The following is a 56531-nucleotide window of genomic DNA, read 5'->3' on the forward strand; positions in this document are numbered from 1 at the left end:
ATGTACATCAGAAGCTTTCAACCTCTGCCCACCTTTAATCGTAATGGTCGAGTCCTTAACGGATAAATCGACCCCGAATTGAGGGAGCAGCATTTCTGTATGATTTCTTGTCTTACCCAACTCAGTTACTGAAGTTTCCCCTTCAGCAAGCAGTCCAGCTAATAATAAAGATGATTTCACCTGTGCACTTCTTACCTTAAGTTTATGGTCTTTCCCTCTCAAGGTTGTGCCTTCAAAGGATAAAGGCAATAAAGAAGCTTCTTGCCTGCCAGAAATGGCAGCACCCATCTCTTTAAGAGGCACGACGACACGATCCATGGGACGTGTCGACAATGAGGCGTCACCATACGCTACAGTAAAAAGCGGCAATCCTGCAAGTACACCACTCATAAGCCGTGCGGTGGTACCGGAATTACCAAAATTGATAGGTACGACCGGCTCATTAAGGTTATCTACCCCTTTTCCATGAATAACTAAATTATCCTCACTCTGTTCAATCTCAACGCCTAAGCTTCTAAAAGCATTAACCGTCCTTAAACAGTCTTCTCCCGTCAAAAAGTTGCTAACCTTTGAAGTACCCTCAGCCAATGATGCAAAGATCACAGAACGGTGAGAAATTGATTTGTCTCCAGGAACTTCAAGCGTTCCGCTTAAGCCCCCTTTTGAAGGTTCTATTTCAATTACAGCCACTTTCTCCACCCCTTACTGTTGTAACATCACTTCATATTGATGCTTTTCTAGCAGCTTTTTGCTACCTACTTGGTCTTTATTTGTAGCAAAACTGATTCGTAAAACACCCGTAATTCCTTCTCGAATCTCGAGAATTTGGATATTTTTAATACTTATATTCTCATTTGCAAGCAAACCTATAACATCATGAATTGCACCAGGCTGGTCATGAATGTCAACGTAGATATCATAGAAAGAGGGAATCGCACCCTTTTCACGTACAGGCAAACCATCTCTATACTGCTTGGCTTCTACTAAATACTTATAGGTTTGCTCGCTTTCTTGGTCTTTCAAAAAGTTTCTTACTGTCTGCATTTCATCAATCCAGTCATCCAGCATTGATATAAGCAGTGTACGATTTTGAAAAAAGATGTCCTGCCATAGCTTCGGATTACTAGATGCAATTCTTGTTATATCTTTAAACCCGCCTGCTGCTAAATGTTCAATATAGGGGTGAGTTTTTTGCCATTCTCTAGCCTGATGGACTAAAGAAGATGCAATTAAATGGGGAAAATGAGAAATGACTGCGGTCATTTCATCATGTTCACTTGTTGTAAACGTTAAAAACCTGGCCCCTGTTTTTGAAAATAATTGCTTCAGTCGCTCAGCTTCCGCTTCTGTTGCATGGATCGAAGGCGTCAAAACGTATATGGCGTTTTCGAATAAATGCGGTTTAGCAGCTGTGTAACCTTGCTTATGGGATCCAGCCATAGGGTGCCCTCCCACAAAAGAAAGCTGTGGGTGTGTAAGCTTATTTGCTGCTTCCAGCACTTTATTTTTAACTGAGGACACATCCGTTACAAGCAACGGTTTTGAAAGGTCGATATCCTCCAGCTGGTTAAGAAAGTCGATGGTAATGGATATTGGTGTTGCAAGGATTAAGATATCCGCTTCCTTTACGGCTTTCGAAAAACTTTTTGAAGCCTGATGAATGACCCCCTGCTTCAAAGCCATGTTCATCGTTTCTTCATCCTTATCCATCCCGATGACGAATACATCTTCTTTTTCTGATACGTTCATGGCTAATGAACCGCCTATTAAGCCAAGCCCAACGATTAGTACTGTTTCTTTCATTACTCAACACCTGAATTCAACTTGATCTTCATTTCCTCCTGGATCCGCTGCATATCCTCTTTTCTACCGATTGTCAGTCTTATAGAATTTGGGAGGCCAAGTGCTTCTCCAGATCGGACAATAAATCCTTTAGAAAGAAGGTGTTCGAACATTTCGTTTCCGCTTATAGGTAAATGGATGAGTAAAAAGTTCGCTTGAGAATCAAAGTAAGTCAACCCTTGCTCTTCACAAAATTCCATTAAAGCCTTTTTATTCTTCTTATTTTCTTCAAAAGATTTTTCTATGAAATTTTGGTCGTCTAAAGCTAGAATTGCAGCCGCTTGAGCTACCGTAGAAGTATTAAAAGGTTCTCTTGCTGGTTCTAATAACTGAATCAAACCTGGTTGCGCAACGCCATATCCAATTCTTAATCCAGCTAAGCCGTAAGCTTTCGAGAAAGTGCGCAATACCATTAGGTTTGGATATTGATCTATAACAGAAAGTGAATCAAAAAAATCATCTGCTTCTACGTACTCAAAGTAAGCTTCATCAAGAACAATTAGTACATGATCCGGTACGCGGTCAAGAACAGACTTTAAGGTATCTTTATTGATATGGACACCAGTCGGGTTGTTTGGTGTACATATCCATAACACTCGTGTTTCAGAATCAATTTGCGAAAGCATTTCCTCTAAATCATGGTGACCTTCAATAAGAGGAACTTCTCTGACCTCTGCTCCCTCAATCAATGCATTATGACGATATTGGGGAAAAGTTGGAGTCGCCATGATCGTATTAGATCCTGGCTCTAAGAAGGTACGGCAAATAATTTGCACCACTTCATCTGATCCATTTCCGAAAATAAGCTGCTCCTTATCCACACTTATAAATTCTGCTACTCTTTCTCTTATGGCAGCCGCATAACCATCGGGATAGATTTCCAGCTTGGAGATCAACTTTGGTAGTTCCTCTTTTACTTTGGAAGAGAATCCATATGGGTTTTCATTAGAAGCAAGTTTTACAATCCGCTCTAAACCGAACTCTTTTTTAACTTCTTCTATTCCCTTCCCAGGCTTGTATGGTTTCATCGTTTTTAGAATATCTTTCGCTTTCATCTGGAAAAACTCCTCTCAACGCTTTAAATCCGGTCTTAGCTGTTTAGCTTCATAGTGATAGATATGCTTTACTTCTTTTTGCCCTTTGTTTGTGTTTACCGTGACCATCACTCGAATACATAAGGGTAAACCCCCGGGAACCGGAATTTCTGTCATACACATAACTGGAACGTATGTCCAACCTTCCAATTCACGTAAAGATTTTGCAGGAAATGTATCATTAATGTCTCCTGTCACTGTGAAAAATACAGACGCCACATCATCGGGGTTGATATTATTTTCCTTCACCATCTCTTGTAATAGATCTACCGACCGGGATATGATTTCTTTAGCTTCGTTATTTTCTACTGTTGTTGCCCCTCTAATTCCACGTATCATGTAAGAATCACCTCTTCAAAAAAACGCTTCAGTTCTTCTTTCAGTTCTCCTTCTGAAACTGGCATGACACACGGAGAGCCGATATTTGTCAACAAAACATAATGGATTTTTTGTTGCACAGCTTTTTTATCCCATTTCATTCTTTCAACTAATAATTCCGGCTTGAGATCTTGCAATTTCTGTACAGGATAATTGTTTTTCTTCAACCAATTTACATAATCATTTACCGGTAAACTAGAAGTAAGTTTATATTTGCTTAGTTGTAGAGTAAAACAAATCCCAATTGCTACTGCCTCTCCATGGGTAATCTTTCCATATCCCAGTTCTGCTTCTATTGCATGAGCCAAAGTATGCCCTAAATTCAAGTGTCTTCTTAAGCCTTGTTCCTTCTCATCTTTTTCTACAATGTCAGCTTTGACACGAATTCCTCTTGTGAGGTCTGATGTCAGCTGGTCTATCGTCAAGGATGGCAAAGAAAACTGGAATAATTCGTTAGTCCATTCTTCATCACTTAGCAAGGCGTGTTTAATCACCTCTCCATAACCTGAACGAATTTCTTCCTCCGGTAATGTCGACAGAGTTTCCATATCATAGATCACCATCACAGGATTATAAAAACTGCCGATCATATTTTTCCCTTTAGAATGGTTTATGGCAACCTTTCCTCCCACACTGCTGTCGTGCGCAAGGATAGTCGTAGGCATTTGGATGAAATCGATCCCTCTCAAATAGGTAGAAGCTACAAATCCCGCTAAATCACCAACCATTCCGCCTCCTAGAGCAATAATAAGAGATTTCCGATCAAGTTGAGCATCAATACAAGCATCAAGTAACCTTTCGTATTGCGTCATGCTTTTAGAGGCCTCGCCTGAAGGGATTACGGAAGTATGAACATCGTGATTTTCCCTAAGGCTTTGAACAACGTCTTCCAAATAAATCTGCGCAACTTTATCATCAGATATTATAAGAATAGTTCGATAAGACTCATCAACGTAGTTAGCCAACTCTCGCCGCGCGCCCGCTTTTAATACAACTTCGTAATCATGGGTACTTGATTGGATCATTAAAGATGTCATTTAAAATTCCCTAACTTCTTGTCGATAATCATCAACGGCTCTTTTCAGGCGAGGGAAATAGTCAGCTGGAAATTCATCCGTAATAGACTTTGCAAGTTCAAAAGCTACGATGTGTTCCATAACTACTGAAGCTGCAGGAACGGCACATGAATCAGAACGTTCAATACTAGCATTAAAAGGTTCTTTTGTATCAATGTCAACACTCTGCAACGGCTTATACAGTGTTGGGATAGGCTTCATTACGCCTTTTACAACGATAGGCATGCCAGTAGTCATTCCGCCTTCAAAACCACCTAAGCGATTCGTACGGCGATAATATCCCCGTTCTTCACTCCACAGGATTTCATCGTGAACCTGACTGCCGTTTCTTCTAGCTGCTTCAAATCCAATTCCAAATTCAACACCTTTAAAAGCATTGATGCTCATTACACTGCCTGCGATCTTTGCGTCGAGCTTCCGATCATATTGAACATATGAACCGATCCCTGGAGGCATGCCCTCTACATAAACCTCACAGACACCTCCAATAGAATCCCCTTCTTTTTTCGCAACATCGATGGCTTTCATCATTTTCTCAGCAGCACTTTCATCAAATGTCCTGACTGGAGAGGCTTCAGAAATCTCTCTCCGCTCTTTTAAAGAAAGATTCTCATCAACATCACTCACAATTCCAGCTATCTCCCTTACGTAGCCCGAAACTTCTATACCTAATTCACTTAATAACACCTTCGCTACTGCACCAGCCCCGACACGAGCAGCTGTCTCTCTTGCAGATGAACGTTCAAGTACATTTCTCATGTCACGGTGACCGTATTTCATTCCTCCGTTTAAATCTGCATGCCCTGGTCGTGGTTTAGTTACAGTACGACGAATATCCTTAGTTTCCTCAGGAAGAGGGTCTTCTCCCATAATATCGGTCCAATGCTTAAAATCATCATTATGTACGACTAACGTGATTGGTGAACCCAATGTATAACCGTGACGTACACCACTTGTAATTTCTACAAGATCTTTTTCAATTTGCATACGTTTTCCTCGTCCGTATCCACCTTGACGACGGATTAACGATTCGTTGATCTGCTCTCTTAATAGAGGGAGATGTGATGGTACTCCTTCAATGATGGTTGTTAATTGTTTACCATGTGATTCGCCAGCGGTTAAATAACGCATGAACAAAGTCCTCCTATCAGATGTATAAAAACTGAAGTATTCTCAGCAATAAATTTTACGTATTACTATATCACAAGGAATTATGTTTGTGTTCTTTAAATATTCAATTTTTTTAAAAGTTTCAAGATCCATGAGTTTAATTCCCTATTATAATGGAGCAACTACTTCAATTTTACTTTTATGAATGGTGTAAAAACAACTCTTGTGAATAGTGCATAAGTAATCTTAATTCTAACTAAATTAATTCAGCACTTCTTATCCAATGGTACTTTAACGCGGTGAAGATGTAAATAGCTCATTAAAAACTAAGAAAGAACTAAAAGGTAGAATCTAGTAATATACATCAACAAATCGATTCATTTACAGCCTCGAGAACTTGGCACAGGTGCTGGAAATAGCCATACAACGCAAGAGAGCCATTCAAACACAAACTTCTTAGACAATGAAAAAACCGCCTGAAACTCAGGCGGTTTTCTTTGATTAATAAACCCAGCTTAGATTATCTTTCTCATAATCGGATTGTTCGCTTTTGTCAAAGAAGAGATTGATTTCTTTTTCAGCGCTTTCTGGTGAATCTGAACCATGAATGACGTTTTTACCAACTGTGACACCGAAGTCTCCTCGGATTGTTCCAGGAGCTGCTTCTTGAGGTTTTGTAGTCCCCATCATTTTACGGGCAGTGGCAATAACCTCTTCCCCTTCCCATACCATTGCGAATACAGGACCAGATGTGATGAAATCTACAAGCTCCCCAAAGAAAGGCTTATCTTTATGTTCACCATAGTGCTTTTCAGCAAGTGTTTGAGGAATAATCATAAGCTTAGCGCCTACTAACTTGAACCCTTTCTTTTCAAATCTAGCCACGATCTCGCCAATTAGATTACGTTGTACTCCGTCAGGCTTAACCATTAAAAAAGTCTTTTCCATGTGATACACCTCGTTTTATGTATTAGAGTGAAAGCGCTTTTAATAAGTGCCATAAAAAGTCTATCAAATAATGTAAGCGATAGCAATAGAGTTAAGCCCTTCTTTTACCAATATACTTGGCGATCCCTTTCAACGTCTGTTTGGCGCGGTTAGCAGGCAGTTTAGAAAGGGAGTCATAGGCTTTAGCAAGGTACCTGTCACTCACTTCTAACGATTTTTCTATGGAACCATTCGTCTTTATTCGTTGAATAACCGGTTGAAGATCTTTTGCAGTTAAGCCTTCACCCTTGGCGAAAAGTTCCTCTAACTGCTGTCTAAAGTCTTCATCCTCCATTGAGTAGAGAACGGGCAAAGTGATATTTCCCTGAAGCAAGTCACTGCCTGCAGGTTTGCCTAATTCTTGTTCTGAAGCGGTAAAGTCAAGTACGTCGTCGATTATTTGATAAGACATTCCAACATAGTAACCATATTGATACAAGGCGATTTCTTCTTCTTTTTTAACATCTGCTGCAATTGCACCAAGTCGGCAGCTCGCTGCAATTAACAGTGCCGTTTTCCTCTTAATCCGACGCAAGTAAGTTCTTAAATTTTGTTTACTATTAAATTTGTCTCGTATTTGCTCAATTTCGCCTAGGCACAATTCGACCATAGTTTTTGCTAAGATTTGATGAGCTCTAGGGTTTTCCAAGGCCGATAAATTCTCAAGTGATCTAGCAAAAATATAGTCTCCAGTATACATGGCAATCCTATTGTCCCAGCGGGATTTAATAGTAGGCTCGCCACGCCTGAGTTCTGCTTCATCTATCACATCATCGTGTACGAGGGAAGCTGTATGTATAAGTTCTAATGAAACTGCGACCGCTTTCATCTTCTCAATATCGTAATCACCAAATTTTCCTGCTAACAAGACAAAAACCGGACGGATCCTTTTCCCCCCTGCCTGCAGTAGTTGACTTGACGCCTCTCTTAATACTGGATTGTCCGACTGGATTGTTTCGTTTACAGCTGATTCAATTGTAGTCAAATCCTGTTTTAAAAAAGAATATATCATCGCTAATTTCATTGATTTCATCCCTAACTATTGCTTTTCCCCCATATGCATGGCTGCGACACCACCCGTATAGGATTTCACTTGAACATTGGTTAATCCTGCTTCTTCAAACATTCTCTTCAATTTGATTTTATCAGGGAAGTCTTTAGCGGACTCCTGAAGCCAGCTATATTCTTGATAGCTTTTAGCAAAGATTTTTCCAAAGATCGGCATAACATTGCTGAAATAGAAATAATAAATCGACTTGAATATAGCATTGGAAGGCTGTGAAGTTTCTAGACAGACAACTTTTCCTCCAGGTTTTACAACACGGTGCATCTCTTTAAGTACCTGTAGATAATTCGGTACATTTCTAAGTCCGAAGCCGATGGTTACGTAGTCAAAACAATTATCTTCAAAAGGAAGCTCCATCGCATTGCCGTGTTCAAACTCGACTTGTTTAACACGAGAATCCATCTTCTTTTTGATCCCCACAGATAGCATGTTGATGCTAAAATCCAGGCCAATAACTTTTCCACCTGGTCCTACAGCATCTGCGAGTGCCATTGTCCAGTCACCAGTACCACAACAGACGTCTAAAGCTTGATCGCCCTTAGACACTTGCATCCGTTTCATTACATCGTTACGCCAAAGCCGGTGCTGTTGAAAAGAAATGATTGAATTCATTTTGTCATATCGGTTATATATTTTCTCAAATACGTGATGAACACGTTCTTCTTTTGTTTGCTGTTCCATTCTTACCCTTCTTCCGCTATCTTTCTCTGATTGAATTGATGATGTATTGCGGCATGAACATAGGATTTGAGCCAATTAAAATGAATAGGCAGTTGGGAGACAGTCACTTCTAAACGATGTACGTGACTTTGAAGGATTTGTTCGATACTCATAATAACTTGACCGCTGTTTCCTAGGATCCCGGACCGGTTCATTAACACATCAATGAGCAGTGAGAATTTTCCTTCCTGGTAACTCCGCTTTTCTTCTAACAATTTTTTAGCAAGGAGCCATTCACCGGCCATATCGTTAATGATTGTTTTTTGTACGTAAGAAGCAACTCTCTGAATTAACAAAGACTCAATTTTTTTCAGGCCGTTTAGGAATTCTTGAAACGATTCCACATCTTTATAGTAAAGTTCCATTTTTAGTTCATTGATTTCTTTAATGGCACCTGCAAGCGTGTGGATCATCGGTATATCATCAAGTTGAGATAACAGATAATAATATAAACCGCTGTAATAATCGCCCGCGAGTACGGTCAGCTGTCGCTGACGGATGGTATCATGATCATCGTCCTCTTCTGTCAAAGACACAAGATCATGCGTATCCAAGGCTATTTGTACAAGCATAGTTGTAATGATATACTGCTCTTTTTTTACATCAGAAAGATTCGTATGATCCATGATCGACGTTAAGATAACCAATTTGTCTTCATCTATGGTCGGTTCAGGTATGAATCGTGCCAAAAAAGGATGGCGAACTTTTGATGCGATTTTTTCTTTAAGTTGTTTGATATCGTTATCTGATGAATTCAACTTGATCACCTGATCCCTTCATGAACGCTAATAAACCACACTCATTATAGCATAATTAACCATTAAGCGCTTTATATGTATACTCGATTAAACAAGCAGAGCTGATCACTCTGCTTCATTCGTTACCTCTCCATGACTCGTCTGAATAACTGCTTTGCCACGAACCTTCACCGCTGAAGTGTGTTCAGTAAACTGGGCTATCATTACTTCCCCACGATCCAGCTTCTCTGAGTGATGGAACCTAGTATCCGTTCCGCGTGTCAGTCCAATGACATTTACTCCATCCTCTAAGGCTTTAATGACGAAAAAATCATTATTTGATGTAGTCATATTATTCAAGCCACCTTCCTCTACTTCTACTATCTCTTACATGTTTGTTCATGTCAAAAATTCTACACTTTCTTATTTATGCCCTAAAATAAGAAAAAAGGGTGCATTTTGCACCCTTTTTAGCCCTATGTAGCTAATTATTTAACCGCATCTTTAAGGGCTTTACCTGGTTTAAAAGCTGGAACTTTGCTTGCAGAGATTTCAATCTCCTCACCAGTTTGTGGGTTACGACCTTTACGTGCCGCACGCTCACGAACTTCAAAGTTTCCAAAACCGATAAGTTGGACTTTTTCACCGTCTTTAAGTGAATCCATGATAGATTCGAATACAGAATCTACAGCTTGTGTAGCATCTTTCTTAGAAAGATCAGTTTTTTCAGATACTGCGTTGATTAGATCTGTTTTGTTCATGACATTCACCTCCTCCCAAGAGGGTTAATCTCATTCTAGTACACGATAATGCACTTCAAATGTTTATATAGCAGTCATCAATTGATGACACGCCTTATATTAAACGAGTTTCTGACGAAATTCAATAGATAATCCTTTAACAATCGCGTTACAAAGCGATTTTTAAGGTGAATTCCGCTTCATTTCATGAGTAGCTTACCATAATAAAATAAGACATGCAAGAAGCTATAACCCTTGTCATGACAGGTTTCCACCTGTTTTTTTATCCTTTAAACGGATATTACGACATGGAGGAGGAGAATTCCTTTATTTTTACTTAATTTTTTTATAAAAAACTGCTTTGATACCACAAATATTCTTGTTCAAGTAAGAATTTAAGGGCAATTGAACGCAGAAACCACTGCTATAAAACCGGCTCCTAATCCGAGATCCGGTTTCGAGATCACCCGTTTCGGTTACCTATTCAAAGGATAGGTTCGGCAAATTGCTCGCTTTCGGTTAGGATGACTGCAAGCTCTTCATTAACAATTCACGTATACGAATCCAAGTGATTTCGAAATCGAGTCTTCTTCTATCCTGCTATGAAAAAACAACCACTGAGTCAAAAATAGAAAAAATTAAAAACGGCCCACTAGGAGCCGTTATAGAATAATTGCAATCATGCCACCGGAGCCTGTGTTTATAATCCGCTCCAGAGTTTCCTGTAATTTGTATCTAGCATTTTCAGGCATTAGGGCTAGTTTCGCCTGGATACCTTCACGAACGATCGAACTTAAAGAACGACCAAATATATCTGAGTTCCAGATGGATAATGGATCTTCTTCAAAGTCCTGCATCAAATACCTTACCAGCTCTTCACTCTGTTTTTCTGTACCGATAATTGGAGAAAATTCTGATTGAACATCAACTTTAACCATGTGAATTGACGGGGCGACTGCTTTCAAACGAACACCAAATCTTGATCCTTGTCTAATGATTTCCGGTTCCTCCAGCGACATATCTTCAAGCGAAGGTGCTGCAATTCCGTATCCCGTTTGTTTTACCATTTGAAGGGCATCGGCTACTTGATCATATTCTCGCTTAGCATGGGAAAAATCCTGCATGATTTCTAATAGGTGATCTTTACCGCGAATCTCTTCACCTACAATTTCCTTCAAAACATGATCATAGAGGTGTTCCGGTGCCTGCAAGTCAATCTCGGCAACTCCCTCACCAAGATCCATACCAGATATATGTGCTCCCGTAATATATTCATAATTGTCGAAATTACCCACAACTGTATCTACGTCACGAAGCCTTTTGATATCTTTTACAGTTTCTTCTATAGCCGCCTGGAAGTTCTCTCTTAGCCAGTGTCTTGAATCCAGCACCATTACCCAGCTCGGCAGATTCACATTGACCTCAAGGACTGGGAATTCAAATAAGGCTTCTCTCAAAACACTTTGTACGTCTTGCTCCCGCATACTTTCTACAGATAATGCGAGTACTGGAATATCATACTTTTCAGCTAGTTGACTTCTTAAAGTCTCTGTACGTTCCGCATGAGGTTGCGCAGAGTTTACAATCATAATGAAGGGCTTTCCTACGTCCCTAAGCTCTTCGACGACCTTCTCTTCTGCTTCTACATAATCCTCGCGAGCAATATCTCCAATAGTTCCATCTGTAGTTACAACAATTCCTATTGTCGAATGCTCCTGGATTACTTTTTGGGTACCAATCTCAGCTGCTTCATGAAACGGGATGGCTTCTTCATACCATGGAGTGTGAATCATTCGTGGACCATGTTCATCTTCATAACCAACAGCACCTTTAACTGCGTATCCTACACAGTCCACCATCCGAACACGAATGTCCAAATGATCATCAATATTGATGGTTGCTGCTTGATTCGGCACAAACTTCGGTTCAGTCGTCATAATTGTTTTACCTGCAGCACTTTGAGGAAGTTCATCCATCGCTCGTTCACGTTCGGATTCTTCTTCCATATTCGGCAAGACCACAAGTTCCATAAATTTCTTTATAAATGTGGATTTGCCGGTACGAACGGCTCCAACGACACCTAAATAAATATCCCCATTCGTCCGTTTGGAAATATCACTAAAGATATCTACCTTTTCCAAAGGATCCCCTCCCAAATAAAAAATTTCACCAACATACAAGCCTAGACAATCTAATTCTATGATGTTGTCCTAGAGAATTATGCAAGAAATTCTAGAATCAATAGAAAACCGTATACCCAACGGGAAAGGCTCACAGTTATTTTATGAATCTATAATCATCCTCATTCAAGATACTTAGATTTATAGACCCAAAATAAAAACCGCCCCCTAAAGGGAAGCGGTTCTTATTAGGATTCATATTCACTCATGAATATTGGTTCTCCGTCTTTTACTGTATAAGCTTCTGAATATCCAGGCACAAATGGTGCGTGGTCTGTTAATAAGTATCGTATATCATCTCCACTTTCATAAGAGTGGTCTTTGTTCTGCAAATAGTTATAAAGGTCCTTTCGATAATCAATTAGTACTTCTCCCTTGGCATTCAAATATACGGGAAGCATTTGCTGGGAATAAGGGCTGTCAATCATTGGTTCTTCTTCCAACCCTACCTTTTCATAATCTAATGCGTACACGCCTCTGGCTATTTGGTCACCCAGCGGAGGATAACGATTACTGTCTTGATAAAATTTCACTTTTACTTGCAATGATCTTAGTTCTTCAGTCGTCCTTAAATCCAGCACCTTTACGGTAGGATCTTTTTCAGGGTGAATGATCACGTACTGATAATGGCCGCCATTCTCAAAAGAAGTTCCTGGTAGTTCTCCAATTAACCCTTGTTCCTTCAGTTTACTGAAGTCAAGCTGATATTTTTGAAAGACAGGTGTATCTTGCGGTTTCGTTTTTATAGGTAATAGTCCGCCAGAGTTGCTTTGAAATGTATCGACAGCCGTTTGGATCGACTCTAATTGAACTTGATTAGGTACTTGGTTTTTCTGAAGCTGACTGCTTGGGTATAGGCACCCCGACAGGACAATCATGCACAGAAACAAGAGAAGTAATTTAAGCCATTTCATGATGAGTCCCCCTTTTCTTACGCCGTCGGCCCACTAAAGACGATATAAAAAATTATAAGCCCACCTAAAATCATGAACGTATAGGCAAAGAATGCAACGATTCCAGATAATAGGCCGGATAGTTTATGTCTGCTTAAATAGATCAATCCCAACGCAAGGAAGAGAAATATGATTCCTGCGAAGGAAATGTACATTTTGAGCATTGACTCAGACATAGGTGTCCCCCCTTTATGTACATTTTGCTGATCGTATTATATCACACGTGGATGTGAAAGCGTAAGGGGACTGCCAGCCGTTCTGATAAGTATGCGCAAAAGCTTGGTTCATTCTTTATGATACCTCAACAGGGTTAATGCCCGGGATTCTATACGCATTCCAAGTAATTATTCCAACTGTTATTTTTACCTCAACCGCAATAAAGCTAACCAAAAAAACACCGGAACGTATGTACGTTCCGGTTGACTAAATAATTCCCGATCAGCTCATGTATAATCATTGCTGCGAGTTATTTTATGCATATTATTGAAGGACTGCCTCCTCAGGCGCCCACTTTCCGATCAACCTTTTAAAAACTTTCCTAATGTGTTCATATCTAAAGGCATGTTTTGCTTCGTAATGGCTTCGACAATTTTGTCTTCTTTTTTCTTAGATACGGGTTTATTCGCGACTTTGGCTAACTGCCTTACCAATCTGCGAACCGTTTTCTCATCAGTAAAATCCGCATTCTGTACAGAATTAGCTACTTTGAAAACATCTTCAGGATCGATGTTGGCCTTCTTTTTCAAATGATCAAAAATATTCTTTTGAAAATCACTCATATACAGTTGACCTCCTCGTGCGTTAAGTTCTTGATAGTGTATGCACAAAGGAGGTCATTTGTCAGTCATTCATTTGATCATCTAAAATATTTGTTAAATCTTCCATCTCATGTCTGCGAATTCTTGTCATTAATTGATCGACGACATCTCTTGGATCCGCTTTTCCAAAGAGAATCTCATGAATTCCAGCAGTAATTGGCATCTCAACTTCTTGATCCTTAGAAAGTTGATAGGCAGCTTTCGTTGTGCGAACTCCTTCCACGACCATTCCCATCTGTTCTAGCACTTCATCTAAATCATTACCCTGACCTAATTTATATCCGGCACGCCAGTTTCGACTGTGAGAACTTGTACAAGTCACAATCAAATCTCCAATCCCTGTAAGCCCGGAAAAGGTAAGGGGATTAGCTCCCATAGAAGTTCCTAGACGAGCAATTTCAGCTAGTCCTCGTGTAATCAAAGCCGCTTTCGCATTGTCTCCGTAGCCTAAGCCATCAGAGATTCCCGCTCCCAGTGCTATAATATTTTTTAAAGCACCTCCAAGTTCAACTCCAACAAGGTCCGGAGACGTATAAACCCTGAACTGACTATTGATGAACAGGTCCTGTACATTTTCAGCTACATGTAATTCTTTTGCAGAAACTGTTACAGTTGTTGGTTGTCTCAGGCTCACTTCTTCCGCATGACTAGGCCCTGAGAGGACTACAATATCTTCGTAAAACTCTTGAGGTATCTCTTCTTGAATAATTTCTGAAACACGCTTATAAGTTCCTGGTTCGATACCTTTGGAAGCGTGAGTAATAGTAACCTTCTCTTTAAGTACTTCTGTCAAGTCCTGACATACTTCTCGGATTGCTTTGGTAGGGACAACAAGAACAATATGTTTAGCCCCATCAACAACCTTGGATAAGTCATTATCGGCTACGATTGTTTCTGGAATAGAGATCCCTTTCAAGTATTTCTCGTTTGTGTGTAGACGGTTAATTTCCTCAGCATGTTCTTTTCTATGCGACCATAAAGCGACTTCATGACCATTATCAGCAAGGACAAGGGCAAGAGCAGTACCCCAGCTTCCTGCCCCTAGAACAGCTACTTTCTCCATGTTACCTACTCCCTTCATTTACGATCAACTGCGTTTTCTGGCAAAGATTTTAATAGGTGTTCCTTCAAATCCGAAAGCATCTCGAATCCTATTTTCCAAGAAACGCTCATAAGTGAAATGCATTAGCTCAGGTTCGTTGACAAACACGACAAAGCTAGGCGGTTTGACAGAAACTTGAGTGGCGTAGAAAATTTTCAGTTTTTGACCTTTAATGGACGGAGATGGATTCATGGCTAGCGCATCCATGATCACTTCGTTCAATATATTCGTTTGTACACGTTTAGCATGGTTCTCACTAGCTTCAAGCACTTTTGGCAGTAGGGTGTGAATCCGTTTCTTCGTTTTAGCAGAAAGAAACACGATAGGAGCATAATCCAAGAACCGGAAATCGGAACGGACTTTATCCTCAAATTCCTTCATCGTCTTTTCTTCCTTATCAACCGTATCCCATTTATTTACGACGATGATCACAGCTTTTCCAGCTTCATGGGCATAGCCGGCAATCTTCTTGTCCTGTTCCTGAATCCCTGTATCAGCATCAATTAGGGTTAACACCACATCAGACCGCTCTATCGCTTTCAACGCCCGAATGATGCTGTATTTCTCAGTTGATTCATACACTTTCCCTCGTTTTCTCATGCCTGCTGTATCAATGATCACAAAGTCTCGATCATCTTTAGAGAAAGGTGTGTCAATAGCATCCCTTGTCGTTCCGGCAATATCACTGACGATAACACGTTCCTGACCTAACAGACTGTTAACAAGGGAAGACTTCCCTACATTCGGCCTGCCGATCAAACTAAAGCGAATCGTATCATCTTCAATTTCTTCTTGAACTTGCTCTGGGAAATGGTTAACAACTTCGTCCAGCATGTCCCCTAAGCCAAGGCCATGAGTACCGGATATAGGAAAAGGTTCGCCAAAACCAAGAGAATAAAATTCATAAATGTTCTCCCGCATTTCAGGATTGTCCACCTTATTCACAGCAAGGACAACTGGTTTATTCGATTTAAATAATAATTTTGCTACTTCTTCGTCAGCACCTGTAATTCCATCACGGCCATTGACCATGAAGATAATAACATCTGATTCATCGATGGCCACTTGGGCTTGCGCTCTCATTTGTACAAGTAGCGGCTCATCACCAAGTTCGATCCCACCAGTATCTATAACGTTAAAGGTTGTGGTCAGCCATTCAGCTTCAGCATAGATACGGTCACGAGTCACCCCAGGGGTGTCTTCTACAATGGATATTCTTTCTCCAACAAGCCGGTTGAAAATCGTAGACTTTCCAACATTCGGCCGTCCAACTATCGCAACAACTGATTTTCTCATGAAAGGATCATCCTTTCCTCATTCTATTTTCATTATTTCACGTTTTAACAAGCATGGAAACGTAAAAGTCGGTATCATACTTTGATAATCTCTCTCTTATTGGCAAAAAAAGACTGCTCTTCTATGGGCATGCTGCGAGACAGCTTCTCTCCATAGAACAGCAGATAGCCATTAACTTTCTTATTTTAGCAGACTTTCTTTTAATACACAATTCGAATCAATGCTTTACGATTATATAGAGCGAATCACTTAGACGGTGAGCTATTCCGTCTAAAATCGCTTCTAAGTTGGCTGCTACAGCTTCCATTTCCTCTTTCGTATCACAATGGAAGACAGCAGCACTTCCCGAAACCTTATCTGATTTTAATGTAATGGAAGCTAGTATGGCTTTTTCCATCTTCATAGCCTATCCCTCCTGTTTCATCCGCTTCGAAGGCATTTGTATGGCATTTTCTAAAACAGGAACAGATGAAATGATTTCTTTCGCTCTTACAGGATCTTGAAGTTGTGGGAGGATAAATACCCCAATCCTTCCGTCATTCAAATCTCTTTTAATTAAAGGAACGAGAGCAGGCGTCCCTGAGTCCCTGAAAACACCTAAGCTCACGGACACATCATGCAAAATCGCCTGCCTTTGACCGAGATTAGCTATAGTTGATCGCACACTAAAAGACTTAGGGGTAAGGATAAACCCCATCCCATACTTCATAATTTCTTTTTGTCTTTCTGGCAGCCCTATATTCATGATATAAATGTTATCTACGTAAAGGCCAGCTCCATCAAAATGGAGCTCAGATTGTTCCACCGTTACAATATCAGACAATTTAGATCCACTCATAAGAAACTTTGCAAAGATAAAGCATAAGATCGTTGCCACAACAGAAGCCCAAACATTTATAGCTAAATAGCTTAATGTGACTACAAATGAAGTAAAAATTACCAAATAATTACGGCTTTCGAATGTAACGGCAATGCCTTCAATGTACGTATTACCTCTTGGTACCAGTTCATAGGAGTCCATTTCTGTTAAAGTATTCCGCTCCATGTTTCTCACTTCTCGAAATTGAGAGGCGGCTAGGGTCAGAAAGGTTACAGCAGTGAACTCTTTCTCCATAATTGATGGGATCGCGATAGTTCCTAGTGATGCAGCGATAAAACCAAGAGATAAATGAATGATTTTGCCGTGCAGATAAGTCGGATACTGTCTGTAATCACTGCGAAGCATGAAGATTCGCAACGCTGTGCCAACAACAATTCCGGCTATGATGGGGTAGGTATATTCATTCACATCAACGCAGCTCCTTTATTTACTTGCTGACTTCTTTTCTTTTTATTTATATTTTTTAGCTTTTCTAACCCATGAAAAATTAATAAAATAATAACTCCTTGTACAGCTAATAAGAGAATTTGATTATTGAAAAACACTCCGCCATCTAAATACAACGAAAAAATCAAATGAGAGCATAGCGTACCAATAACAACCATCACTAGCCACAGGCCTATCAATCCTTCTAGATCCCTGCAGAAATATTTCAATAACAATAAAACGGCTATCAATCCTATTTGTATACCGGGAAGCTCAAGCCACACTGGATTTATCATGAAAAAGAGCTGGAAAGAAGTGTAGCCTATACTTAGTACGAAAGGCCAAAAGTGTTCGATCCACCCCCTTTTTCTGCTCGTCCAGAATATGAGCCCAAAGAACCCAAGAACTGCGATATGAAGGTAGAAATGCTGTTGAACGTTCCAAAAAGATAAAGAGTATGTAGACATACTTACCCCTGTAAAGAGCAATATTTTCCATTTTAATCGGGATTTTTGAATAAAAAAATAGGCAATAATCGAAATCGTCCAAGCAAACCAATAATAGGTTGCAGTCATACGAACCTCTCCTTCTTTTCTAGTATAGGTAGCTAGAGGAAGGTTTAAACGAAATCAATAAAAAAAGGCCTATGACTGTTGTCATAGGCTGGAATTTATCCTTTGTTCTTTCCACTCTTTTGTGCGACCATAAAGTACGTACGGTTTTCCTTTAAAATCTTTCACAGTTTTAGCATTAAGGAGCATCATAGCTATTTTAATCTCTTCATGAATATGACGAATTTCTGCAATTAATGCTTCTTTCCCTTCCTCGAGAAGAACTCTTAAAAGGTTTCCTGCCATCCCGAAAGCCTGGCACCCAAGTACCATGGCTTTCACACCGTCTAAACCATTTCGGATCCCACCTGAGCCAATGATATGAAAATCATCCCGATCATAAGCTTTATGCGAAGCTTCCATGATAGAGAGAGGAGTTGGAATGCCCCAGTTGTTAAAAGACTCAAGTTGTTTATCCCGTCTTCTGTTTTCAACTCTGGAAAAATTCGTTCCTCCGAGTCCGGCGATGTCCACATAACGGACGCCCATTGTATATAATTGCTTCACAGTTTCCCTCGACATTCCGAAACCAACTTCTTTTATAATTACAGGGACTTCTATTTCTTTAACAATTTTTTCGATTTTTTTTAGTCGAGCTGTAAAGTCACGATCTCCTTCAGGCATAATCATTTCCTGAAGAGTATTTATATGGATTTGTAAAGCGTTCGCTTTTAGCATATCTATTGCTTCATTAGCCTGCTTTACATCCGCTTCACTCCCTACATTTGCAAAGACTATCCCACTTGGATTGACTTCTCTGACAACTTCGTAGGTTCGTCTCTCTTCAGGATTTTTAAGAGCAGACATTTGAGAACCGACAGCCATTCCTATGCCTGTCTCTTTAGCAGCTGAAGCTAAGTCACGGTTGATTTGCTCCGTTTTATCTCCACCACCACCGGTCATTGCATTAACAAAAAGAGGGGAACTTAAATTAAGTTCCCCAACTTTAGTCTCTATGCTTAATTGATGAAAATCCAGTGTCGCTAAACTCTGGTGAACGATATCCACATCATCAAAGTGATTGTGAAAATCGCGTTCATGACCTAAGGCATGGTGGATATGATCAATTTTCCTCTCAGACCTTGTCATATCCATCATCCAATCCTTATTTTTTATACTTATCTAGTTTGTCACCAATCATATCACTAAGTGAGAATCCTGAATTATCGTCTTCTTTCTCGTATTGCTCAATTTCCTGACGTGCTTCCTCACGCTCAAGTTCTTTCATACTTAGAGAAAGGCGCTTCGCATCCTCATCAACATCAAGTACTTTAACTTGAACTTGCTGCCCCTCATCAAGAACTTCTCCAGGAGTCCCAATATGACGGTTGGAAATTTGTGAAATGTGCACAAGACCTTCTACACCCGGGAATACTTCAACAAAAGCTCCAAAGCTTACAAGACGTCTAACAGTTCCCTCAAGAACTTCCCCTTGTTTTACTTTGTTATGAAGGTCGTGCCAAGGTCCTGGCTGTGTAGCCTTCAATGAAAGAGAAATTCTTTCATTGTCACGATCAACGGAAAGTACTTTAACTTTTACTGTTTGTCCCTCTTCCACAACATCAGAAGCTTTCTCCACATGCTGGTGGGATAACTGAGAGATATGTACGAGTCCGTCAATCCCTCCAAGGTTAACAAATGCACCGAAGTCAGTTAAACGCTGCACGGTACCTTCGATTACTTGACCTTCCTCCAATGAATGTAGGACTTCTTGTTTTTTAGCAGCTTCTTCCTGCTCTACGACTGCACGGTGAGACAGGATGACACGATTTTGCTCGCGATCCAGTTCTACAACTTTAAGGGATAGGTTCTTACCTTTGTAGTCTTCAAAATCTTCTACATAATAGGTTTCAACTAAGGATGCTGGAATAAATCCACGGAGACCGATATCAACGACAAGACCGCCTTTAACGACGTCTTTGACCTCTGCTTCAAAGATCTCTCCGCTTTCAAATTTCTCTTCAAGGTCCTGCCATGCTTTATCCGCATCTACAGCACGCTTTGAAAGAACGATTTCATCGTCTTCTACTTTTTTCACCTGAAGTGTAAGCTCATCACCCTCGCTCACTGCATCAGAAGCTTTTTCAACATGAAGGCTGGATAATTCACTAATAGGTACAATCCCCTCTACTTTATATCCAACATCTACGAGGACCTGTTTTTCTTCAATCTTTACGACTTTACCAGTCACAATGTCCCCTGCAGAGAATTCTTTCATTCCAGATACTTCTTGATTCATTTCATCCATACCAAGCTACCTCCTTCAATTTCCGACACAACCTTATAATACAGAAATGCCCTTTTGTCTAACTTCTAATATTTAGAGCATTTTGTCAAGTGTTTACGCTTCTCTCATCGGTGATTTTTATGCAATTGTCTGATTTCTTCCATAATTCGATCTGTAACGACTTGAGCCGACGCTTTTTCTTGTCGAAAACTTGTCATATCAATTGGTTCACCATAAACAACCTTTAATGGTTTGAATTTTTGATAAGGTCCAATAATTGCACACGGAACGATCGTAGCTTCAGATCGAAGGGCAAAAAAGCCTGCACCTGCGAGCCCTTTGCCGACTTCTCCGTTTTTCTGGCGTGTGCCTTCAGGAAAAAGCCCCAGTGCGTGGTTTTCTTTCAATACGTTCAGACCTTGCCTTAAAGCATTGCGATCCCTCATTCCCCTTTTTATTGGAAATGCATGGACTCCTTTCAATATTCCCCCAAAGAACTTGTTTTTAAACAACTCTTCTTTAGCCATGAAATAGATATTTCTATCGCTTGTAATCCCTACGACAGGTGGATCAAAATTTGAAATATGGTTAGAGCATATAATTACAGGACCGTCCTTTGGAATATTCTCTTTACCAACGACTTTGATTCGGTATAGCGGATAGAAGATTACTGTACAAAGAAACTTTCCTAATTTATAGAGATTCATTCCTTTACCCCTCCCTATGCTGCTTTTCTTTGACAATTGAAATGATTTTGTCAACTACTTCCTCAATCGACAGTGAGGTGGTATCTACTTCAATAGCATCCTCTGCTTTCACTAAAGGAGCGGTTTTACGATTAGAATCAATCTCGTCTCTTTTCCTTATATCCGACTTAATCTCCTCCAGATTCGATTCATAACCTTTTTGCTTATTTTCTTTATGACGTCTCTCCGCCCGTTCTTCTACAGATGCAACCATGAAAATCTTAACGTCAGCATTAGGAAGTACATGTGTACCAATGTCACGACCATCCATAACTACGCCTTGTTCTTCAACAAGCTCCTGCTGGCGTTTCACCATTTCTTCACGAACAGTTTTATGTTTAGCAACGATCGAAACCCGGTTCGTCACTTCGTTTGTGCGGATAGCTTCTGATACGTCATCTCCGTTCAGGACCACTTTTTGACCTGATGGAGATTGAACTAGTTTTAATTCCGTATTTTTTAAAAGTTCAGTAAGGGCTCCTTCATCCTCGAGAGTCACATTTTCTTGGATCGCTTTCCAAGTCAAAGCTCTGTACATTGCACCAGTATCTACATATATAATAGAAAGTTTTTCAGCTACTTTTTTAGCTACTGTGCTTTTCCCTGCAGCTGCGGGACCGTCAATTGCGATTGTCATTGTGTTCATAACTTCATCTTCCTCCACTTTCCTTACTACGTACAAAAGCGCACTTGATTATAGGAAGCGCGCTTATTCGAATTATTTGATTTTTCCTCTGTAAAGAATAACATAACTAAATGTAAAAAATCCATGAAATCCTCTATTTCAAACCCAGCTTCCCCCTTTGTCTCTTCTGGTAAAAACAATATTTCATAATTATTTCTCTGTGCTTTTCTGTTATGCTTTCAAATTCGGCGCATAGCCTATTTCCCCCTGCATATAAGCGGTGAAGGGGCTGCAATATTTAACCCGTCTGATTGTGCCTTCTCTAAGAAACAGGAAATCGAATTGACTATAGTTGTACCATTGAATAATCATTACAATGCCAATCTTCATAATCCCCGTTATTTCCTCTCATAATTGAAACCTTTAAATTAGTCTAATCATCTCATTCATTATTTATAAAAGGAAGCGGACAGTACTTATGGAATAGAAAAGAGCCACCTTTTCCAAGGTGGCTCTTTTCTTATACATCTTGATTAAATTTCATTTCTGATTTTTTCAATGTTTCCACTTTTTCCTCTTCACCATTTGTAGCGTTGATGAAAATTCTGTAGGTGGTATTTTCCATAGTGGTTAAAAATTCATAACAGAGAACCTGCGCTTTAACATCATTCTCAATCACTGCCATATGCTTCTCTTGAATTTGCAATTGAGGATTAACCTTTTCTCTAGCTTCTTCTTCAGATATCTCAGGCGGATTCAATTCACGGTCATTATGGTAATTATAATATTCCCGGGCTGACAAACCAAGAACTTCCCCGTTATCGAGTGCAACTTTGACTACAATGGAATCCGGGTAATAGCGTACATCATCTTTTGTGTACACAAAGCGAAATACACCGACCTTATCATATTGACTGCTTTCAATAAGTTCTAGGGAGGATATGTCTAATCCTTTAGCAAATTCTCTTGCCTTGTTAGAAGCTTCATGCAAGCTGATTTTCGCTTTTTCTACAGGCCTGCTGATCATGATGGTAAGTGGATGCCCACCCTTTTCTGTTAAATCAATATATCCGTTCTTCTCACCGTTTTGGAAAGAAGCGGTGTAGGTTGGAACATCAGCTCCTTTACCTGATTTAGTTAGGGTAAGTTTAGACTGATCCACTTTTTCTAGCCAGTCACTGGCCACCTTCTTAGCTTCATTCTTAGAAAGTTTTTCACCTTTAAGGTAGCGGTATTGTTGTTCAGGTTTCTTCGTACCCATCCCGGCTTCCATTGTAGATTGTGTATATCCATCTACAGATTTTTCTACAGTTTTAAAGCCGTTCACAATCGTGTTATCTCCTACCTCGTCATTGGTTGCCAAAGCTAATTGAACGTCCATCCATCGCAAGTTATCCTCAAGTACTACATTTTGCACCTTTCGCAGCTCATTTTCAATTTCACCAGATTGTTCATGTAGTTGTTCAAGCATTTTTACTTCTTTCTCGCTAAGAGGTTTTTTCTCCAAATCTCTTACAGCCGATCGATAAGCAAAGTCTCCAACATCGTAAAGGAATTCCTCCGTCTTATTAAAAGGGAGTAGGGTCAGTGGGAGCTGACCGACATCTGAATTAGCTTCAGAGGCGATCTTCCATATTTCTGCGAGTTGAGGAGACAGCTGTTTTCGTGAGTTCATTGCGAGAGATGCACCAATTTTGTCGTGCAAAAGATCGATATTATAGGTCAACTCATGAAAAGCTCGCTGATAGCTGTTTTCTGCTTGAATCAACACAGCATTCTTATCCTGGTTTTCCTTATAACCCCAGACGCCTGCTCCAATCGTCGTTAAACTTAATACAATGATAGCGATTGTACGAATCATGCTTCCACCTCCTATTTACAGAAAATATGTTTACCAATTTGTTTAATTTGTGGTCTTCCCCAAATCCAGCTCGAAGTTGCTGTATTAGGGTTAAAATAATATATTGCTTGACCTGATGGATCCCAGCCATTGATTGCATCTAATACTGCATCTCTAGCCTGATCATTAGGCTCGAGCCAAATTTGTCCATCAGCTACAGCAGTGAAGGCACGCGGCTCAAAGATGACCCCTGAGACTGTATTTGGAAAAGAAGCGCTGCTCACTCGGTTTAAGATAACGGCAGCTACAGCTACTTGCCCCACATAAGGCTCTCCTCGCGCTTCTCCATAAACAGCATTGGCCATCAATTGAATATCATTCTGCGAGAACCCACTAGGAACGTTAACAGCTGTAGGCTCTTGAGGTTGTGCTTGCTGCTGTTGCTGAGGTGCTTTTTGTCCCTGTTTACTGGTTTGCTGTTGTTTCGGAGTACCTCCGTAGTGCGTGAAATCATTTCCTTGACGAATTTGCTCTTTAACGAAACCTTCATCGTATTTACTGGCTTTTATCAGTTTGTTTTTGACTTCTTGCCCAACAAGTCCGTCAATTTCTAAACCAAACTCATACTGGAAGTTTCTCACTGCCCAATAAGTCCCCCAACCGAAAACTCCATCAATTTCTCCGTTATAAAAACCTAAGTACTGAAGTCTAGACTGAAGTTCAATGACGTCATCACCCGTTGCCCCTTGCTGGATGACTTGATTTGAGAATCCGTGTACAGGTTTGACATTCGTCCATTCAGATAATGGCAAAACCAACATGGCCAGACCTATACAAACAATCGTTGTCTTCTTCCATAACATCCGTGTTCCACCCCTGACCAATAGAATTTATTTATATCGGTAGTTTCTATCGGTTTAGGAAGTTTATACATTTATGACATATAAAAAAAACCGCCGAGCACCGGCGGTTCTGTTGAAGTCACGATTTTAACAGCTTCTCATGATGTTTATTTGCAACACGGATTTTTCTTATTCCTACCATCCATAGTATAAGCATGAACGGAAGAATTCCGTATATCCACATTTGATCAAAGACGGTAATGATGAAATCATAAAAGCTATGCAAAAATACTGGAATTAACAAAGCAAAAAATAGACAAAGCGTTGAATTGGAATTCGAGAACTTGGCTTTTCCTATATAAAATCCCATAATAATACCGAACAATGCATGAGATGAAACTGGAAATATAGCTCGCATCAAAGCAATTTCTATTCCATTCGCAAATAGATAGATGATATTTTCCACAGTCGCAAACCCCAGACTGATCGCTACACCATAAATAATACCATCATAGTGGTGATCAAAGTCAGAGTGGCGAAATGCCACAAATAATAAAAAGAACCATTTAAAAAATTCTTCTAACAGCCCTGCCAAAAATACTGATTTCAAGAACGGAGTTTGAAAAAATCCCTCTGTTTCGAAGGCATATTGGATAAACATGATTGGAAAAACCATAATAACCCCGATGACAAACATTCTTATAATCAAAGGCAGAGGCTCTAGTTCAATCCGCTTACTTAGATATATAAATGTCATAATGGCCACTGCAGGAGCAATTGCCGCTGTTAATAAGGCCATAGTTCATCAGCCTTTCCCCTAAATTCAACTGAGTTAAATCGTATCACGAAGCTATTGGAAAGGGAACCGATGTCTGGGATATGATGTAAAAAACACAAACTTTTGCCCTACTCTAAACGTAGTACCTGTATAGGTATCAAGGATTAGTATTTAATTTCACCTTCATAATCTGACGCAAGAATAACAGCAAGCTTAATCCTTGCTTTTTTACTATCATCATCGTCACCAAGGATTACTCCATGCTTATATAAGTCATAGGCACTTCCAAGGTAGTCGTAAGTCGTGTACACTGATCCTTCTTCAGAAGTAGTTGTAATAACAATTGTGACCCCTTCATCAATTGCCCTGATAATTTCTCCCATCATCCCAGGAGCCACTTGCCCACGTCCTACCCCTTCAAGAATAATTCCTCTAGCTCCACTTTCTATAGAAGCCTTAACAAAAGTGCCGTCAGCGCCAGAGTAAGTTTTCACAATATCTACACGAGGAATGGAAGAAACCACATCATAAACCTCTCGCTTAATAGGCTTTTGATAAATGTGGACTTCATCGTTGTCGATAATTCCCAGGTAACCAAACCCGAAGGCATTAAAGCCTTGAATATTGGACGCATGCTCTTTTTTTACGTATTTAGCAGGGAAGATCCGTTCGTTAAATACAACCACAGCACCCGCATTATGTAAATCAGGACTGCATGCGGAGTAAATGGCATGCCTAAGGTTGATATAAGCATCACTTCCCATTTCACCAGGAGATCGTTGAGATCCTGTGATAACGACCGGACGATTATCATTCACTGTTAAGTCCAAAAAGTAAGCGGATTCTTCAAGTGAATCAGTTCCATGAGTGACAACAACTCCAGAAACAGCATCATCCTTAAAATAGCCCTCTATTTTCTCTTTTACGAAGAGTAAATCTTGGAAATCTATGTGCATGCTTGGCTTTTGAAATACGGATTCAATGATTACATCGATATCTGTGGGTAACTTAAGCATTTCAGCGAGTTCTTCTCCAGTCAAGGCTCCTGAAGATAACTTTCCTGACTCTTCATTAGGTACACTTGCTATTGTACCTCCCGTTGTTAATAAGACTACTTTGCTCACAATAACCGCCGCCCTTCTTATGTACTCCTCCAATATTATAACAAAATCAATCAATTTTCACTTTACATCATTAGCATTTGTTAATCGATAACATTATTCCGGATAATAGTAGTATTCTGAAAGACTCGGATCCAAGATGTTTGAGGGGATGATACAGGGCCGTTGGGAAAGGATTCGCTTTCCTGATGGAGAAACTGGCAAGCCTTCTCGTTCTCTGTGGGGTCTCGCCTCGCTCCTTTTCCCACGGAGTCAAAAAAGTGAGAACATACAAAATACAAAAGAGCCCCAGGCGAGGGACTCTTGATCTTAATGTTTTATTTTTGATTTTTTATAGAAAGAGCAATTTTCCCACCATGATGGCGACCATTTTCTATAAAGATTTCGTTGTTATTATAACCGGCAGCGATTACGCCAGCAATGTAGATGCCCTTCACATTGGTTTCCATTGTTTCTTCGTTAAACGCAGGTCTCCCTGTGTCCTTATCAAATTCAACCCCCATTTTGGTCAAAAATCCGTGATCAGGACGATAACCAGTCATAGCAAATACAAAATCATTTTTTACTTTTCTTATTTCACCTTCACATTCATAAATAACTTCGGATTCTGTGATCTCTTTTACGTTTGCGCAAAATTCCATCTTGATTAGATCTTTTCTTACTAACGCCTCGAATTGAGGTAAAATCCAAGGTTTGATACTTTTAGAATAGTCTTCGCCTCTATAAAGTACAGTGACATTCGCACCCGCCTTTTCGAGTTCAAGGGCAGCATCTGCAGCGGAGTTCTTCCCGCCTACAATAACTACATCTTTTTTATAAAACGGATGAGCTTCTTTGAAGTAATGCTGTACTTTAGGAAGCTCTTCTCCTTTTACTCCCATATAATTTGGCTGATCGTAATAGCCTGTGGCAATGATTACTTGATCCGCTTTGTATTCTTTCTTTTCTCTTTCCTTAGTTTCTGTCTCTAAGACGAAACCTGAATCCATTGAACTTACTTTCACTACTTTTTCAAACGCATTTACTCGTAAGTTTTCACGATCTGCAACTGCACGATAGTAAGCTAATGCTTCATTACGTACCGGTTTCTGTCGTTCAGATATGAATGGAATTTGTCCAATTTCCAATTTTTCGCTTGAGCTGAAAAATGTTTGATGAGTTGGATAATGATAAATTGAATTAACAATATTTCCTTTTTCTATAATTAATGGTTCAATTCCTTGTCTTCTCAATTCAATGGCCGCGCTCATGCCGCACGGGCCGCCGCCGATTATGATAACTTTTTCCTCTTGTTGCATGTTTCACACTCCTCTTTCCGTCCACCAGCTCTTTAAAAGAGCTGCCATTTAAACAAAATAAATCTCCTACCATATAAATGATAGGAGATTATACTTATCGAATCAACCTATATCCATCCGCGGAACCTTGAAGCTTCCGCCATTTTACGGACTCCGACCATATAAGCTGCAAGACGCATATCGCATCGTCGGTTCTCTGCTGTTCTGTAAACGTTATCAAACCCTTTGACAATTACCTTGTGAAGTTTTTCTTCAACTTCTTCTTCCGTCCAGTAATAACCTTGGTTGTTCTGAACCCATTCAAAGTATGAAACTGTAACTCCACCTGATGAAGCGAGCACATCAGGCACGAGGAGAATGCCTCGCTCGGATAAAATTCTTGTAGCGTCAAGAGTTGTCGGACCGTTAGCAGCTTCAACTACAATGGTTGCCTTTATGTTATAAGCGTTATCTTCAGTGATTTGATTTTCGATTGCTGCTGGGACAAGAATATCACAATCAAGCTCGAGTAATTCTTCATTCGTTATCGTGTTTTTGAATAAATTCGTTACTGTTCCAAAACTGTCACGACGATCAAGCAAGTAATCTATGTCTAATCCATCAGGATCATGCAATCCACCGTATGCATCTGAAATACCAATAACCTTCGCGCCTCGGTCATGCATAAATTTAGCTAAGAAGCTTCCGGCATTACCAAAACCTTGAACGACAACTCTTGCACCTTCTACATTGATGCCCTTCTTCTTAGCTGCTTCTTCAATGCAAATGGTTACTCCTTTTGCTGTTGCTGTTTCTCGACCATGAGAACCGCCTAAGACAAGAGGTTTACCCGTAATAAAGCCAGGATTATTAAATTCATCAATTCGGCTGTATTCATCCATCATCCAAGCCATAATCTGAGAGTTTGTAAAAACGTCTGGGGCTGGAATATCTTTTGTTGGCCCAACAATTTGACTAATAGCACGAACATATCCACGACTGACACCTTCTAATTCTCTGAAGGACATTTCGCGAGGATCGCAGACAATACCGCCTTTTCCTCCACCGTATGGTAAATCAACGATGCCCGCTTTAAGACTCATCCAAATGGATAATGCTTTGACTTCTTTTTCCGTGACACTAGGGTGGAAACGAACACCGCCTTTAGTAGGTCCTACCGCATCGTTGTGCTGGGCACGGTAGCCAGTGAATACTTTGATTTGATCATTATCCATTCTTACCGGAATCCTGACCGTCATCATACGGACAGGTTCCTTCATAAGTTCATATACCTCATTGGGATAACCTAATTTATCAAGTGCTTTTTTGACCACTGTCTGAGTGGATTTTAACACGTCAAGTTTGTCATTCTTTTCATTTGCAGAATCTGTTGGCTTATCGGCTACCATCCATTTACCTCCTAATATCCATCCATTCGCTTATCGGGGTCATCTTTCAGTGAATAGTATACACTTTCGTACCTATTATGGAAAGCAAGAATTAAGGTTTTCTCCCCTTTTACAAAAGAAAAAGTAAGCGATTACACCTTTTGTTTTTTACCCGCTATTGAGAGATCAACGAATTTTTGGATTAGATCATCATAGCTCCACCCGATTTCCTGAGCTGAATCTGGAAATAAGCTAGTCGGTGTCATTCCTGGTAATGTATTAACTTCAAGAATGATGGGCTGGTTTTTTTCATTTATAATGAAGTCCACACGTGAGTACACGTCACATCCGAGCAATTGGTGGGCAAGAACTGCTTCTCTTTGCAGCTGCTCCGTGAGTGTATTGTCCACTTTTGCAGGGACAATATGTTCACTTCCGCCAGGTTTATATTTTGAATCAAAATCGTAATAATCATTCTTAGGAATGATTTCAATGACTGGGAGGGCGCGTTCACTGCCTTTGTGTCCAACTACAGGAACGGTGACCTCTCTGCCGCCTACATAGTCCTCTACCAGAATGATAGAGTCTGACTTCGCAGCCATTTTGATAGCCTCTGCAATCTGACTTTCTTCTTTTACAATAGTTAAACCAAGGGTGGAACCCTCTTGATTTGGTTTGATTACAAATGGCAGGGAGAAAGATTTAATTACATCTTCCTCAACCTCTTTATGCCAATCACTATTGGAAACATCATAAGTTTTACTATTCGCTGTTTGAATTCCATTTGATGAGAAGATTTGCTTAGACTTCGCTTTATCCATGGCTAAGGCAGAAGCTAACACTCCTGATCCTACATATGGAATTTCCAGCATATCCAATAAACCTTGGATTCTTCCGTCCTCACCATAGCGCCCGTGCAGTCCGATAAAAACTAAATCGACATCTAATTGAAGGACCTCGCTTATTTTTTCAGGGGAAAAATCTATACCAGTAACCTCATGACCTTTGTTTTTCAATGCTTTTATAATTCCCTGTCCTGTCGATAAGGAAACTTCTCTTTCACCAGAAGTTCCACCATATAATACCGCAACCTTCATAGTGCACACTCCATTTCATAACTACATAAGAATCAATCTATATTCCATTACATCTTAACATTTTAACTCAAGCTCTTCTATTTAAAAAATATGCTTCTTTACATTTAATTGTTCATGAATAACGGGAGAGGGTATCCTTCTCCCGCACGTGATTCGCCATCCCTTTAAATCCTTTCAATAATATACCCTACAAGACGTTAAAAACAAAAATAAAAAGAACGAAGCTTGAAGGAAGCATCGTTCATACTCAAACACACCTTATGAAAAATATTCGACAATCATTTCACATGCATGACTGTCCATGATTGTCTTCCCGTATTCTATCAAGCGATGAGAAGTGGCTGTAGATGCAGAAGCGAATTCAGAAAGCAATGCGATAACCTGATCAGCGTCTAAGTGCCAGATATCTTCGTCACGAAACAGCATGTAGTAGTGTTCATGATAAAAATAAACACTTCCACCTATGACATTCAGTTGATTCAAATGAATCCCTGCTTGTATCACATCTTCAAAGTTATCAAAGCAGAACATCATTTCATTTCTTTCATCCAGCGTGACTTTCATTTCCATATAATCTTCTTCATCTTCAAAATCAACAGGTTCGGTTCTCGTTACGACAACCAGCATGCCTTGCGCTTGCAGTAAATACACCTGCACCAACAACACACCCGTTAATTCAACACCGAGTTCTATGCCAGCATCGTACATCATATCGCTGAATATCCGATGAACTCTTGGGAGATCGCTCCACAGTTCATCGCGAGATAATCCTCTGTCCATTAAATCATCAAATGTGAGAAATATCTTAAATTTCTCATTAGACATTCTCTCTACCCGCACATGATCGCCCCCCTGTCACAATGTGTGTTATCTATATCCTATGATGACTGATGCGATTATGGCACCTTTTTTCAAATTATATATGAGTTTTCCTCGAAGGGGCAACCAATTAAAAATGGTTAGAAATCAATTAGCTTTCAGCCAGTTGTCCCAGTCTTTCCTTGTATTCCCGACAATAAATGGTTCCATACGCTTTTTATCTAGTTCCGATAATCGATCATAAGCATATCCACCTAATCCGATTTTTAAGTCTGGGAACTGTTTCTGCAAAGACTCCGCCAGTCTTACTGTTATAGGGATATTCTTCTTTAACGTACATGACATAAACATAAATTTAGGTTCAACTTCTTCAATCACTATGTCAATATCCCCTCCCGCAATGCTTTGGCCTAGATAAATAACTTCGTATCCCTTCCGTTTCAGATAAAGCGCAAATATCATCAACCCTAGTTCATGGCGCTCATTAGGCCCACAGACCAGCAAAGCTTTAGGAAGAATCGCTTCAGAAGGTACAGACAATAACATCATGCCTATACGCGAACGGATAAAGTGGCTGGCAAAATGTTCATGTGCGCTTGTAATCTGATTTTTTTCCCATAGGTCTCCTATTCTCACTAAAAGAGGGCCAATAATATCAATTGCAACTGTCTCAGGTGTGAAAAGTGTGAACGCATGGTCCAATTTTCTTTGTGCTTCATGCTCGTTAAAAGAAAGCAGTTGATCAAGAAGCTCTTCACCTATTTTTTCTAATTGACTAGGATTATCTGTCGTTTCTCCTTCTGTTACTGTCTCCTGATTGCTCTCCAGGAGGGATACAGCCTGTGATATTGTAAATCCTTTGTTTACTTTTTCCATCAGCCATTTTAAAATTTTTAAATGTTCATCCGAATACAAACGGTGTCCTGCTTCATTCCTGGAAGGACGGATCATTTGATATCGGCGTTCCCAGGCACGTAAAGTACCGGGCTGAATACCTACTATTTGAGACACTGCTTTAATATTATATTTTGGTTTTGTAGTCGCCATCGGACTGCCTCCACATTCTCATTTTGCTTTTATTATATAGTAATGATATTTATTGTGTAAAATTTGTATATTCTTTTTATAATGTTTGAATAACACTTACTTTGACTTTTTCACAGTAATGAGATGGCATTCTGCTCTCGTCCCCAAACGCAAGGGCATTAAGGACGTTCCATATCCTTCACTTATTAAAAGAGGGCGGCTGCTCATACTGAACCACCCTCCTCTCGTATAAGGCCCTAAACCAAAGACTCGTATTTGTCCCCCATGAGTATGACCAGTTAAAATCAAGTCAAACCGCTGCTGATCGACCTTATTCATTTGTTTAAACACATATGGATCGTGTACACAAAGGATCTGATAAGGATGACGATCTTTAATATGGTACATATGCCTTCTTGGTTTTAAAAAGTAAGGATCGATACCACTTAGGACGATCTTTTGCTCTCCTTGCAAAGGAATTGTCACATCCCCATTAGAGAGCACTTTTACATTTTCTTCCTCCAATATATCTATAACATCATACCCTATAAGTTCATGGTCGTTATTTCCAGGGATAAAGTAGAGTGGTACTTTCCATTCCTGTAGAGCTTCTAAATTATGTTTCAACTGAGACATTGCTGTACGTTTGTCTACTAAGTCCCCTCCAATAATTACGATATCTACATTTTCAATTTTGCTAAGTGTTGATTTTTTAATTACTCGATTATGGATATCTGAAATAAAAAAAATGTGTAATGGTTTATCGGCAGGATAAGATTGAGCTTCAATCGTATGAAACTCCAATTGATCATTTTGTGCCGAATAACGCATGTATAAGTAAAGTAGTAAGGCTGCAGCTGTTACTGCTAGTAGTAACCAAAGCAATACTGGATTCCTCCTGAAATTCTAAAGTAAAATTCATCTTACCATAATTTTAAATACGATAAAAAGACTGCCACCACTGGTGACAGCCTACTCTTACAACTTAGACTTCTTTGACACTTAAGATGCGAAACCCTGATTTCTCTAATTTCTTAGTAAATTGCTCTATATTATCATTCGGTTCGATTTTCATCACGATTCTCCTTGCAAGCTTATCGGTTTCATCAAATGTTGCTAAAGAGATAACATTTTCATGATAACTTTTAATAATATTTCCAAGCCGCTCAATTCGTCCAGCTGATTCCTCTGATGTAAAAGCAATCCTTACTCCTTTTTTTCGAGTTCCAAAAGCACTTTCAAACTGTTCGATTACATCAAAGCGAGTAACTAGCCCTTGGAACTTACGATGATCATCGACCACTGCAAGAACAGGAAAACCTTTAAAAGATGGAAGCGTTCGTTCGAAAACTTCCTCATCATGGATATAATAATCCGGGTACTCTGCTATATCTCCTGCTGTTGTGTTATTTAAAAAGGTGTTTTTCTCCTTATCCATTTTAAAATATGCTTGATAGATGATGCTTTTTGAAATCATTCCAATAAAAGTTTCTCCTTTTAATACAGGCATACCTTCAATATCGTTTTCATTTAAAAGATCGAGAATTCCACTCAGTTTATCCTCACTTTTAGCTACAAAAGACTTATGGACTGGTTTCATGATTCCTTTAACAAACATACACTCACCTTCCCTCTCCTTATCTATACCCTTTTATTCTCCTTTTATAGAGGAGAATCCTGCAAACTCTACGAATAATCCAAGGCATAGACTCATAAATATCCATGATGAGAGAAGGATGGTGATAAAGATTTTTACTCCAATTAAGTTTTATCAACCTTACCACGGTCCATTCGATCCATGTCCTCCGAGACCATATGCCAGCTATCAGACTCCACCTAACCTGTACGTAGGTTTTCAGCAACCGAATCTCCCTCAATTCCCCTTGGAGAAGGCACTTTACAAAGGAACCCTATGGCCTTGTTTTTACGATCCTTATCCGACTCCTATTCCAGAAGGAGGTAAGAGGTGATGCATAAGGACGATCAAGTGAAAAAGCGGTATGAACTGATGGAAAAAATCCAGATGGTTGATTTTGCGCTTGTTGAACTTACCCTCTATTTGGATACCCACCCTCAGGATAACCAGGCTATACAGCAATTTAATGAATTGGCTGTTCAAAGTAGAGACCTAAAGTCCGTTTATGAACAGCATTTCGGACCTCTGCGTCAATACGGTGCCAGCTTCTCAGGTTATCCTTGGAACTGGGGAGACAGCCCTTGGCCCTGGCAACTATAAATTAAAGGAGGGGAACTATGTGGTATTATGAAAAGAAACTTCAATATCCAGTAAAAGTGACAGAATGTAATCCAAGACTGGCCAAATACTTGATTGAGCAATATGGAGGCGCAGATGGAGAGTTATCTGCCGCTCTCCGTTACCTTAACCAAAGGTATAGTATTCCTGATAAGGTCATCGGTCTTTTAACAGACATAGGCACTGAAGAATTTGCTCACTTGGAAATGATCGCTACAATGGTCTACAAATTAACGAAAGATGCAACACCTGAACAAATGAAAGAGGCTGGATTAGGTGCTCACTACGCTAATCATGATAATGCCTTATATTATAACAATGCTAGTGGAGTGCCATGGACAGCATCTTACATTGCTGCAAAAGGAGATCCGATAGCTGATTTATATGAAGACATTGCAGCAGAAGAAAAGGCAAGAGCAACTTATCAATGGATTATTAATATGTCCGATGATCCATGCTTAAATGATAGCCTAAAGTTTTTAAGAGAACGCGAAATTATACATTCACAAAGATTTAGGGAAGCTGTAGAAATACTTAAGTTTGAAAGAGACCGTAAAAAAATATTTTAATATAGAAACCCTAACCTATGAAGGTTAGGGTATATTTTTTGTTACTTAGAATGGTTAAACTTGTTCTCTACTCCCCCATTTTCCCATTCGAATCCAAACGGCTAGTACAAAATCTATAAGGAAATGAGCCGTAATTGTTACGACAAGGCTTCCTGTCTGTTCATACATATATCCTATAAAAAAGCTTACAAATAGGACAGAAACTAAGAGAACAATTTTATCCAAATAACGGATGTGCATGACAGCAAACAGAACACTCGCGATGATGTAACCGAACTCTGTATGAACCACTCCTCTAAAAAGCACTTCTTCACTGAAAGCAATCAGTAGAGTGAGCCCTACAATGGATAAATAGGAACGATTCCGAAATACCTTTATATTAATTCCGCCATCATCGTAAAATCGTCTTGGTAAACTATACAATAAAGTGAAATCTATCAGAAGAACAATCAGGGCTGGCAATAGACCAAACCAGATCAGTTCTGACCTGGTGAACTGAAACAGAACCATCCAATCTCGGAAGGAATCAAATAAAAAAAAGCTCCCTATGCCTGCTAAGGATAGAATAATTAGTTGAGTCAGAATAAGCTGAATGGTCAATTCGCGATCACTCATCTGTTGAATAAGATCAGCTTGTTTCTTTCGATTCATGAACTTCCTCCTGACTAAAAACCATCCTTAACCGATCCTCCCATGTTTGTCCCATTCTCTTAGCTTTACTCTCTTTGAAATGCAGCTTTGAGACTTCAAAACCACAACCATCACAGCATGGTACATAAGGCTCGCGTACTTCTTCCTGAAAAGATTGATATAAGTGGTGCCGGCGACATTCTGACTGATGAACCCAATGTAAAATTTCTGTAAGCTTATTCTGTTTATACGTCCATCGTTCATTTAAGAATTGTAGCAGCTTTTGTAGAATATTCTCGTCATTTGGGTCCTTTAAAATGGAATTTCCATCTAATACTTGGTAACGCTCAAGCTGATGATGAATAAAGTTCCACTGAGATTCAGAAATCTCTAATTCTATTAATAGCTCGTCCACATTAGGCAATACACTTTTGTCTCTCCTGTAAGACTGGATTCGTTTAAGCACACGTTTCACATCCTGTTGTTCAGGCAGCTCGTTCTGAATTAACATTTGAGGTAGATAATGATCCTTAGGGGTAAATAAAACCAGACTAGCACAAGGCTTACCATCTCTGCCTGCTCTTCCTACTTCTTGGATAAATGATTCCAACTGAGGAGGCAAGTGAAAATGAATGACAATTCGAATATCTGACTTGTCAACGCCCATACCAAAAGCGCTTGTACAGCAAATGATGTCCAGTTGATTATTCATAAATTGCTGCTGAACAAGCATTCGGTCCGTCTGATCCATTCCGCCGTGGTAAAAAGCCACACGCTGATCTAATCGATCCTTCAGTCGGAGAGAAACCTTTTCGGCCCATTGACGGCTTGAGAAGTAAATCATTGTAGGTGCTTGGTTTTTTGAAAGTACGTGAATAATCCTTTCAATCTTATCATCAGGACCACTATATTGTTCTACAGCAAAACTGATATTTTGTTTGTCCATTGGATATATATGTTTCTGCATATCATTACGGTCTAGTTTCTCCATAATATCCTGTTGTACTGCTGGAGTTGCGGTTGCACTAAGGGCCAAAACTGTTGGATTGCCCAGCTCTTTGATGGCTTGATCGAGCTTTAAATAATCCGTCCTGAACTCATGACCCCACTGGGAGATACAATGGGCTTCATCCACTACTAGCAAATCGACTTTTATTTGGGTTAGCTGCTGCTTTACCCGATGATTTTGCAACATCTCAGGAGAAAGGTAGATAAGGGAATAATCGCTCAATTGATTCAAAGTCTTTCGCCTTTCGTTATGGTCCATGAAACTGTTAAGAGCTGTTACAGACCTGAACCCTCTCGCTTTTAATTGTTTCACTTGGTCAATCATCAAAGATATGAGCGGTGAAACAACAAGGGTCACTCCTGATTGCAAAAGTGCCGGCAACTGATAACACAGGGATTTCCCCGTACCTGTAGGCAATATCCCCAGTACATCTCTCCCTTTCAGTAAATCTTCGATGATATCCTTCTGTCCTTCTCTGAATTCTTTAAATCCAAAATGTTTATATAATTGTTGAGATAAAGGTTCAAGCATCTGCATATAGCGTTCCTTCCTCAGTAGATATTTGATCTTTAGCTAAAGCTAATCGTAGCTGAAAGTAAGTGAATTGTCCTTGGAGTTTTTCATGGATTAATTTCAACCGCTGTGTGTCCAATTCTTTTGCAGTGCGAATGATTTTATGAAGTTCCTGCTCACTAAGAAAAGAATCGATAGGGAAATAGGGCACTACTAAAGCTGCTTCTACAATATGATCCTGGATCGTGCTTTTTTTCAGCCTTCTTTTCATAACGATTTCTTCGATAGACCAACCTTTCTCAATATAAGCATAGGTTCGCTTCGCAGAAACTGTAATTAAACTGGACTCTTTCAATCCCTTTGCACATAGAGAAAGGACAGGGTAAGTTCTATTCGATTGATTGGCCTGGAAGAAAAGATAGTAAAACACGTGATTGATGTATAAATCTACGTCAGCTAAAGAAACGTCGTGCTTGTCTTTTAACTGCTCACGTGTAAGACCGATGACTCCTGCTCCTGTCAGCCTATAGGTGAACAATTCAGCTTCTATTGCAGGCCTTTCTTTTAAAAGAGTATAAATCTCATTATATAAAGTGTTCACAATCCGTTTTAAATCATGGTGATGGTGATACCTCTGGTAAACTTTTTTCACCCAATACTGTGCTTTCATCTCTTCCACAATAGGGATAAATGTACGGTTTCCTTTCAGCATATTGGTAAAGGTCTGAATTAAAAGAAACATTCTTCGTTCAAACTCCGCAACTCTCTTGTGATCCATCATTCCATTAAAATAGAGTGTTTCTTTATATTCTGTGAGATACTGTTGACCTTTTGAAGTTAATAATGAATAGATATCCTCTTTTATTATCAACCACTCTTTTTCTTCTAACCTTTGGAAAGAACGCTCAAGCTGCTCTCGATCTAAAGATTTGTAAATTCCAAAATATGAATCCAGTTTATAAACTCGCGCATCCTGTAAAGTTTGCGCTGATTTCTTTCCAGTCAACAAATTAAATATTCCAGAGATGGTCCGCTCTCCCTTAAATCGATGAACACAGTCCAAAATAACTTTGTTAAACAAAAACTCACCTCCTATCATCACTTCCCAAACCGCTTCATGTTGAAAAGTATTAGACAGAGTTTTACAATATCTATGTATCTTTTTTTATCTGTGATCTTTTATCACTTCATGAGGTGAAACACAAAGGAGGTTCATGACTCATGGCTAAATTTACAATGGTTGACCAGGATACCTGCATCGCTTGTGGCGCTTGTGGAGCAGCAGCACCTGATATATATGATTACGATGATGAAGGGATAGCCTATTCCATTCTTGATCAGAATAAAGGAAATTACGAAGTACCTGATATATTGGAGGAAGACATGGAAGACGCATTCGAAGGTTGCCCGACTGATTCAATAAAAGTAGCTGACAAGCCGTTTGAGGGAGACCCACTTAAACATGAATAGAAAAAGTGATCCCCTTCCATTAGCGTGGAGGGGATATTTATTTTTTTGATAATTCTTCAAAGCGATTACTTGCCTCCATTTGGTCAAAACTGGAAAACCATCTTTGATAATCACGATCAAGAATCCTGTAATGCTGGCTGATTACATTCTGCTGCAAAATGTAATCTTCACTTTCAGCGATAAGGTTCCACCACACTTTCCCACCCATCGTCCTACCTACAGGCCCATCTAATTGGTAGTGGGCCATAGTTTCAACGATTTCAAGTGGAGCGTCACCTAGTACACCTTTTAAGACTTCACTTTGCTGAAAGAGAGCACAAACTGCCACCACTGTTGTCCATCCAGCCATTGTCCTCTCTTTTTCAATTTGGACAAGAGTCTTTTTAGATAATCCTAGCACTTCTGCCATGCGATTTTGAGTATAACCATATTCCACACGGATCAACTTCATTTTTTGCGATACTTGTTCTCTTAATTGCTCTTTATCCATCAGTTATCGTCCCCTTTACTACGTCCCTTTCATTTTAACATGAGATACTCGAACATCCTATAAAAGAACAAAAGCTCGACGCGTCTGACTTAACCATTTAATGTATGTTCAATTATGTTCGGCAAGTTCTGAACTACCGTTGAATTGACCCTCGTCCTGAAAGATTGAATGAATCGCTTATTATCAACAAACTCGATTAACTTATGAATTTAATTGACTGTACGCTAGAGTTGGTTGCGGCCGCGTTTCACTTCAAAGTACATACACCAATCATTTTAAAATGTTATAGACATAAAGAATCCCCTACTGAGAGGGGAGTCTTTACTCGCTTATAATGATCAAATTGATTCTTTCTGGTACTTCAATAGGCTCGTCAAGATCGTAACCCAAAAATCCTTCGGGCTTGATTCCATCAAACTGAACACTCTCATAACCAAACTGCTTAGCCGTCATCAGAATAGCCTCTATCACAGTGGTTACTTCTTTCTCATTCGACCACTCTTCATGAGAAATCTCAACGATTAATTCTCCTTCACGTTCTGAAATCGAAGAGAATTTCACATGAGCAGGAACAGGTGATGATACAAACTTAAGATTTTTCTCTTGTTTCATTTCTATTAAAGCTTCTGAAATAGTACGACCCTCATCAAGTTTTATTGGCACTAGAAATTCAGTGGAACTATCCGGAACTTTGTAGGTTTGATAGTAGTACTCTCCATTGTTTATTGGGTTAAGCTCATCCATCTTTCCGTAGGGTCCCAGTTGAACAGCTTTACCACTGCTAGTCTCAAGCTTAATGGTCTCTACACCATAGGGTTCCACCTTCCAACGAATGCTCTCTGACAACATATGAGCCCATGTACTGCCATTCATTGAAAAGTCATCAGGGAACGTTACATTTGCTCTCTTCTCTTGAACATCAATGTCTATTTGAACTTCCTTTAGCAAACTCTCTGATAATCCATATTCATTAGGTACAAAGGCTTGGTTACCTTCTTCGTTCTCATCTTTATAAACTTTTGTAAATGGAATAACTACTTGAGCATTTTTTCCTGGCAGCACCTCTTTAACCATATTTCTTTCGGTTTGCTTAGCAACTTCAGCTTGCTTATCGAGGGAAGTTTGATTGTCCTCTTGAGTAGAGGAAGTAGATTCCTCAGAATCTTTCTCTGTTTTTGCTCCTTCTGTACTCGGTTGATTACCCTCAGGATTCACACTTTCATTAGGTACTTCTGCGCTTTCCATAGTTCGATTTGATTCTGAAGCAGGTTCATCACTAGTAGATTGTTCCATTTGACTGGAGTTCATCAAATTTAATAAAACAGGGATAACGACAGCTAATAATAAGATAACCGCTGCAGTCGCTAAGCTTGGGATAACCCAAGGTGCCATCTTTCTATTTGTTTTTTGTACCTCAGGATAGATTTTACGATACAACTCTTGTTTGCTTTGATGGTCTTCAACAGGAGGCAGCTTCCTGAGCATGTTTTCTAATTCTTCATCTGTATGATGTTTACGCTTCACGCTGCACTCCCCCTTCACTTTCTTTATCTAATATTTCTCTCAACGCTTTCATCCCGCGATGTTGAGTCGTCTTCACTTTACTTTCGCTCCAATCCAATATTGCGGCTGTTTCTTGGATAGACATCCCTTGAATAAAGCGAAGTATAATGACACTCCGCTGGTCAACTGTACATTGATCTAACGCTTGATATACCGCCTTCAATTCTTCATTTTGAATGGCTACTTCCTCTGGCAAGGTATCTGTATCTTGAATCTTTTCTCCTTTTTCGCTCCAATCAAAAAAATCCATGATTCGATTCCGCTTTCTTTTCTGCTTCCTAAAATAGTCAATCGTTACATGGCGTGCAATGGAAAACAACCACGTTTTTTCACTGCTTCTTCCATCAAAGGATTGGTAAGATTTGATAACTTTGATATAAACATCCTGGACAAGGTCTTCAGCTAAATCACGATCCTTTACCATGTAAATAATAAATTGAAATAGATCTTTATGATACTTGTCATAAAGATCATCAAAAAACCTTTTCACTACAGGTACCTCCTGGTTATAGAAATAGTCGTATATGTATGTAAAAAGTTACATCTTTATCTTAATATGCCTTCATAAAAAAAGAAATAGAAATTGGACAGTGTTAAAAACCTGGAATAATAAAGACAAATGCAGGAGTACACCAGGGTATCTTTAAGGTAACTAAAACCAACAAAGAAAAAAGCCTAAGGAATCCTCAGGCTTTAGGTCGTAATTTACTATTTGATTGGAGTATAGGCTAATTTACGAAATATTGATGGATCCGTTACTAAGAATGGGATTAATCCCCAACATAAGATTAGGGGCGTGGCGTGTCTTGTAGTCCATTTCTCTTCTCGTATTTTTTAAACAATTTTGCAAGGATTGGAGAAAGAGCTAAAATAAATACAGCATTAGCAACCGCATGATTCAAATCAAAAGGTAAGCCTGCCAGGTAATACGCCCAAAAAGGCTGTCCAATCGTTCGCATCGTTAAAGAAATGACGAGTCCGAAAAATAACCCGCTAAATACCCCGTAAGCGGTTAGAACCCACAAAGGTAATCGAGGCCAAAATCTACCCAGCAAACCAGCAATAAGTCCAATTACTGTCCAAGCAGTAATTTGCCATATGGTCCACACGCCCATCCCTAAGAGCATATTAGAAACTGTTGTAGTGAGTAACGCCATAATCACCCCAGCTAATGGACCAAGCCAAAACGAAGTTAAAATAATGATGGCAGTAACCGGCTGAATATTAGGTAAACTTGCTAGCGCAATTCTTCCGGCAATTGCCAAAGCTGCTAACATCGCTATAAGAGTAATTTTATAAGTATTCATTTAATCATTCCCACGAATGATAGTCAAAGACAATTTCGTCTCCTTGTTCCACTTCATATTCATTTGCACCTACCATGGCTTCCTCTCCGTTTATCGTAAACATCCAGGCCATTTTTTCTTCTTGATTGCCCTCGATTCCCTCGATGCTGTTAATGAAGCCATCACTTTCTTCTACCTCAAAATTATCTTTCATCACTTCCATCAATGTCGTACCTTTCTCAACAGAAATCTCTTGATCAGCGAGCACTTCTTCGCCATTGTTTTTAGAAATTTCCACCTTTAAAGTAACTTCCTGTTTCTCCTCTTGCTGACTTGCATTTGCCTCTTCTGTTTTCTCAGTCTGCTGCGACCCGCATCCACTTATTACCCCGATGGCAAGTAGAGCAGCAACTAAAAATACATAAATCTTTTTCATCTTCAATCCCCCTATCTTTTCTTTTGATATAATGGTTTCATCACTTTTAAGAAAGGGCATAAAGACAACACAAGGCTATGTAACTATCAAAAAAGCTTGTCCTTTGTTAAAAGGACAAGCTTAAGACAAACCAGAAAGGTTATTATTTATTACATAGGACCAATCGGTTGTCTCAAACGCTCAATCCCCGAAGCTTTGAAACATAAGATTTTGGCAGGTCTACTGACTTGTGTTTCTACCTACTGAGGATCCTTCCCATGCGTCATGCACAGTGGAATTTCCCTTTCGTCATCACTTACAGTTGCGAGGACAGTTCTGGCTTTTAACCAGATTCCCTTTTAAGCCTTCTCAGGCACCCAAAATCTTTCGTATGAAGTTCATTTATAACATTACATGATATTTAAAAAATAAGCAATCTAATATTCTGTCAACTCAAGATTTTTCGGTATTCTAAAGGTGAAAGTAGTTCCCTCTTCTAACTTACTGTGAACACTGATTGTCCCATGGTGAGCTTCTACAATATTCTTAGCAATCGCAAGACCAAGCCCTGTGCCTTTTTTCTGTTTCGAACTTTCTCGTTTTCTAGACTTGTCTGCTTTATAAAAACGCTCAAAAACAAAAGGAAGATCTTCTTCGGCAATACCTTGTCCAGAATCATGAACAGAGGCTATCCAGTCACCATTAATATGGTCTACTGCGACATCTACTTTTCCTCCAGGTTGGGTATGCCTTATTGCGTTATCAATTAGATTTGTAAACACCTGTTCGATTCGGTCGGAATCGAAAGGAAGTCTTTCAAACTCCTGATCAACCCTCATCGTTAAATCTACGTCTCGTTCGTCTGCAATTCCTTGGAATTTACGAATGATTTTATTCATATACGGATGGATATCTACAGACTCAATATAGAGCTGAATATGTCCTGCCTCCATTCTAGCAAGATCAAGAAGCTCATTAACCAATCGTCCAATTCTCAATGATTCTTCATGGATAATCTGTGCGAGCTCATTTTTATCTTCTTTACTTTCGGCAATGTCATCTACAATTGCTTCACTATATCCTTGAAGCATAGAAATGGGAGTTCTCAGCTCATGAGATACATTTGCAATGAAATCTTTTCGTAATTTATTCAATCGACGTTCTTCCGTCATATCTCTCAGTACCGCCACGGCACCGCGTACGGTTGCTTTATCATAAAGCGGTGTCATAATGATCACCCATGAACGTCCTTGGAGAGTGACTTCCGTCATCGATTCTTCCTCATTGGTAATTACCTTTTTAAACAAAGCTTTTAACGGTTCTGGAAGAGTTTGGGCATCACTAATATCTTCCTTATGCTCAAATGCATAAGCATCTAGGTACTGTGTGGCAGGAGGATTGGTAACTAGTATCTCTCCTGTTCGGTTAATCGTAATAACTCCATCGGCCATTGAGCGTAAGATTCCTGACAACTGCTCTTTCTCTTGGTTCAACGCATTGATATGATATTTCAACTGCCTTCCCATCCGATTGAAAGCCATAGCGAGCTCACCAATCTCATCATGGGTCAATATTGGTACTTTATTATTAAATTCACCTTTAGCAAGTTCCAGAGCTCCCTCACGCATTTTGATTAAAGGTGAAGTTATCCGTGTCGAAAGGAAAAAGGCAAAAATTGTAGTTAAAACAATGGCAATTCCCGCCCCAAGGAATATAATTTTTGTTGTTTGTTCAGAAGTTTCTTCAATCGTATCAAGAGACTGATAAACAAACACGGCCCCTTCTCCATTCGATAGAGGTGTACCCACGACCATGACGCCCGTTTCAGAGGTCTCCAGGTCAGCAACTTTTTTCACTTCATTTCCTTTATTAATTACGCTGGATAATTCTTGATCAGAAGCAAACCATTCGTAACCTAATTCAGGTAACCCATCGGTTTCACTATCAGCTATAAGAATATCTCTTTCATTCCAAGCGATCACAGCACGGCTAGCAGAATCCTTTACCAGGTTAGTGGTAGAAAGCATTAACTCTCTGTCATCATATCTTTCTTCAACATCAGAAATCTTGTTAGCCGTCTGCAGCAAATGACGCTCAGCTTCAAGGATGTGATAGTTCTGAAAGAATTCCAAAAGTAATATCGTAAGTATAAATAGAACAAAACAAACGAGCAGTAAAATAGTAAACCATAATTTACCTACAACACTTCGCCAAAACATCAGTCACCATTAACCTCAAATTTATATCCAATCCCCCACACTGTTACAATCATTCCTGCAGCGTTTGCCGAAACTTTACTAAGTTTCTCTCGAAGTCTTTTCACATGAGTATCTACTGTTCTTAGATCTCCGAAAAATTCGTACTGCCACACTTCCTTCAACAGCTGTTCCCTGTCAAAAACTTTGTCTGGGTATTGAGCCATGTAGTTTAAAAGCTCGTATTCTTTAGGAGTTAATGCGACCTCCACTCCGTCTGCTGTCACCCGATGGGCATCGTTATCAATCGTCATATGAGGAAAGATAAGTACATTTCTTGAAGAGGTATCCGTTTGTAAGAACCTTGTCGTCGATGCTCTTCTAAGCAATGCTTTTACCCTTAAAACCACTTCTCTTGGACTGAACGGTTTTACAATGTAGTCATCTGTACCGACTTCAAATCCTTGAACCCGATTCGCTTCTTCTCCCTTTGCAGTAAGCATAATTACGGGTGTCGCTTTTTTCTCACGAAGCTCTTTACAAACTTCGATTCCGTCTTTACCTGGAAGCATTAAATCAAGCAGAATCACATCGTAATCATTCTGTATAGCTTTCATTAAAGCTTCTTCCCCGTCTTCTGCTTCATCGATTTCATAATTTTCTCTTTCCATATACATTTTAATAAGTCGTCTAATACGTTCTTCATCGTCTACAACTAATATCTTTCCTTCTTTTGCCATACTACTACCTCCACCAATGCATGTTGTATTTCCATAATATACACAAATGGCAGGCTGGGTAAAGTTACCCTTCCTGCCTTTTGCTTCTCATTAAGCGTAAGAATGCAGTCCTGAGATGACTAGATTAACTGCGATCAAATTGAACATAATAATTCCGAAGCCACCTACAGCGAGCCATGCTGATCGCATTCCTTGCCACCCTCTAGATAACCTAAGGTGCAAGTAAGCAGCATAAAAGAAAAATGTAATGAGAGCCCATACTTCTTTAGGATCCCATCCCCAGAAGCGATCCCAAGCCTGCTGAGCCCAAATCGAAGCAAATATTATAGCTCCGAGCGTGAAAACAGGAAAGCCAATTGCTACAGAACGATAGGAAACCTCATCTACTAACTCAGGATTCACTTTTCTAAGAAGCGGCTGAATCGCTGCAGCTACACGTTTTCTCAAAATCACTCTTGTTAGTCCATACAGGACTAGGCCGCCTAGCAACGACCAGATGAATGTGTTGAGCTTTTTGGAAGCTTCCTCTCCTCTCATCCATTCTGGAGCAGAGAACAACGGCGCCATACCGTCTTCAGAGACAAGCTCGCCATCAAAAGGACCTGCTATGGCTGGTACTTCATAAGTAATTTCGACTTGCTGATCATTTACAGGGGCTTTAAACGTTTCTTCGTACCCTGCTGCGCTAAATCCAGTAGTCACTAAGATAAATGCTATGGTTGAGGCAAGAACATAAATGACGAATTCAAGCCAAGATGTATGTTTCGACTTTTTCGTTTGATCTACTTGGCGGATAAGGAAAATCATTCCGGCTACAAAACTAACTGACAATATTCCTTGGCCAAGAGAGGCTGTAGTTACATGAATATAAAGCCAGTGGGATTGTAGTGACGGCACTAAAGGTGATATCTCAGTCGGGAACATACTCGCAAAAGCAATAATTAACAGAGCTATCGGTAAAGCGAACAAACCTAGCAAATCTACACGATAAATGAAATACAGAACGATAAAGGCGAATACTAGCATCATTCCGAAAAACGTTGTATATTCGAATAAATTACTAACAGGTGCGTGCTGACTAGCTATCCATCTTGTAATAAAATAGCCCAGCTGAGTAAAAAACCCAATGATTGTTAACGTAATTCCAATATTACCAGCGACTTTGCTTTTTCCTTTCTTCTTATCACGGATCGTCCCTCCAAAAAAGAACGTCGCTATTAGATAGATAAAAAAAGCCGCGTACAGCAAATTACTGCTGATTGTACTTAAGTCCATGTTCTTCCTCCTCGCTTACGCTGACTTGCTCATCTTTCATTTCATACTGGTCAATAGGTTCTTTGATATTAGTTCCTTCAACCACTTTTCCTATGTCACGTCTTAACGCAAACCAGTTTTTGTTTGTATGTCCCGCAATCCAAACGCCATCCTCTTTAGGCTGAAGCCAAATACGACGGTGATTCCAATACATTCCCTGGATAACTCCGATCATGAAAATCGCTCCACCCAAAGCAATAATCCAGAGTGTATGATCTTTCTTAACCGTCAACCCTGTCACATCACGGACATCAAAATTAACTAAACCTAACTTATATTCATTATCCCCACTTGCATCAACGTTCGCGCCAATTCCAAGGAAGCTCGTTTCAGGTTCAGATTCACCTGGTGGATACACATTAAAGACAAAGGCAGGGTTTTTAGGATACTTAGAAATAGATACTGGCCGCCCATCTTCCATTTCATATTCCGGATAATAATCTTCAATCACAACACGATGGCCACTCTCTAGTTCGTATTCAGATTTAGGATTTGTTAAGTCTACGGTAAACTCTCCGTAGTTTGTATCCTCATTCTCTTTGTCATGGAGTTTGAATGTCATTTCTTCAAACTCATTCAACTGGTAACTTGCTTGATACAAAGCAAAGTCATCGAATTTGATCGGATGGTTCATTATTGCAGAAGCTTCTTTCACTTTCTCAAGTTCAGGTTCTTTACCTGGTACCACTTCATCCGTACGTTTATAAATGACTGCATCGGTCTGGAAGTTTTTTGGTACGGGTGCGCCGTTGTTTTGGATAGCTTCCTTAAAACGTTCGTCACTCTCATCATAAGTCTCTAAAATAAAGTCATTGTTTTTCATGTAGTATTGACCATCTGTTCCAGGAATCATAACCGTCTCGCCTTCTCGGACCCAGACATGCTCATCAATATAAAATGCTGGGACAAACCGCATAAGGGATCCAATTAAAAAGATGATTAAACCGATATGGTTAACGTAAGGACCCCATCTTGAAAATCGATTTTTCTCAGCGAGTATGTGTCCATTATCTTCAGAAATATTGTAATGACGCCTCTTTAAATTCTTTTTAAATAAATCGATATCGACTTGGTTGGATAATGTTTCGCCGAAAACACGTTGTTTTTTCATAAAGAGCTCATGACGTTTCGGTTTTTGCTTTTTGAGTGTTTTGTAAAGCGGGAAAAACCTATCAATACTAGCAACAACAATTGAAATTCCAATCATAGCTAATAACAGCATATACCACCATGAACTGAAGGTATTATGCAAGCCTAATTGATAATAGATTTGGCCAAAAAGACCATACTGATCCCTGTAATGAGTTGAAGCATCAACATTCGGTGGTATGTACATTTCTTGTGGGAGAATTGTACCGATGGCAGATGCAATCAAGGTAAGGACGATAAGTGTTACCCCTACTTTAACTGATGAAAAGAAATTCCAGATCTTATCTACATACGTTCGATTGTAGGTTTGAGATCGTCGGGCGCTTCCGTCGTACCTCATATTGAGAAGTTTATTTCCTTCATTCCCATCGATGTGCTGATTCTTCTCTACCGGTTTACCACATGATTCACAGAGCACTGTTCCCTCCGGATTCACATGACCGCATTCACATGTAATCTCCTTCATAATAAAACCTCACAATTTCAAGTAGACTCTACTCCTCTGGTGTTATTTGTTGCAGATAGCCTTCAAGTTTACCTAAAGTAAGCGGGCCAGTGACTTGCTCTACTATTTCACCATCAGCGTTGATGAATAGTGTTGTAGGAATAGGACCGATATTGTAAAGATCCATAACTTGTCCACCTTTATCTTGCAGCACAGGGAACGTCAAGTCATAACGATCAACGAACCGTTTGACAACAAGTTCCGTAGTATCGAGATTCACTGCAAGAATTTCTACCCCTTTTTCTTTATACTTCGGATAAAGCTCTTCCATATAAGGCATTTCATCTTTACAAGGACCACAGTATGTAGCCCAAAAATTCAACATAACACCTTTTCCTTCTAAGTCTTTCAGTTCGATAGTTTCGCCTTCAGATCCAAATTTCTCAAGCTGAAAATTTGGCGCTTTTTCTCCTTTGGCGATAACAGCATTATCATCTTTCAAAGTTGACACGATGGCAAAAACGAGTAGCCCAACCATCACCGCAAGCAATGAAGTACGAAAAATTAAGCGCTTTCTCTTTTTCTTCAAAGTTGACTCTTTCATATCTTTCACTCCCAAGTCATTATAACATTGATTGGAAACAGTAAATTTGAACTTTATTTAACATTTTCCTCAGCCATTTGACGAAGCTGTTTAACTTCAAATGGTTTAAGTGGGCGATAGTCCCCCGCATTCAATCCTTTCAATTCCAGGGAACCGTATCTTTCACGCTTCAATTTATCAACAGGATACCCTAATGCATCAAACATTCTTCTTACTTGGCGATTTTTTCCTTCATGAAGGATAATCTGTACGATGGCGGTATTTTTCTTTCCATCCGTAGACATGATTTTAGCATGCACAGCCTTTAAATATTCACCGTCTACAGTCAACCCTTTTTTCAATTGTTGAAGCTGCTCTTTTGTCGGAATGCCTTTGGTCTTTGCAATATAGACTTTGTCCACTTCATGCTTTGGATGCATGAGCAAGTTTGCAAATTCGCCGTCATTCGTTAAAAGAATCAAACCAGAGGTATCGTAATCTAAGCGTCCGATTGGAAAGATACGCTGTTCTACTTCCGGCAGGAAATCTGTAACCACTTTTCTTCCTTTATCATCGCTAACACTTGAAATAACTCCCCGCGGCTTGTAAAGCAAATAATATACAGGCTGTTCCTTATCAATAGGTACACCTTCTACTTCAACATCATCATTACTGCTGACTTTCGTACCCAATTCTGTTACCGTTTTTCCGTTAACCTTTACTTTTCCGTCAACAATTAATTTCTCTGCTTTCCTTCGTGATGCCACGCCTGCGTGAGCGATCACCTTCTGAAGTCGTTCCATGTTTGCCATGGGACCGTCACCAACCTTCTATGAGTTACTTGCAATTATTAATTATGGATAATATAACAGCAAGCCCCGCTGATAACTCCCAGCGCGGCTCCTCAGCTCATTTACATTATACACATTCCTGAAAGATTTGAACAAAAAAACCACCCTATTAATGAAATAGGATGATTACAATAATAACCGATGCTATTATACCAGCTAAATCCGCAAGTAGTCCAACCTTTAAAGCGTCTCCCATTCGTTTAATTCCAACTGCTCCAAAATAGACCGTGATTATATAAAGCGTAGTGTCGGTACTTCCCTGCATAACTGAAGCAAGCTGTCCAATAAATGAATCAGGGCCATGCGTTTTAATCAGCTCCGTCGTCACACTCAAAGCAGCTGTACCGGATATCGGTCGTATGAGTGCTAAAGGAAGAATATCAGCAGGAACGCCAATGGCAGTCATAAAAGGCTGGAAGAATGAAAGGATGGCACCCATGGCACCTGAAGCCTGAAATATTGCGATAGAAACCATCATACCTAATAAGAATGGAAGAAGAGATATAGCAATTTGGATCCCTTCTTTACTACCCTCTACAAATACTTCATAAGAAGGGACCCTTTTTACTGTGGCTGCAATCAAGATAGTCACAATAATCCCAGGAATAAGCCAAATACTGATCATATCTTTAACGTCCTCTTACGCTTATAATAGAAAAGCCGGTCGATCATTAACGCAGCTATAGTAGAGATGATTGTGGCCATAATGGTTGCCCCTACAATACTGGTCGGATCGACTGACCCGTATTTCATGCGTATAGCTATGACTGTCGTAGGGATCAATGTGAGTGAAGAGGTATTGATAGCAAGAAATGTGATCATGGAACGACTTGCCTCTTCTGTTCCTGATAATCTCTTTAATTCCTTCATCGCTTTCAACCCCATTGGCGTAGCCGCGTTACCTAGACCGAACATGTTGGCTGTCATATTTGACAGAATGTATCCTAAGGCAGGATCATCATCAGGGATATCAGGAAAGATCCTTTTAACGATGGGACGGAACAGCTTAGCTAACCCTTCTAACAACCCGGCTGCTTCGGCTATTTTCATCAGTCCAAGCCAAAAAACGAGTACACCCGTTAGACTCAGTGTAATCATAACTGCTTCGTCTAAGGTCGAGAATATAGCTTTGTTCACTTCCTCCATCGTCCCATTGAATGCTGCAAAAACTATTCCCGTTACTGCTAAAAGAGCCCATATGAGGTTTACCATGGAGCCACCCCCATGAGTCTGCTCATAAACCCCTTCAACTCTGAGAAGAATGGTTTAATTGGCCGCTCTTTCCATACTGGTGTTTCTAACAAAGGAGTAGTCCCTATCGAGTACTTTGTTATTCCTACGATATTTCCATCCTCTCCTATTAGAGGATACCGATAGAAGCTTGCTTTCAAGGATTCTTTTTCATTAACGGTCAGTGGGAAATAGACATCTCTTGGAAAATAGTAAGTTTGTCCATTTGCTTCAATGACTCCTTCACTTTGTAACTTGACCGTTTCGAAATTTTTGAACCCCCACTCGTACATGTTTATGTGATCATTCCAATCGTCAGGGGCATTCAAGGTAACAGCGATCAGTTCAAGTCCGTCCTTTTCAGCACTGGAAACCAATGTTCTACCTGCCCGTTTAGTAAACCCTGTTTTCCCTCCGTTCGTCGGCTCGTAATACTTAGTCAACAATTTATTTTTATTCATCCAAGCATAGTCTCTATTTTCAGATAAAAACTTTTCACTTCCAGTGACTTCACGGAATGTTTCATTCTTCATCGCATAGGCCATCAGCAACCCCAGATCATAGGCACTTGAGTAATGAGTTTCCCCATCAAGACCATGGGGATTCTCAAAATGGCTATCATTCATCCCAAGCCAAAGTGCTTTTTCATTCATCATTTGAGTGAAGCCCTCCACACTTCCCCCCACATGTTCCGCTATAGCAACAGCAGAATCATTTCCAGAACGAAGCATCAATCCATAGACGAGATCTTTGAGCAGAATTTTTTCATTTTCAGTTAAATAAATTGAAGAACCTTCTGTATGAATGGCCCGGCTGCTAACTTTTACTTTTTCATCCAGTTTTCCAGATTCTATAGCAATAATAGCAGTCATGATTTTAGTAGTGCTGGCAATTAAAGACGATTCATAAGCGTCTTTTTCAAACAACACTCTTCCTGAGTCTGCATCCATCAATACGGCATGCTCTGCAGACACAGCTATATTAGGGTTCGCATGTACCTTTTCGGTCATGAACACCATAAACATCAAAGGAAAGATCATGATTAAGCAAAGACACTTTCTCAAAAGGGCTTCCTCCCTATTCTCGTCATTTGCTTAACTCTATGCAAAGAAGTACAAGCTTATGATTAATTAGAAATGTGGAAGCATCTTGGGAGACACGACAATAAAAGGACAAAACCTGTAGTGAAGCGTTCTTTCTTCACGAAAGGGATTGACTTATGACTCGAGTGGCTAGGTGCTGGAACTGAACATCAACAGAAGTGTGAAAGTGCCTTGCTCAGTCGCGACAAGCATAAGACAAACAACGAAGTGGGCGGTTTATTGCCATATACTTGATTGACTTATGATCTCGAGAGACTAGGCACTGGAACCGGATATCAAGAAATGTGGAAGTGACTCATTCAAAAAAGGAAAGAGTGCCTATTAAGACACTCTTTCCTAGTCTTCATCCGTATTCAGGTCTGGTTCAGTAAATTTCTCGAAGAAAAGATCGGCCTCCCCCTCCACATCTTCTTGTTCTTTCAATTCAGAAAGTGGGGGTAGCTCTTCAATAGAAGTTAAACCGAAATAAATTAAAAATTCTTTCGTTGTTCCGAAGAGAACAGGGCGCCCGATTGCTTCTTTACGTCCTCTTTCTTCAATCAGACCTCTGTTGACTAAAGTTTGTACAGCGCGATCACTCTTCACTCCTCTTAAGTCGTCAATCTCAATACGTGTGATAGGCTGTTGATAAGCAACGATCGCCAGCGTTTCGAGAGCAGCCTGGGACAAACGGGTGGAACCTGTAGAATCGATCATCTTTTTATAATAGGAGGCATGCTCAGGTTTTGTAGTCAAATGGAGTGTACCTTGTGAATTCATAATGGTAATACCGCGCCTTTTTTCTTTATATTCTAGCGACATTTCTTCAACGATTGAGAGAAGTTGCCTATGCTCTACATCGAGCAATTTGCTTAATTTACGTGTCGTCATGCCCTCTTCACCAGAAGCAAACAACATCCCCTCGATAACTGCTTTACATTCCTCTAACTCCATGGTGCATCCTCCATCTTAAACACTATTAAATCATCAAAATGTTTTTGCTGTACACATGTAATTTCATTACTTTTCATCAATTCCAAAAGTGCCATAAAAGTAACAACAATGTGCGGCCGCGTTTTCTTCTCAAACAAATCGTAAAAGGAAGTTCCTTCTTTCTTTAAATCCACTTGATTCAGGATCTCTTCCATCCTCATCTGAATAGGAATCTCGTCCTTTTGTATTTTTGTATCCTGAGGCGCGGTGGTTTTAGATCGACTGAGAAGTTTGCCCATCGCTTGAATTATATCGTAAACGGAGGCCTCGCCTGGGTTAATTTCAGGAGGTTCGTTACCCAGCTCGTCCTTATTCATTGGTGGTCGAGTATAAATTCGATTGGCATCCAACTCTTTTTCCTTTAATTGTTCAGCTGCTTGCTTATATTTTCTATACTCAATCAATTTACGCATAAGCTCTTCTCGGGGGTCCTCTTCCATCTCTGCCTCTTCTGCATCATCTATAGTCGGATTTGGCAGTAACATCTGACTTTTCATAGCAAGAAGCGTTGCAGCCATAACAAGATACTCACTCGCCAAATCCAACTCTAATTCTTTCATCGTATGGATATAATGCATGTACTGATCGGTGATTTGAGAAACGGGGATGTCATAAATATCAATCTCGTAGCGATTGATTAAATGTAAAAGAAGGTCTAGAGGACCTTCAAATCCCTCAACTTTCACTTGATAGCTTTTTGTCATTTTATTCTTCCTTTATGATCAATTACCGTCTTTAGTTTATCAAAAATATAGAAATCCGTTAATTATAACTTGATAACTTGTTAAACCGCCTCATAGTTTTTACAATATAAGCAAGAATCAATTGCTTGGAGGCGTCTACATTGTACCCTGTTTTATATATAGAATACTTGGCCCATTTTCACGGTACACGGGATTACTTTGAATGTCACGAAGTATTAGAAGAACATTGGAAAAATGTGGACCCTAAGAACAGGGATTCCGTATGGGTGTTCCTCATTCAATTAGCTGTCTGTATGTATCACTATAGGAGGGATAACAGAAAAGGCGCTAAAATCCTTATCGATCGATGCTTAAAAAGATATTCCACCATTTCTGAAAGTCTTGAAGAGATTGGTCTTGAAAAACAAGAAATCTTTGTCCTTGTTCAAGATATCCGTACTCGTATCATCAATCAGCAGCCTTATAAAAGTATCCTACTGCCAATATGCGATACTAACTTACTAGAAGAGGTCAGACAGACATGTGAAAAGTGGGGAGTCACCTATGGCGGGACAAGCAATCTATCGGATCATTATTTGATAAATAAACACTCTTTGAGAAATCGATCCTAAAAATTAAAAAGTAAAGGAGGTGTCCGCGGACACCTCCTTCTTTATCTTACACTTGAGAGGATGGGCTTTCAGCTTCACATTTTTCATAAAATGATTCTGTTGCCACATCCGCACAAACTTTATATTGATTGCCAAGCTGTTCTTGGATACGCTGTACCATCTTTCTGCCAATGCCCGTGTTACGATGAGACGGATTTACAGACACATGCTGAATGACAGCATCATTCCCTTCAATCCGCACACCAATCGCACCAAGTATATCCTCATCTTTCCACAGGAAAAGATTCCAATTTGGATTGACTTCATACTCTTTAACGATTTCCTGAAGTCCCTTAACATCAGAAACTTCCGGCATGAAAGATAAGAGTCCCATGGCAATCTTTTCGAATGATTTTTTATATCGAATTAACATAGTAACCCCTCATCATTTATGAAAATAATCTTTCTGCCCTGTACGCATGAGCAGGGCCGCTTCACCAACTATTATTTCAGTATGGTTTACTGTACGATTCCAAACCAGTAATAAAAACCCCAAAATAAGCTGAATAGTACCAATACAGTGAATAAGATCCAGTTTTTTTTCTTCATCATTCGTCCCCCTAATGGTGACGGTTTCACACCTAGCTAATAGCATACATAAAAGTATGGAGATGTTCAACCCCGGCTAGCTTTACTTTTTTAAACTTTGGATAAAGCGGAATCCGTCCGATTTTTTTCCTTTTATTTTAAAAGGAAGGATATTCACTATCGCCAGGTATGCGTTAAACAAATAAAATAGCATAACTGGGTTTGTCCTCATCAAGGGAGGTGTGATAAAAAGAAATAAAAAAACGACTGCATTGAGAAGCGGGCCTCCTAGACAGATCAAGGCTTTTTGTCGATCACTAAACGGATCTTCACGCTCATTTATAGAATGAGCACCATGAAACAGGAGGCATCGAATTGAGATTCTTACCCTTCCGATTTTTCCTTTAATTAGCGGAAACCCATATCCTACATTAATGTAGCTCTGTTCCGCTCGAAAAATTAGTGCAGTAAGAACATGGCCAAGTTCATGAATAAAAAGACTAAGGGGTGCCACTGCAAAAATCAACAGTAAAAAAGTGACAAGCATTCGTCTCGTCTTTCAGGTGTTACTTATTCGTCTACTCTGACGCGCTGCATTACATCACCAACACGTACACGATCCACAGTATCTACTCCCTCTACGACTTTACCAAACACGGTGTGTCGGCCGTCTAAGTGAGGCTGCGGGGAATGGCATACGAAGAATTGGCTGCCTCCTGTATCTTTTCCAGCATGAGCCATAGACAACGTACCTCTTTCATGTTTATGGGGATTGCCTTCTGTTTCACATTTGATTGTGTACCCAGGTCCTCCTGTTCCATTCCCTTTAGGACAACCGCCCTGAATTACAAAATCAGGAATAACACGGTGGAAAGTTAGACCATCATAAAATTCGCTGTTTGCTAGTTTTTCGAAGTTCGCTACCGTATTCGGTGCGGCTTCATCGTATAATTCAATCACCATTTTTTCTCCATTTTCAAACTCAATAGTTGCTTGTTTCATCTTCTGTTTCTCCTCTCTGTTGTTCATAGGATAAATCGTGTCTAGTCATCTCCTGGAACGTCTCTCTGCGAACGACCATTTGATGTTGGCCGTTTTCAACAAACACGACGGCTGCTTTCTGGAAACGATTGTAATTATTCGCCATAGCATAACCATACGCTCCTGTGCTGAAAACTGCAAGTAAATCTTGGTGTTCTACTTTAGGAAGTTCCACATCCCATATTAGCATATCTCCAGATTCACAACACTTACCAGCAACGGAATATTTCTTTTCTTTTTGATGATTCATTTTATCTGCCAATACTGCTTCATATTTGGCTTGATACAGAGCTGGACGAATATTGTCTGTCATTCCTCCATCCACTGAGACGTAAGTTCTTACCCCAGGTATTTCCTTGATCGATCCTACCGTGTACAATGTGACTCCCGCTTCACCTACAATTGCTCTTCCAGGCTCGATCCAAATTTCAGGAAGTGGATAATTGGATTGTTCTGAGAGGTCCTTTACCTCTTTAATCAAGGCATGTGCATACTGGTCAAGGTCTAAAGGTGCGTCTTCTTTTGTGTATTGGATTCCAAAGCCTCCTCCAAGGTTTACCACTTCAGCTGTGAAATCAAAGCGGTCACGCCAATCCTCTAGAGTTGAAAACAGTTTTCTTGTAGCCATCTCAAACCCGCTTGTTTCAAAAATTTGAGAACCGATATGACAATGAAGACCTTTCATTTTAATCTTAGGATGATCGAGAACTTTAAGAAAAGCTTCCTCAGCTTGTCCGCTGGATAAATCAAATCCAAACTTCGAATCTTCTTGCCCTGTCAAGATATAGTCATGGGTATGGGCTTCGATTCCAGGAGTTACTCTTAATAGCACATCTATCTCACTATTTCTCTCTTCGAGAATAGCACCTAACAGCTCAATTTCATAAAAGTTGTCGATGACAATACAACCTATATTGTGCTTAACGGCCATTTCCAGTTCCGAAATACTCTTATTGTTGCCATGCATATGAATCTTTTCCACAGGGAATCCTGCTTCAAGGGCTGTATGTAGTTCCCCCTGGGAT

65 protein-coding genes and 1 riboswitch (2 of these 66 cut by a window edge) are annotated in these 56531 nt (G+C 39.8%); of the genes, 5 read left to right on the forward strand and 60 right to left on the reverse strand.

Translation table 11 applies throughout. The annotated features are described in order from the left end of the window. The 37 genes from aroA to ACRYKC_RS09765 form a co-directional block, all read right to left on the reverse strand. A protein-coding gene (gene aroA, locus ACRYKC_RS09585; RefSeq protein WP_433806502.1) for a 3-phosphoshikimate 1-carboxyvinyltransferase crosses the window boundary here: on the reverse strand, positions 1–690 show its 5' portion. 600 nt of this gene lie to the left of the window's left edge; only the first 690 of its 1290 coding nucleotides appear in the window; the start codon lies at positions 688–690; the stop codon falls past the left edge of the window. Positions 691–702: 12 nt separating this feature from the next. Beyond that, on the reverse strand, positions 703–1803 hold the full coding sequence (locus tag ACRYKC_RS09590) for a prephenate dehydrogenase (RefSeq protein WP_433806503.1): 1101 nt from the start codon (positions 1801–1803) through the stop codon (positions 703–705). Continuing rightward, positions 1803–2897, reverse strand: a complete 1095-nt coding sequence (gene hisC, locus ACRYKC_RS09595; RefSeq protein ID WP_433806504.1) for a histidinol-phosphate transaminase — start codon at positions 2895–2897, stop codon at positions 1803–1805. Before hisC ends, ACRYKC_RS09590 begins: the two co-directional genes overlap by 1 nt. Before the next feature lie 15 nt (positions 2898–2912). Beyond that, positions 2913–3275 carry a chorismate mutase gene (gene aroH, locus ACRYKC_RS09600; protein ID WP_433806505.1) on the reverse strand — a complete coding sequence of 121 codons (363 nt, stop codon included), beginning with the start codon at positions 3273–3275 and terminating at the stop codon, positions 2913–2915. Then, positions 3272–4351, reverse strand: coding sequence for a 3-dehydroquinate synthase (gene aroB, locus ACRYKC_RS09605; protein ID WP_433806506.1), 1080 nt, complete (start codon positions 4349–4351; stop codon positions 3272–3274). Before aroB ends, aroH begins: the two co-directional genes overlap by 4 nt. Continuing rightward, positions 4352–5521, reverse strand: coding sequence for a chorismate synthase (aroC, locus tag ACRYKC_RS09610; RefSeq protein WP_433806507.1), 1170 nt, complete (start codon positions 5519–5521; stop codon positions 4352–4354). Positions 5522–6001: 480 nt separating this feature from the next. Further along, entirely contained in the window at positions 6002–6448 is a 447-nt protein-coding gene (gene ndk / locus ACRYKC_RS09615; protein WP_433806508.1) for a nucleoside-diphosphate kinase, read from the reverse strand. Positions 6449–6539: 91 nt separating this feature from the next. Next, positions 6540–7511 (reverse strand): heptaprenyl diphosphate synthase component II, encoded by a 972-nt coding sequence (gene hepT, locus ACRYKC_RS09620; RefSeq protein ID WP_433806509.1) that lies wholly within the window; start codon positions 7509–7511, stop codon positions 6540–6542. 15 nt (positions 7512–7526) lie between these two features. Further along, positions 7527–8234 (reverse strand): demethylmenaquinone methyltransferase, encoded by a 708-nt coding sequence (locus ACRYKC_RS09625; protein ID WP_433806510.1) that lies wholly within the window; start codon positions 8232–8234, stop codon positions 7527–7529. Positions 8235–8236: 2 nt separating this feature from the next. After that, positions 8237–9040, reverse strand: a complete 804-nt coding sequence (locus ACRYKC_RS09630) for a heptaprenyl diphosphate synthase component 1 (protein ID WP_433806511.1) — start codon at positions 9038–9040, stop codon at positions 8237–8239. 96 nt (positions 9041–9136) lie between these two features. Beyond that, positions 9137–9361: a trp RNA-binding attenuation protein MtrB gene (gene mtrB / locus ACRYKC_RS09635; protein ID WP_433806512.1), complete on the reverse strand. Its 225-nt coding sequence runs from the start codon at positions 9359–9361 to the stop codon at positions 9137–9139. A gap of 137 nt (positions 9362–9498) precedes the next feature. Continuing rightward, positions 9499–9771, reverse strand: coding sequence for an HU family DNA-binding protein (locus ACRYKC_RS09640; RefSeq protein ID WP_014643523.1), 273 nt, complete (start codon positions 9769–9771; stop codon positions 9499–9501). Between the two features lie 641 nt (positions 9772–10412). After that, positions 10413–11891 carry a stage IV sporulation protein A gene (spoIVA, locus tag ACRYKC_RS09645; protein WP_433806513.1) on the reverse strand — a complete coding sequence of 493 codons (1479 nt, stop codon included), beginning with the start codon at positions 11889–11891 and terminating at the stop codon, positions 10413–10415. Positions 11892–12118: 227 nt separating this feature from the next. Then, positions 12119–12844, reverse strand: a complete 726-nt coding sequence (locus ACRYKC_RS09650) for a hypothetical protein (RefSeq protein ID WP_433806514.1) — start codon at positions 12842–12844, stop codon at positions 12119–12121. 17 nt (positions 12845–12861) lie between these two features. Then, on the reverse strand, positions 12862–13059 hold the full coding sequence (locus ACRYKC_RS09655) for a DUF2768 domain-containing protein (RefSeq protein ID WP_433806515.1): 198 nt from the start codon (positions 13057–13059) through the stop codon (positions 12862–12864). A gap of 342 nt (positions 13060–13401) precedes the next feature. Beyond that, positions 13402–13662: a stage VI sporulation protein F gene (locus ACRYKC_RS09660; RefSeq protein ID WP_085029714.1), complete on the reverse strand. Its 261-nt coding sequence runs from the start codon at positions 13660–13662 to the stop codon at positions 13402–13404. A gap of 61 nt (positions 13663–13723) precedes the next feature. Next, positions 13724–14764, reverse strand: a complete 1041-nt coding sequence (locus tag ACRYKC_RS09665; protein WP_433806516.1) for an NAD(P)H-dependent glycerol-3-phosphate dehydrogenase — start codon at positions 14762–14764, stop codon at positions 13724–13726. Positions 14765–14788: 24 nt separating this feature from the next. Further along, positions 14789–16099 carry a ribosome biogenesis GTPase Der gene (gene der / locus ACRYKC_RS09670; RefSeq protein ID WP_433806517.1) on the reverse strand — a complete coding sequence of 437 codons (1311 nt, stop codon included), beginning with the start codon at positions 16097–16099 and terminating at the stop codon, positions 14789–14791. Between the two features lie 217 nt (positions 16100–16316). Then, positions 16317–16502 (reverse strand): capping complex subunit for YIEGIA, encoded by a 186-nt coding sequence (locus ACRYKC_RS09675; RefSeq protein ID WP_433806518.1) that lies wholly within the window; start codon positions 16500–16502, stop codon positions 16317–16319. A gap of 3 nt (positions 16503–16505) precedes the next feature. Further along, positions 16506–17387 carry a YIEGIA family protein gene (locus tag ACRYKC_RS09680; RefSeq protein ID WP_433806519.1) on the reverse strand — a complete coding sequence of 294 codons (882 nt, stop codon included), beginning with the start codon at positions 17385–17387 and terminating at the stop codon, positions 16506–16508. Continuing rightward, entirely contained in the window at positions 17384–17980 is a 597-nt protein-coding gene (locus tag ACRYKC_RS09685; RefSeq protein ID WP_433806520.1) for a YphA family membrane protein, read from the reverse strand. The genes ACRYKC_RS09680 and ACRYKC_RS09685 overlap by 4 nt, the downstream gene beginning before the upstream one ends. 81 nt (positions 17981–18061) lie before the next feature. Then, the gene (fni, locus tag ACRYKC_RS09690) at positions 18062–19105 is read right to left on the reverse strand and encodes a type 2 isopentenyl-diphosphate Delta-isomerase (protein ID WP_433806521.1); all 1044 of its coding nucleotides are present in this window, start codon (positions 19103–19105) and stop codon (positions 18062–18064) included. Positions 19106–19121: 16 nt separating this feature from the next. After that, positions 19122–20264 carry a 30S ribosomal protein S1 gene (gene rpsA, locus ACRYKC_RS09695; protein ID WP_433806522.1) on the reverse strand — a complete coding sequence of 381 codons (1143 nt, stop codon included), beginning with the start codon at positions 20262–20264 and terminating at the stop codon, positions 19122–19124. Between the two features lie 104 nt (positions 20265–20368). Continuing rightward, a complete protein-coding gene (locus tag ACRYKC_RS09700) occupies positions 20369–20950 on the reverse strand; it encodes a lysophospholipid acyltransferase family protein (protein ID WP_433806523.1) in 582 nt (193 codons plus the stop codon). A gap of 4 nt (positions 20951–20954) precedes the next feature. Further along, the gene (cmk, locus tag ACRYKC_RS09705; RefSeq protein ID WP_433806524.1) at positions 20955–21635 is read right to left on the reverse strand and encodes a (d)CMP kinase; all 681 of its coding nucleotides are present in this window, start codon (positions 21633–21635) and stop codon (positions 20955–20957) included. Positions 21636–21845: 210 nt separating this feature from the next. Beyond that, positions 21846–22004, reverse strand: coding sequence for a hypothetical protein (locus tag ACRYKC_RS09710; RefSeq protein WP_433806525.1), 159 nt, complete (start codon positions 22002–22004; stop codon positions 21846–21848). A 130-nt stretch (positions 22005–22134) separates the two neighbouring features. Continuing rightward, complete coding sequence (ypeB, locus tag ACRYKC_RS09715; RefSeq protein ID WP_433806526.1) at positions 22135–23475, reverse strand: germination protein YpeB; 1341 nt, start codon at positions 23473–23475, stop codon at positions 22135–22137. An 11-nt stretch (positions 23476–23486) separates the two neighbouring features. Further along, a complete protein-coding gene (sleB, locus tag ACRYKC_RS09720) occupies positions 23487–24275 on the reverse strand; it encodes a spore cortex-lytic enzyme (protein ID WP_433806596.1) in 789 nt (262 codons plus the stop codon). A 160-nt stretch (positions 24276–24435) separates the two neighbouring features. Continuing rightward, on the reverse strand, positions 24436–25095 hold the full coding sequence (gene prsW / locus ACRYKC_RS09725; RefSeq protein WP_433806527.1) for a glutamic-type intramembrane protease PrsW: 660 nt from the start codon (positions 25093–25095) through the stop codon (positions 24436–24438). A gap of 143 nt (positions 25096–25238) precedes the next feature. After that, positions 25239–26198 carry an asparaginase gene (locus ACRYKC_RS09730; protein ID WP_433806528.1) on the reverse strand — a complete coding sequence of 320 codons (960 nt, stop codon included), beginning with the start codon at positions 26196–26198 and terminating at the stop codon, positions 25239–25241. A 314-nt stretch (positions 26199–26512) separates the two neighbouring features. Beyond that, complete coding sequence (locus tag ACRYKC_RS09735) at positions 26513–27493, reverse strand: YpdA family putative bacillithiol disulfide reductase (RefSeq protein WP_433806529.1); 981 nt, start codon at positions 27491–27493, stop codon at positions 26513–26515. Between the two features lie 107 nt (positions 27494–27600). Further along, the gene (locus ACRYKC_RS09740) at positions 27601–28881 is read right to left on the reverse strand and encodes a Glu/Leu/Phe/Val family dehydrogenase (RefSeq protein WP_433806530.1); all 1281 of its coding nucleotides are present in this window, start codon (positions 28879–28881) and stop codon (positions 27601–27603) included. Positions 28882–29012: 131 nt separating this feature from the next. Beyond that, complete coding sequence (locus tag ACRYKC_RS09745; RefSeq protein WP_433806531.1) at positions 29013–29957, reverse strand: D-alanine--D-alanine ligase; 945 nt, start codon at positions 29955–29957, stop codon at positions 29013–29015. A 258-nt stretch (positions 29958–30215) separates the two neighbouring features. Further along, positions 30216–30782 carry a genetic competence negative regulator gene (locus tag ACRYKC_RS09750; protein ID WP_433806532.1) on the reverse strand — a complete coding sequence of 189 codons (567 nt, stop codon included), beginning with the start codon at positions 30780–30782 and terminating at the stop codon, positions 30216–30218. A 141-nt stretch (positions 30783–30923) separates the two neighbouring features. Then, a complete protein-coding gene (locus tag ACRYKC_RS09755; protein ID WP_433806533.1) occupies positions 30924–31823 on the reverse strand; it encodes a MerR family transcriptional regulator in 900 nt (299 codons plus the stop codon). 96 nt (positions 31824–31919) lie between these two features. Beyond that, positions 31920–32687, reverse strand: a complete 768-nt coding sequence (locus ACRYKC_RS09760) for a metallophosphoesterase (RefSeq protein ID WP_433806534.1) — start codon at positions 32685–32687, stop codon at positions 31920–31922. 100 nt (positions 32688–32787) lie between these two features. Further along, complete coding sequence (locus ACRYKC_RS09765; RefSeq protein ID WP_433806535.1) at positions 32788–33402, reverse strand: CBS domain-containing protein; 615 nt, start codon at positions 33400–33402, stop codon at positions 32788–32790. A 148-nt stretch (positions 33403–33550) separates the two neighbouring features. Between ACRYKC_RS09765 and ACRYKC_RS09770 the strand changes: the two genes are divergently transcribed. The 3 genes from ACRYKC_RS09770 to ACRYKC_RS09780 are packed head-to-tail and all read left to right on the forward strand — an operon-like array spanning position 33551 to position 34625. Then, positions 33551–33772: a spore coat associated protein CotJA gene (locus tag ACRYKC_RS09770; protein WP_085031934.1), complete on the forward strand. Its 222-nt coding sequence runs from the start codon at positions 33551–33553 to the stop codon at positions 33770–33772. Continuing rightward, positions 33772–34038, forward strand: coding sequence for a spore coat protein CotJB (locus tag ACRYKC_RS09775; RefSeq protein WP_433806536.1), 267 nt, complete (start codon positions 33772–33774; stop codon positions 34036–34038). The genes ACRYKC_RS09770 and ACRYKC_RS09775 overlap by 1 nt, the downstream gene beginning before the upstream one ends. A gap of 17 nt (positions 34039–34055) precedes the next feature. After that, positions 34056–34625, forward strand: coding sequence for a manganese catalase family protein (locus ACRYKC_RS09780; protein ID WP_433806537.1), 570 nt, complete (start codon positions 34056–34058; stop codon positions 34623–34625). A 54-nt stretch (positions 34626–34679) separates the two neighbouring features. Here the strand turns inward: ACRYKC_RS09780 and ACRYKC_RS09785 are convergent, their stop codons facing one another. The 3 genes from ACRYKC_RS09785 to ACRYKC_RS09795 are packed head-to-tail and all read right to left on the reverse strand — an operon-like array spanning position 34680 to position 37858. Continuing rightward, positions 34680–35276, reverse strand: a complete 597-nt coding sequence (locus ACRYKC_RS09785) for a CPBP family intramembrane glutamic endopeptidase (RefSeq protein ID WP_433806538.1) — start codon at positions 35274–35276, stop codon at positions 34680–34682. Further along, positions 35254–36801, reverse strand: a complete 1548-nt coding sequence (locus ACRYKC_RS09790) for a RecQ family ATP-dependent DNA helicase (RefSeq protein WP_433806539.1) — start codon at positions 36799–36801, stop codon at positions 35254–35256. Before ACRYKC_RS09790 ends, ACRYKC_RS09785 begins: the two co-directional genes overlap by 23 nt. Then, on the reverse strand, positions 36788–37858 hold the full coding sequence (locus ACRYKC_RS09795) for a YpbB family protein (protein WP_433806540.1): 1071 nt from the start codon (positions 37856–37858) through the stop codon (positions 36788–36790). The genes ACRYKC_RS09790 and ACRYKC_RS09795 overlap by 14 nt, the downstream gene beginning before the upstream one ends. 140 nt (positions 37859–37998) lie before the next feature. On the opposite strand from ACRYKC_RS09795, the gene ACRYKC_RS09800 reads away from it, so the two are divergent. Next, complete coding sequence (locus ACRYKC_RS09800; protein WP_433806541.1) at positions 37999–38247, forward strand: ferredoxin; 249 nt, start codon at positions 37999–38001, stop codon at positions 38245–38247. Between the two features lie 37 nt (positions 38248–38284). Here ACRYKC_RS09800 and ACRYKC_RS09805 read toward each other — a convergent pair whose 3' ends face one another. The 16 genes from ACRYKC_RS09805 to ACRYKC_RS09880 form a co-directional block, all read right to left on the reverse strand. Beyond that, complete coding sequence (locus tag ACRYKC_RS09805; RefSeq protein ID WP_433806542.1) at positions 38285–38737, reverse strand: helix-turn-helix transcriptional regulator; 453 nt, start codon at positions 38735–38737, stop codon at positions 38285–38287. A 321-nt stretch (positions 38738–39058) separates the two neighbouring features. After that, positions 39059–40261 carry a hypothetical protein gene (locus ACRYKC_RS09810; RefSeq protein WP_433806543.1) on the reverse strand — a complete coding sequence of 401 codons (1203 nt, stop codon included), beginning with the start codon at positions 40259–40261 and terminating at the stop codon, positions 39059–39061. Continuing rightward, positions 40251–40790: an RNA polymerase sigma factor SigX gene (gene sigX, locus ACRYKC_RS09815; protein ID WP_433806544.1), complete on the reverse strand. Its 540-nt coding sequence runs from the start codon at positions 40788–40790 to the stop codon at positions 40251–40253. The genes ACRYKC_RS09810 and sigX overlap by 11 nt, the downstream gene beginning before the upstream one ends. A gap of 298 nt (positions 40791–41088) precedes the next feature. Continuing rightward, complete coding sequence (locus tag ACRYKC_RS09820; protein WP_433806545.1) at positions 41089–41607, reverse strand: ECF transporter S component; 519 nt, start codon at positions 41605–41607, stop codon at positions 41089–41091. Positions 41608–41611: 4 nt separating this feature from the next. Next, positions 41612–42022 (reverse strand): DUF4430 domain-containing protein, encoded by a 411-nt coding sequence (locus ACRYKC_RS09825; protein ID WP_433806546.1) that lies wholly within the window; start codon positions 42020–42022, stop codon positions 41612–41614. 195 nt (positions 42023–42217) lie between these two features. Next, positions 42218–42397: riboswitch (cobalamin riboswitch) on the reverse strand. Positions 42398–42438: 41 nt separating this feature from the next. Continuing rightward, the gene (locus ACRYKC_RS09830) at positions 42439–44220 is read right to left on the reverse strand and encodes an ATP-binding protein (RefSeq protein ID WP_433806547.1); all 1782 of its coding nucleotides are present in this window, start codon (positions 44218–44220) and stop codon (positions 42439–42441) included. Continuing rightward, a complete protein-coding gene (locus ACRYKC_RS09835; RefSeq protein ID WP_433806548.1) occupies positions 44220–44936 on the reverse strand; it encodes a response regulator transcription factor in 717 nt (238 codons plus the stop codon). The genes ACRYKC_RS09830 and ACRYKC_RS09835 overlap by 1 nt, the downstream gene beginning before the upstream one ends. A 90-nt stretch (positions 44937–45026) precedes the next feature. Next, complete coding sequence (gene ccsB, locus ACRYKC_RS09840) at positions 45027–46211, reverse strand: c-type cytochrome biogenesis protein CcsB (RefSeq protein ID WP_433806549.1); 1185 nt, start codon at positions 46209–46211, stop codon at positions 45027–45029. After that, positions 46186–47865: a cytochrome c biogenesis protein ResB gene (resB, locus tag ACRYKC_RS09845; RefSeq protein ID WP_433806550.1), complete on the reverse strand. Its 1680-nt coding sequence runs from the start codon at positions 47863–47865 to the stop codon at positions 46186–46188. Before resB ends, ccsB begins: the two co-directional genes overlap by 26 nt. A gap of 28 nt (positions 47866–47893) precedes the next feature. Beyond that, entirely contained in the window at positions 47894–48448 is a 555-nt protein-coding gene (gene resA, locus ACRYKC_RS09850) for a thiol-disulfide oxidoreductase ResA (RefSeq protein ID WP_433806551.1), read from the reverse strand. A 53-nt stretch (positions 48449–48501) separates the two neighbouring features. Then, positions 48502–49230, reverse strand: a complete 729-nt coding sequence (locus ACRYKC_RS09855; RefSeq protein ID WP_433806552.1) for a pseudouridine synthase — start codon at positions 49228–49230, stop codon at positions 48502–48504. 157 nt (positions 49231–49387) lie between these two features. Next, positions 49388–49903 carry a spore maturation protein gene (locus ACRYKC_RS09860; RefSeq protein ID WP_433806553.1) on the reverse strand — a complete coding sequence of 172 codons (516 nt, stop codon included), beginning with the start codon at positions 49901–49903 and terminating at the stop codon, positions 49388–49390. Then, complete coding sequence (locus tag ACRYKC_RS09865; protein ID WP_433806554.1) at positions 49900–50490, reverse strand: nucleoside recognition domain-containing protein; 591 nt, start codon at positions 50488–50490, stop codon at positions 49900–49902. The genes ACRYKC_RS09860 and ACRYKC_RS09865 overlap by 4 nt, the downstream gene beginning before the upstream one ends. Next, the gene (locus ACRYKC_RS09870) at positions 50484–51548 is read right to left on the reverse strand and encodes a D-alanyl-D-alanine carboxypeptidase family protein (protein ID WP_433806555.1); all 1065 of its coding nucleotides are present in this window, start codon (positions 51546–51548) and stop codon (positions 50484–50486) included. The genes ACRYKC_RS09865 and ACRYKC_RS09870 overlap by 7 nt, the downstream gene beginning before the upstream one ends. A 399-nt stretch (positions 51549–51947) precedes the next feature. Further along, positions 51948–52544 carry an SMC-Scp complex subunit ScpB gene (gene scpB / locus ACRYKC_RS09875; RefSeq protein ID WP_433806556.1) on the reverse strand — a complete coding sequence of 199 codons (597 nt, stop codon included), beginning with the start codon at positions 52542–52544 and terminating at the stop codon, positions 51948–51950. Further along, positions 52535–53287 (reverse strand): segregation/condensation protein A, encoded by a 753-nt coding sequence (locus ACRYKC_RS09880; RefSeq protein ID WP_433806557.1) that lies wholly within the window; start codon positions 53285–53287, stop codon positions 52535–52537. Before ACRYKC_RS09880 ends, scpB begins: the two co-directional genes overlap by 10 nt. 140 nt (positions 53288–53427) lie before the next feature. Between ACRYKC_RS09880 and ACRYKC_RS09885 the strand changes: the two genes are divergently transcribed. Continuing rightward, complete coding sequence (locus ACRYKC_RS09885) at positions 53428–53898, forward strand: DUF309 domain-containing protein (protein ID WP_433806558.1); 471 nt, start codon at positions 53428–53430, stop codon at positions 53896–53898. A gap of 46 nt (positions 53899–53944) precedes the next feature. On the opposite strand, the gene ACRYKC_RS09890 is transcribed toward ACRYKC_RS09885, so the two are convergent. The 4 genes from ACRYKC_RS09890 to lysA all read right to left on the reverse strand — a co-directional run. Further along, on the reverse strand, positions 53945–54310 hold the full coding sequence (locus tag ACRYKC_RS09890) for a GNAT family N-acetyltransferase (protein WP_433806559.1): 366 nt from the start codon (positions 54308–54310) through the stop codon (positions 53945–53947). A 258-nt stretch (positions 54311–54568) separates the two neighbouring features. Continuing rightward, positions 54569–55012 carry a site-2 protease family protein gene (locus ACRYKC_RS09895; protein ID WP_433806560.1) on the reverse strand — a complete coding sequence of 148 codons (444 nt, stop codon included), beginning with the start codon at positions 55010–55012 and terminating at the stop codon, positions 54569–54571. Positions 55013–55035: 23 nt separating this feature from the next. Continuing rightward, positions 55036–55467 carry a peptidylprolyl isomerase gene (locus ACRYKC_RS09900; protein ID WP_433806561.1) on the reverse strand — a complete coding sequence of 144 codons (432 nt, stop codon included), beginning with the start codon at positions 55465–55467 and terminating at the stop codon, positions 55036–55038. Next, on the reverse strand, positions 55448–56531 hold the 3' portion of the coding sequence (gene lysA / locus ACRYKC_RS09905) for a diaminopimelate decarboxylase (RefSeq protein WP_433806562.1). Its footprint extends 248 nt past the window's final position; 1084 of the gene's 1332 nt are visible here — the last part of the coding sequence; its start codon lies off the right edge, out of view — the gene reads right to left on this strand; the stop codon is at positions 55448–55450. The genes ACRYKC_RS09900 and lysA overlap by 20 nt, the downstream gene beginning before the upstream one ends.

The sequence above is a fragment of the Halobacillus sp. A1-3 genome (genome assembly GCF_050971765.1).
GTDB classification, from domain to species: Bacteria; Bacillota; Bacilli; order Bacillales; family Halobacillaceae; genus Halobacillus; species Halobacillus mangrovi_B.

What these genes read in the sequence shown, in the direction of transcription:
- ACRYKC_RS09590 (WP_433806503.1), bottom strand. Translation starts at nt 1,803, where the DNA reads ATGAAAGAAACAGTACTAATCGTTGGGCTTGGCTTAATAGGCGGTTCA.
- hisC (WP_433806504.1), bottom strand. Translation starts at nt 2,897, where the DNA reads ATGAAAGCGAAAGATATTCTAAAAACGATGAAACCATACAAGCCTGGG.
- aroH (WP_433806505.1), bottom strand. Translation starts at nt 3,275, where the DNA reads ATGATACGTGGAATTAGAGGGGCAACAACAGTAGAAAATAACGAAGCT.
- aroB (WP_433806506.1), bottom strand. Translation starts at nt 4,351, where the DNA reads ATGACATCTTTAATGATCCAATCAAGTACCCATGATTACGAAGTTGTA.
- aroC (WP_433806507.1), bottom strand. Translation starts at nt 5,521, where the DNA reads ATGCGTTATTTAACCGCTGGCGAATCACATGGTAAACAATTAACAACC.
- ndk (WP_433806508.1), bottom strand. Translation starts at nt 6,448, where the DNA reads ATGGAAAAGACTTTTTTAATGGTTAAGCCTGACGGAGTACAACGTAAT.
- hepT (WP_433806509.1), bottom strand. Translation starts at nt 7,511, where the DNA reads ATGAAATTAGCGATGATATATTCTTTTTTAAAACAGGATTTGACTACA.
- ACRYKC_RS09625 (WP_433806510.1), bottom strand. Translation starts at nt 8,234, where the DNA reads ATGGAACAGCAAACAAAAGAAGAACGTGTTCATCACGTATTTGAGAAA.
- mtrB (WP_433806512.1), bottom strand. Translation starts at nt 9,361, where the DNA reads ATGACTACATCAAATAATGATTTTTTCGTCATTAAAGCCTTAGAGGAT.
- ACRYKC_RS09640 (WP_014643523.1), bottom strand. Translation starts at nt 9,771, where the DNA reads ATGAACAAAACAGATCTAATCAACGCAGTATCTGAAAAAACTGATCTT.
- ACRYKC_RS09650 (WP_433806514.1), bottom strand. Translation starts at nt 12,844, where the DNA reads ATGAAATGGCTTAAATTACTTCTCTTGTTTCTGTGCATGATTGTCCTG.
- ACRYKC_RS09655 (WP_433806515.1), bottom strand. Translation starts at nt 13,059, where the DNA reads ATGTCTGAGTCAATGCTCAAAATGTACATTTCCTTCGCAGGAATCATA.
- ACRYKC_RS09660 (WP_085029714.1), bottom strand. Translation starts at nt 13,662, where the DNA reads ATGAGTGATTTTCAAAAGAATATTTTTGATCATTTGAAAAAGAAGGCC.
- ACRYKC_RS09665 (WP_433806516.1), bottom strand. Translation starts at nt 14,764, where the DNA reads ATGGAGAAAGTAGCTGTTCTAGGGGCAGGAAGCTGGGGTACTGCTCTT.
- der (WP_433806517.1), bottom strand. Translation starts at nt 16,099, where the DNA reads ATGAGAAAATCAGTTGTTGCGATAGTTGGACGGCCGAATGTTGGAAAG.
- ACRYKC_RS09675 (WP_433806518.1), bottom strand. Translation starts at nt 16,502, where the DNA reads ATGAAGATGGAAAAAGCCATACTAGCTTCCATTACATTAAAATCAGAT.
- ACRYKC_RS09685 (WP_433806520.1), bottom strand. Translation starts at nt 17,980, where the DNA reads ATGACTGCAACCTATTATTGGTTTGCTTGGACGATTTCGATTATTGCC.
- fni (WP_433806521.1), bottom strand. Translation starts at nt 19,105, where the DNA reads ATGACAAGGTCTGAGAGGAAAATTGATCATATCCACCATGCCTTAGGT.
- rpsA (WP_433806522.1), bottom strand. Translation starts at nt 20,264, where the DNA reads ATGGATGAAATGAATCAAGAAGTATCTGGAATGAAAGAATTCTCTGCA.
- ACRYKC_RS09700 (WP_433806523.1), bottom strand. Translation starts at nt 20,950, where the DNA reads ATGAATCTCTATAAATTAGGAAAGTTTCTTTGTACAGTAATCTTCTAT.
- cmk (WP_433806524.1), bottom strand. Translation starts at nt 21,635, where the DNA reads ATGAACACAATGACAATCGCAATTGACGGTCCCGCAGCTGCAGGGAAA.
- ACRYKC_RS09710 (WP_433806525.1), bottom strand. Translation starts at nt 22,004, where the DNA reads ATGAAGATTGGCATTGTAATGATTATTCAATGGTACAACTATAGTCAA.
- ypeB (WP_433806526.1), bottom strand. Translation starts at nt 23,475, where the DNA reads ATGATTCGTACAATCGCTATCATTGTATTAAGTTTAACGACGATTGGA.
- sleB (WP_433806596.1), bottom strand. Translation starts at nt 24,275, where the DNA reads ATGTTGGTTTTGCCATTATCTGAATGGACGAATGTCAAACCTGTACAC.
- prsW (WP_433806527.1), bottom strand. Translation starts at nt 25,095, where the DNA reads ATGGCCTTATTAACAGCGGCAATTGCTCCTGCAGTGGCCATTATGACA.
- ACRYKC_RS09735 (WP_433806529.1), bottom strand. Translation starts at nt 27,493, where the DNA reads ATGCAACAAGAGGAAAAAGTTATCATAATCGGCGGCGGCCCGTGCGGC.
- ACRYKC_RS09740 (WP_433806530.1), bottom strand. Translation starts at nt 28,881, where the DNA reads ATGGTAGCCGATAAGCCAACAGATTCTGCAAATGAAAAGAATGACAAA.
- ACRYKC_RS09745 (WP_433806531.1), bottom strand. Translation starts at nt 29,957, where the DNA reads ATGAAGGTTGCGGTATTATATGGTGGAACTTCTGGTGAAAGAGAAGTT.
- ACRYKC_RS09750 (WP_433806532.1), bottom strand. Translation starts at nt 30,782, where the DNA reads ATGTCTAATGAGAAATTTAAGATATTTCTCACATTTGATGATTTAATG.
- ACRYKC_RS09755 (WP_433806533.1), bottom strand. Translation starts at nt 31,823, where the DNA reads ATGGCGACTACAAAACCAAAATATAATATTAAAGCAGTGTCTCAAATA.
- ACRYKC_RS09765 (WP_433806535.1), bottom strand. Translation starts at nt 33,402, where the DNA reads ATGAAACCAGTCCATAAGTCTTTTGTAGCTAAAAGTGAGGATAAACTG.
- ACRYKC_RS09775 (WP_433806536.1), top strand. Translation starts at nt 33,772, where the DNA reads ATGCATAAGGACGATCAAGTGAAAAAGCGGTATGAACTGATGGAAAAA.
- ACRYKC_RS09780 (WP_433806537.1), top strand. Translation starts at nt 34,056, where the DNA reads ATGTGGTATTATGAAAAGAAACTTCAATATCCAGTAAAAGTGACAGAA.
- ACRYKC_RS09785 (WP_433806538.1), bottom strand. Translation starts at nt 35,276, where the DNA reads ATGAATCGAAAGAAACAAGCTGATCTTATTCAACAGATGAGTGATCGC.
- ACRYKC_RS09790 (WP_433806539.1), bottom strand. Translation starts at nt 36,801, where the DNA reads ATGCAGATGCTTGAACCTTTATCTCAACAATTATATAAACATTTTGGA.
- ACRYKC_RS09800 (WP_433806541.1), top strand. Translation starts at nt 37,999, where the DNA reads ATGGCTAAATTTACAATGGTTGACCAGGATACCTGCATCGCTTGTGGC.
- ACRYKC_RS09805 (WP_433806542.1), bottom strand. Translation starts at nt 38,737, where the DNA reads ATGGATAAAGAGCAATTAAGAGAACAAGTATCGCAAAAAATGAAGTTG.
- ACRYKC_RS09820 (WP_433806545.1), bottom strand. Translation starts at nt 41,607, where the DNA reads ATGAATACTTATAAAATTACTCTTATAGCGATGTTAGCAGCTTTGGCA.
- ACRYKC_RS09825 (WP_433806546.1), bottom strand. Translation starts at nt 42,022, where the DNA reads ATGAAAAAGATTTATGTATTTTTAGTTGCTGCTCTACTTGCCATCGGG.
- ACRYKC_RS09830 (WP_433806547.1), bottom strand. Translation starts at nt 44,220, where the DNA reads ATGTTTTGGCGAAGTGTTGTAGGTAAATTATGGTTTACTATTTTACTG.
- ACRYKC_RS09835 (WP_433806548.1), bottom strand. Translation starts at nt 44,936, where the DNA reads ATGGCAAAAGAAGGAAAGATATTAGTTGTAGACGATGAAGAACGTATT.
- ccsB (WP_433806549.1), bottom strand. Translation starts at nt 46,211, where the DNA reads ATGGACTTAAGTACAATCAGCAGTAATTTGCTGTACGCGGCTTTTTTT.
- resB (WP_433806550.1), bottom strand. Translation starts at nt 47,865, where the DNA reads ATGAAGGAGATTACATGTGAATGCGGTCATGTGAATCCGGAGGGAACA.
- resA (WP_433806551.1), bottom strand. Translation starts at nt 48,448, where the DNA reads ATGAAAGAGTCAACTTTGAAGAAAAAGAGAAAGCGCTTAATTTTTCGT.
- ACRYKC_RS09855 (WP_433806552.1), bottom strand. Translation starts at nt 49,230, where the DNA reads ATGGAACGACTTCAGAAGGTGATCGCTCACGCAGGCGTGGCATCACGA.
- ACRYKC_RS09860 (WP_433806553.1), bottom strand. Translation starts at nt 49,903, where the DNA reads ATGATCAGTATTTGGCTTATTCCTGGGATTATTGTGACTATCTTGATT.
- ACRYKC_RS09865 (WP_433806554.1), bottom strand. Translation starts at nt 50,490, where the DNA reads ATGGTAAACCTCATATGGGCTCTTTTAGCAGTAACGGGAATAGTTTTT.
- ACRYKC_RS09870 (WP_433806555.1), bottom strand. Translation starts at nt 51,548, where the DNA reads ATGATCTTTCCTTTGATGTTTATGGTGTTCATGACCGAAAAGGTACAT.
- scpB (WP_433806556.1), bottom strand. Translation starts at nt 52,544, where the DNA reads ATGGAGTTAGAGGAATGTAAAGCAGTTATCGAGGGGATGTTGTTTGCT.
- ACRYKC_RS09880 (WP_433806557.1), bottom strand. Translation starts at nt 53,287, where the DNA reads ATGACAAAAAGCTATCAAGTGAAAGTTGAGGGATTTGAAGGTCCTCTA.
- ACRYKC_RS09890 (WP_433806559.1), bottom strand. Translation starts at nt 54,310, where the DNA reads ATGTTAATTCGATATAAAAAATCATTCGAAAAGATTGCCATGGGACTC.
- ACRYKC_RS09895 (WP_433806560.1), bottom strand. Translation starts at nt 55,012, where the DNA reads ATGCTTGTCACTTTTTTACTGTTGATTTTTGCAGTGGCACCCCTTAGT.
- ACRYKC_RS09900 (WP_433806561.1), bottom strand. Translation starts at nt 55,467, where the DNA reads ATGAAACAAGCAACTATTGAGTTTGAAAATGGAGAAAAAATGGTGATT.